This is a genomic window from Pseudorhodobacter sp. E13, assembly GCF_003991405.1.
Taxonomy (GTDB): domain Bacteria; phylum Pseudomonadota; class Alphaproteobacteria; order Rhodobacterales; family Rhodobacteraceae; genus Pseudorhodobacter.
In genome coordinates this window covers 57,672-111,648 of the sequence record NZ_RPEN01000152.1, presented here as the reverse complement: position 1 = coordinate 111,648, position 53,977 = coordinate 57,672, and the positions used below count along the sequence as shown (strand labels likewise).

The following is a 53,977-nucleotide window of genomic DNA, read 5'->3' as shown; positions in this document are numbered from 1 at the left end:
GGCGGTCGATATGCAGGCGTTGCGGCACATAGCCGATGCGCAGGCCCGCCTGCCGCGTCACCTGCCCTGCCGCCAGCGCCTGAAGCCCCAGCAGCGCCCGCAGCAAGGTGGATTTGCCCGACCCGTTGGGGCCGACGATGGTGACAATTTCGGCCCGTTCAATTGCCAGAGACACCGCCGACAGAATATCGGCACCGCCCAGACGCACGGTCAGGCCAGAGGCTGCAAGCAAGCTCATGCCGCGGCCTCGCAGGCGGGGCACAGGCCAAGGGCCTCGATACTGGTGCGTTCCACGGTGAAGCCTGCGGCATGGGCGGCGGCATTCAGCGCCGCGCGCACCTGTTCGGCCGGGGTTTCGGCCAACGCGTTGCAGCCCCGGCAAATCAGGAACACCGGGGCGTGGTCGGTTTCGGGATGCATGCAGGCGGCAAAGGCGTTCAGGCGCCGCACCTTATGGGCAAGCCCTTGTTCAACAAGAAATTCCAGCGCGCGATACGCCACAGGTGGTTGGTTGCCGAACCCCGCTGCTGCCAGCCGTTCCAGCACCTCATAGGCCCCCAACGCGCGATGTTCGGCCAACAGGATTTGCAGCGCTTGCCTGCGCACCGGGGTCAGCCGCAGTTTGCGGCTTTGCAAAATCTCCTCGGCCCGTTGCAGGCCCTGATCGCTGCAATGGCGGTGGTCGTGGCTGTGGAAGGCATCTGGTTTCGGGGTCATTTTCCGCCTTGACATGTTATATCGTAACATATTTATCGTTATATCATAACATAACCCAGCCACGACCCCACGACAAGACAGGAGTTTCCCTTATGCGTGCCCTTTCCCTGCCACTGTTTCTGGCCTTCAGCCAACCCGTCTGGGCCGAGGTGCCGAAGGTTGTCACCGATATCGCGCCGGTGCATGCGCTGGTGGCCATGGTGATGGGCGATCTGGCGGCACCAGAGGTGTTGCTGCCGCGCGGGGCGGACCCGCATGATTTCCAACTGCGCCCCAGTCAGGCGCAAAGCCTGTCCGAGGCGGCTTTGGTGATTTGGGTCGGCCCGGAGCTGAGCCCTTGGTTGACGCGCGGGCTGGACGGGCTTGGCGCTCAGGCCCGCTCGGTCCCGCTGTTGGCGGCGGCGGGAACCGAAACGCGCAAATGGGGCGACGCGACCGAGGCGCATGACCACAGCGCGCATGGGCATGACGACCATAAAGAGGAAGCGGCCCAAGACGACCATGGCCATGATGACCACGCGCATGACGACCATGGGCATGACGACCATGGGCATGACGACCACGCGCATGACAAGGACGGCATCGACCCCCATGCCTGGCTGGACCCGGTCAATGCGCGCACCTGGCTGGAGGTGATCGCGGCAGAGCTTTCGGCGCTGGACCCAGAGAACGCGCCGGTTTACGCCGCCAATGCCGCCGCAGGCCGGGCCGAGATTGACCTGATTGAAGCGCAGGTCGCCACCACCCTCGCCCCGGTCAAGGACACGCCTTTTGCGGTGTTCCATGATGCTTATGGCTATTTCGTCGGGCATTTCGGCTTGCAGGTTCTGGGCAGTCTGCGCGAAGGCGATGCCGCCGCACCGGGGGCGGCGCATATCAAGGAACTGGAGGCGCGGTTGAAAGCGGAAGGCGCGGTTTGCCTGTTCCCCGAGGCCAATCACGGCAGCGCCTCGGCGGCGCAACTGGCCGAGGCCACCGGGCTGCGGCTGGGCGGGATGCTGGACCCGGAAGGCACCACGCTGGAGCCGGGGCCAGAGCTTTACGGCGCGCTGATCCAGGGGCTTGCCACCACGCTGGCCGCTTGCCTCGCGCAGGGTTAAACCACGGTCAGCATCACCGGGCCATCCCCGACAGACCCGATCACAGCGGCGCTTTCCCCGGCGTGGGACAGCGCCGCAATCAATTGCGGGGCCAAATCGGCGGGCACCGTGGCCAACAGCCCGCCTGCGGTTTGCGGATCATAGAGCAAGGCCGCCTTGGTGCTGTTGGGGGCCTTGATCCGGCCCAGACACAAGGCGCGGTTGGCGGGCGCGATGGTCGAGGCGATACCTGCCGCAGCCAAAGCCTCGGCCCCCGGCAACAGCGGGATGGCAGACAGATCCAGCCGCGCCGACAGCCCCGCCCCTTCCAGCATTTCCAGCAGATGCCCGGCAAGACCAAAGCCGGTGACATCGGTCATCGCGCTGGCATGGAGCGACAGGATGGCCGAGGCCGGACCCAAAGGCCGCAGCATCGAGGCGTAGCAAGCGGCGACCGCCTCGCCCAACAACTGATCGGGCAAGCGGGCCATGGCCATTTCGGCGGCCAAAACGGTGCCGGTGCCCAAAGGCTTGGTCAGGAGGATCGCATCGCCGCGTTGCGCCCCGGTCTTGGTGATCGCCTTATCCGCCAGCCCCGTCAGGCTGAAACCGATGGTCAGCTCTGCCCCCACCGATGTATGGCCGCCCAAGATATCGGCCCCCGCCTCAGTGAACACCTCTGCCGCTGCGGCAAGAATTTCGGCCATCATTTCGGCATGCAGCGCAGGCGCGGCCTTGGGCAAGGTGATCTGCGACAGCGCCGATTGCGGCTTGGCCCCCATGGCCCAGATATCGCCCAGCGCGTGAATGGCGGTGATCCGCGCCATCAGCGCCGCATCGGGGGTAAAGGCGCGCAGATGGTCGGTGGTCAGCACTTGCTGCACGCCGCCAAAGCCCAGCACCCCGGCATCATCGCCGGGACCAGAAAACACATCGGCGCGGGCGGGCGCGGGCAGGGTTTGCAGCGCCGCCCCCAAGGCCCCTGCCCCCAGCTTGGCCCCGCAGCCCCCGCACAAAGGCTTGTCGCCCAGCGCCTCGGCCAGACCTTGCGCTGCATCAGGCGGCAGGCCACGCCCGCGCATCGCAGGGTAATCGGCAAATTTCGCCATGAACTTACGGTCAATCCGGTCTTTCCACTGCCAGAGCCACGCGCCTTCCAGCCGCAGGCCCAGCTTGTCGGCCACAGCGCTTTTGCGCCCGGTCGAGATCAGCTTGAGGTAATCGCGCTGCGGGGCATAGCGGCGCAGGGGCGCGCCTGACAGGGCCGCGCGCAGGTTATGAAACAGGATCGGGGCTTGGCGCACGGCAAAAACCCCGGCCTTGGGGCGCGGGGCAAAACCCATATGCGCGCAATCGCCTACAGCAAAGATCAACGGGTCAGAGCTTTGCAGGCTTGGCCCTACCTGCACGAAACCATCCTGCAAAGCCAGACCGGTTTCGGCCAACCAGCCCTGCGGCTGCGCCCCGGCCACCGACAGCGTGAAATCGGACGGCAGCACCCGCCCATCCGCCAGCGTGACCGCGCCTGCCGCGACCGCAGCCGGGGTGGCATTGGTCAGCACCGTGACGCCATGGGCCTGAAGCTGCGCCAAAAGGGCCGCGCGCGCACCGGCCCCGATATGCGGCAAGGCCGATGGCGCGCGTTCCAGCAAGGTGATCTGCGCCTGCCGCCCCAACCCTGCCAAGCGGTGAGCAGAGGCCATCGCAAGCTCGGCCCCGCCCACGCCTGCGCCGATGATGACCAGACGCGGGGCGGCGGGCGCGGTTTCCAGAAACGCGGCCCAGCGTTCGGCGTAGCCGCCCAAGGGTTTGGCCGCGACCGCGTGCTGGTCAAACCCCGGCAGCCCCGGCAAGTTAGAGGCGATGCCGATATCGACCGAGGCCACATCATAGCGCAACCTGCGCCCCGAGTGCAGCACCACCTGCTGTGCGGCGCGGTCAATCCCGACAGCCCGGTCCAGAATGGCGCGCGCACCGGCAAAACGGGCCAGACGGATCAGGTCGATCATCATCTCGGGCCGTGTGTAATGGCCTGCGATATGGCCGGGCAACATGCCGGTATAAGGGGCGACCGGGCCGGGGTTGATGACGGTGACGCGGGTGCCTGCCTGCGGGGCCATGCCCCATTTGCGCAGCACAAGCGCATGGGCATGCCCTCCGCCGATCAAGACCAGATCGCGCACCTGCGGCCAGCTTTCCCCTTGCATCTGTGGCGCGTCCTTTCTTGCCCTTATCTTGTGGCAAAACCCTATCGCGGGGCGCGCGCAATGACGAGAGGCCCGATCGCCACAGTTGCGTGAACCGGGCGCAGACCCTAGTCTGCGGGCCAGCCTCACCCCCTGCCCCCCATTCCCTTGCATAGGCCCCGCATGTCCCGACCCGCACAGCGCCTGACCCAAAGCCAGAAGCTGCGGCTGAATGTCGGGCTTGCCACCTCGATCCGGGTGCTGCGTTTTGATGCCTCGGGCCTGACCCGCTATCTGGAGGAACAGGCAGCCGAAAACCCGCATCTGTCGCTGGCCCCTGCGCCGGTGGCACCGGACGAATGGTTGCCGCGTTGGCAGACGGCTTTTGCCGTTCATGGCATGGGCCGCGCCGAACAGCCCGATTTCGCCGCGATGTTGCAGGCCCCCTCGCTGGGCTTGATCGAGCATGTGACGCGGCAGATCGAGCGGCTGTTTCCCACCGGCAGACCGCGCGAGATTGCCTATGGGTTGATGAACGCGCTGGAACCTTCGGGCTGGTTGGGCCAACCGTTGCCGATGCTGGCCGCGCAGATCGGCTGTTCGGTGCCTGAGGCGGGCGCGGTGCTGGCGCGGTTGCAGCAAATGGAACCGACGGGGATGTTTGCCCGGTCGCTTGCCGAATGTTTGCATCTGCAAGCGGCCGAGGCGGGCCATCTGGACCCGACGATGGGCTGCGTGCTGGAGCATCTGGACATGATCGCCGCAGGGCAGATTGCAGAACTGGCCCGGATGTGCCGGGTCGAGGACGCCGAGATCACCCGGCGCATCCGCATCATCCGCAGCTTTGACCCGAAACCCGGCGCGCAATTCACCCAGAACGCCGCCCCGGTGCGCGAACCCGATCTGACGGTAACGCGCGGGCCGCAAGGCTGGCGCGTGGCGCTGAACCGCTCTGCCCTGCCCGATGTGCAATTGCACGAAAAGCCGCTGGCCGGGCGTGCCCCCCTGCCCCCCGCCCGCGCGGCAGAGGCACTGACCGAGGCGCGCAACCTTGTGCGCATGGTGGCCAGCCGCAACCAGACCTTGCTGCGGATTGCGCAGGAAATTCTGCTGCGGCAAGAGGCGACAATTTCGCGCGGGCTGGAGGCGTTGGAGCCGATGAGCATGCAAGATGTGGGGGCGGCGCTGGGGCTGCACAAAAGCACGATCAGCCGGGCGATTGCAGGGGTCAGCGCCGATACGCCGCGCGGCACGATCTGGTTGCGCCGCCTGTTCACCGCCCCGGTGGGCGAAGGCGGTGCGGCGGGCGGGGCCTTGCGCGCAAAGCTGGGCCGTTTGCTGCAACAGGAGGATGCCGCAGCCCCCCTGTCCGATCAGGCGCTGGCCGAAGCGCTGTCTGCCCCCGGCGCCCCGATTGCGCGCCGCACGGTGGCCAAATACCGCGCAGCTTTGGGCATCGGCCCGGCGCATCGGCGCAAGCGGCGGCCCTGACCCCAGCGCCGGGTGGCCCTGTGCTGCTGCGCCAAATCTGCCGCAGGCGGGAAAATTGGGTCGTTCCCGGCTGTGCGCGGCGCGCAATTTAGCCCTAGATCATCGCCAACCCGCGCAGCCGCGCGGCTAAACATCACAAGCTGGATATATCGGGCATGAGCATTTTTCTGGGCGTGGATACGGGCGGCACCTATACGGATGCGGTGGTTTTGGACAGCGCCCGCGATATCGTGCTGGGCAAGGCCAAATCCCTGACAACGCGCAAGGATCTGGCCTTGGGCATTGGCCGCGCCGTCGATGCCGCGATGGAGGCCGCCCAGATATCTGCCGCCGAGATTGCGATGGTGTCACTGTCCACCACCTTGGCCACCAATGCGCTGGTCGAAGGCCAAGGCGGGCGCGTGGCGCTGGTGTTCATCGGTTTTGATGAGGCCGATCTGGACCGGGGCGGATTGGCCGAGGCGTTGGGCGGCGATCCGGTGATCCGGCTGGCGGGCGGGCATGGCCATGCAGGGCAGGAAAGCGCGCCCTTGGACCTTGCCGCGCTGGACGCGGCGGTGCGGACACATTCGGTTGTGGGCTTTGCCGTGGCCGCGCGTTTTGCCACCCGCAACCCGGCCCATGAAATTGCCGCGCGCGATCTGATCCGGCAGGTTACGGGCCGCCCCGTCACCTGCTCGCACGAGCTTTCGGCCAATCTGAACGGGCCGAAACGCGCGCTGACGGCTGTGCTGAACGCGCGCCTGATCGGAATGATCGACCGGCTGGTCACAGCCTGCGAGGCGCATATCAAGACCCGCGGCATCGACGCGCCCTTGATGGTGGTGCGCGGCGATGGGGCGCTCATTTCCGCCGCCATGGTGCGCGAACGCCCGATTGAAACGATCCTCTCTGGCCCTGCCGCCTCGATCGTGGGGGCGCGCTGGTTGACGGGGGCCAGTGACGCGCTTGTCTCTGATATTGGCGGCACCACAACCGATGTCGCCTTGCTGAAAGACGGCCTGCCTGAAATTGACCCGCTGGGCGCGCGGGTCGGCGGCTTTCGCACCATGGTAGAGGCGGTGGCCATGCGCACCACGGGCCTTGGCGGCGACAGCGAGGCACATCTGCTGACCGAAGGGCTGGAGGGCGGCTTTTTCCTTGGGCCGCGCCGCTTGATCCCGGTGTCGCTGCTGGCGGTGGACCATGGCCCGATGGTGCATGCCGCGCTGGACCGCGCCTTGTCGATGGAAGCGGTGGGCGAATTCGACGGCCGTTTCGTGATACCGATGGGGTTTGAACCGGCGGGCCTGACCGCGCGCGAGGCGGGGCTTTTGGCGCGGATCACCGCCCCGATGCCGCTTGCGCTTGCACTAACCTCGCGCCTTGAAGCCGCCGCGATGGATCGATTGGTGGCGCGCGGGCTGGTGATGCTGTCGGGCGTCACCCCTTCGGATGCCAGCCATGTGCTGGGCGGGCTGGCGGATTGGGACGCATCGGCGGCGGAAAAGGCGCTGCGCCTTCTGGGGCGCCGCCGCAATGGCCGGGGCGAACGCGTAGGCACCGACCCTGCCCTGCTCGCGCAGGCGCTGATCGACCAATTGACCGAACAAACCGCAACCTGCCTGCTGGAGGCCGCCTTTGGCGAGGATGCCCGCTTTGCCGAAGAAGATGGTGCAGTGCTGGCCCGCCACCCTTTGCTGCGTGCCGGGTTGAACCAGCATCGCGGCGTGGTAGAGCTTTCGGCGCGGCTGGGGGTGCCGGTGATCGGGCTGGGGGCCTCGGCCCCCTATTACTACGGCGCGGTTGGCGTGCGGCTGGGGGCAAAGATGATCCTGCCCGAACATGCCGGTGTCGCCAATGCCATCGGGGCGGTGGTGGGCCAAGTCAGCCAACGCGCGACCGGGCTGGTGTCTTCGGCGGGCGAAGGGCAGTTCACCGCGCATCTGGCTTACGGTCTGGAACGGTTTACCAGCCGCGATGCTGCCCTTGCCGCGATGGAAGCGGCCTTGATCGCCGAAGCCTCGGCCCGCGCCAAGCTGGCCGGGGCGGATGATCTGCTAATCACCACCACCCGCGATATCCGCGAGGCAGAAGTGGAGGGCCAGCCGATGTTCATCGAGGCTGTGCTGACGGCCACCGCCTCGGGCCGGCCGCGCGTGGCGCATCCTGTTGCAAAAGAGGTTGATGGCGAATTGGCCATTACCGGAACGGTTTACGGCAGCACCCTGTAGCGCGGGGCCTTGGCAGAATTTCCGGACGCGGCAGATTTCGCGCCGATTCCCTCTTGACGCCCCGCGCCTGCACCCTTAACCACCCGCTTCAAGTGGCGAGGTAGCTCAGCTGGTTAGAGCACACGACTCATAATCGTGGGGTCGGGGGTTCGAGTCCCCCCCTCGCCACCACTTCCCCCATCCGTTTGTAGAGTTGAGCGTTAAGCCGCGCGCTGTGGCGCAGCCTTTGGCGGTAAAATGCTGTCTGGCAGGGCGGTTTTGGGCGAGCGATATGGTGTAAAGCGCCCGGCAGCGGGTGCAGGGCGAACGATGGTGCGGCGCGCACAGCAAAAACGGGGCCGGTTGCCCGACCCCGTTTCAAATTTGATACAGCTTTGTCGGCTGTTCCGGGCTTAATGCGTCCAGACGCCGCGGCGGTTGGTGGCGAAATTGTCGCCATAGCCACCGGGGCGGATATTGGCCTTGCGCGGCTTGGGTTCAGAGACGGCATAGTCGATGCCATGGGCCTTGGCATAGGCCTCTGCCGCCTCGCGGCTGTCAAAGCGCAGGCGCACTTGCGAATTCATGTCATCGCTGGAGGTCCAGCCCATCAGCGGGTCCACCGACCGGGCCGAGGCGGGCACAAAATCCAACACCCAGCTTTTCGTCTTGGCCGTCCCCGATTGCATGGCATTGCGGGCAGGCTGATAAATACGGGCGCGCATCGGCAGGCTCCTTGGAATGAACGTGGCGCTATATGGCGGAAAAGACCGGGGTTTTGCAAGGGCCTTGCCACAGGAACCGACGCTGCTGAGGGGATGTGCTGCCGACCGATCGCGGGAGTGTGGGTGGGGTGTGTGGTGCGATCGGCCGGCAGACTTTGCTGCTTGCCCCTTCACTCTGCAACATGGTTTCGGATAACTCAACCAAAAGATGCAATCTTATTTCAGATATTCCATAAAATTGAACCACTTTTGCTAATTTTCGAGAAACCTTCGTTAACAAGGGGTTAACAACCCCCTTGAACAAGAACAAAAACAGACCAACTCTAGGGGGTCCGAAGGAATCAGCATGCCCCATAACAACACCAACGCCCCCGCCACCCGCCCAGACGTGCTGACGCGCCCCAAGCTTGAAGGCGGGCGGCGGTTCAAACTGTCCACGCCGTTTGAACCTGCGGGCGACCAGCCCACGGCGATTGCCGAACTGGCAGGCGGGATCACGGCGGGGGAACGGGATCAGGTGCTGCTGGGGGCCACGGGCACCGGCAAGACCTTTACGATGGCCAAGATCATCGAGGAAACCCAGCGCCCGGCCATCATTCTGGCGCCGAACAAAACGCTGGCGGCGCAGCTTTACGGCGAATTCAAAGGGTTTTTCCCCGATAACGCGGTGGAATATTTCGTCTCTTACTACGATTACTACCAGCCGGAAGCCTATGTCGCGCGGTCCGATACCTATATCGAGAAGGAATCCCAGATCAACGAACAGATCGACCGGATGCGCCACTCTGCCACCCGGGCGCTGTTGGAACGCGATGACGTGATTATCGTGGCCTCAGTTTCCTGCATCTATGGTATCGGGTCGGTTGAAACCTATTCGGCGATGACGCAAGACCTGAAAACTGGGGAAAGCTATGACCAGCGGCAGGTGATCTCGGAACTGGTGGCGCAGCAATACCGGCGCAACGATCAGGCGTTTCAGCGCGGCTCTTTCCGGGTGCGCGGCGACAGCCTAGAGGTTTGGCCTGCCCACCTTGAAGACCGCGCCTGGCGGTTTTCGTTTTTCGGCGAGGAGTTGGAGGCGATCATCGAATTTGATCCGCTGACCGGGGCGAAAACCGACAGCTTCGACCAGATCCGCATCTATGCCAACAGCCACTATGTGACCCCGCGCCCGACGATGAACCAAGCCGTCATCGGCATCAAGAAAGAGCTGCGGATGCGGTTGGACCAATTGACCGCCGAGGGCAAGCTGCTGGAAGCGCAGCGGCTGGAACAGCGCACCAGTTTCGATTTGGAAATGCTGGAGGCCACCGGCGTTTGCAACGGGATCGAGAATTACTCGCGCTATCTGACAGGCCGCGCACCGGGGGAGCCGCCCCCAACCCTGTTCGAATTCATCCCCGACAATGCGATTGTTTTTGCCGATGAATCCCACGTCTCGGTGCCGCAGATCGGGGGCATGTATAAGGGCGACTATCGGCGCAAGTTCACGCTGGCGGAACACGGGTTCCGGCTGCCCTCTTGCATGGATAACCGCCCGCTGAAGTTTGAAGAATGGGACGCGATGCGCCCGCAAAGCATCTTTGTTTCGGCCACGCCCGCGGCTTGGGAATTGGAGCAGGCGGGGGGTGTGTTCACCGAACAGGTCATCCGCCCCACCGGGCTGATTGACCCGCTGGTCGAGATTCGCCCTGTTGATATGCAGGTCGACGACTTGCTGGATGAAATCCGCCGGGTGGCGCAGGCCGGGTTGCGCGTGCTTGCCACCGTGCTGACCAAACGCATGGCCGAGGATCTGACCGAGTATTTCCACGAACAGGGCATCCGCATCCGCTATATGCACTCGGACATCGACACCATCGAACGCATTGAAATCCTGCGGGATTTGCGGCTGGGGGCGTTTGATGTGCTGGTCGGCATCAACCTGCTGCGCGAAGGGTTAGACATTCCCGAATGTGGGCTGGTGGCCATTCTGGACGCGGATAAAGAGGGGTTCCTGCGTTCGGAAACCTCGCTGATCCAGACCATCGGGCGGGCAGCGCGCAATGCCGAAGGGCGGGTGATCATGTATGCTGACCGGGTGACGGGCAGCATGGAGCGCGCGATTGGCGAAACCAACCGCCGCCGGGAAAAACAGATCGCCTATAACACGCTGCACGGCATCACGCCGACCACGGTGAAAAAGAACGTGGAAGATGTGCTGGCGGGCCTGTGGCAAGGCGATACCGATATGGCGCGGGTCACGGCCAAGGTGGACAAGCCGATGGTCGGGGCCAATCTGGCGGCCCATCTGGACGGATTGCGGGTGCAGATGCGCAAAGCGGCCGAAAATCTGGAGTTTGAAGAAGCCGCCCGCCTGCGCGATGAGGTGAAGCGACTGGAGGCGGTGGAACTGGCGATTGCCGATGATCCGCTGGCGCGGCAATCAGTGATCGAGGACGCGGTAGAGGATGCGCAGAAAATGGCGGGTCGTTCGACCGCTGGCCGCGCTGGCACGCGTGGAGGCAAGGCGCGGCGGCGGCGGTAGGGTGGGCAATCTGCCCACCGCTGCGCGCGACTGGTTGGCCAAAGGTGGGCAGATTGCCCACCCTACTCGCCGAACCGCCCCTGCATAGGTGTCGGGCGCCATGCGGCATCCACACGCCCTGCGCGCAAATCCCGGTGAAAGGTAGAGAACGGCCAATCCTGCGCCTGTGATACCAACCCATGATGGACCGGATCGCCCCAGCAATAGGTGACATGCCGCGCGTAATCCGCATCATCCCGGATCACATGTTCCCAAAATCTGCGCTGCCAGATCCCGCGTTCGCGCTTGGCCGCTTTGCTGGCAGAGCGCCCCTGTTCTTGCCCCAAGGCATGGCTGAACCGCGCCTTGATCCTGCGCCAACGCTCCGAATAGCCTGCATCGCCGGGCGGCAAGGTCCACACCGCGTGCAGATGATCGGGCAGCACCACCATCGCATCGCAAAACACCCGGTTTTCGGCGATGGTATCGCGATAGGCCTGCCGCAACAGATCAATCTGGTCAGTCAGCAGGCTTTGCCCCCGCACCGCCAGATTGACGGTGAAGAAATAGGTGGCTCCGGGCAGGATACGGCGGCGATAACAAGACATTCCCAACAATTAAACACAAATTGCTAAGAAAGCGTTGCCACGCGTAGGGTGGGCAATCTGCCCACCGCGCCTAGAATGCCTCGACCACCTCATACATCACCGGCTCAAACCGGCTGCACAGGCCGGAAATCACGCGGTTGCGTTCACGCATTTCGGGGGTGCGCAGCATGGCCTGAAAATCCTCGCGCCGCTTCCATTTGGAATAATTGGCGATCCGGGTTTGGGCGTCGTTCATATGCAGACCCGCGCCCAGAAACCCGGGCTGGTGGCGGATGAACTCGGCATAGGCGGCTTGCAGTGCCTCCATCAAATCCGCCGCAGTGCCCGGCGTCATCTCGAATGTGGTGATCACTGTCTGGCCGGTGAAGTCCTTGCTGATCTGTGGCATCGGGGCGTCCTCCTTTGCACCCATCATGGCACGAAACGGCAGGGCGAAGGCCAGCATTTTCTGCGTCAAAACCGGCCATGGCCCCGAATCCCTTGCCTTTTGAGGCAATCGCCCCTAGGTTTTCCCTGCGACGTTATCTCTATCGACCACTGTCTACCGCCATTCGGCCACAGCAACTCGATTCTCAGCTGACGTGCCGGGCCGCCACATGGTGTGGGCGGAACTAAGACAGGAGATCTCACGATGGCCAAAGGCACCGTGAAATGGTTCAACGAAACTAAAGGCTATGGCTTTATTGCGCCCGAAGGCAGCAGCAAAGACGTGTTCGTGCACATCACCGCGCTGGAGCGCGCTGGCCTGCGCACCCTCGCCGATGGCGCTGCGGTGACCTTCGATATCGAAGCGGGCCGTGATGGCCGCGAATCCGCGACCAACCTTTCATTGGCATAAGGGTTCGGCCTGATCCGTCAGGCAGAAAACGCAAAAGGGCGGGCCATTGCGGCCCGCCCTTTTTGCATTCTATTGCGGCGCTTAGGCGGCTTGAAACACCAGCCGGTCGCGCATCGCATGTTCAAAACCAACCCGCAGCGAGACCGCCGACACGGGCGCGCGCAACACGACGGGGGCTGCATTTTCTGTGGGAAAAATCTGTTCGCCACAATCGCTGGCCGCCAGAATGACCGGGATCGACACCCCGCCTTTGTGCAACATCGACACCAGATTGCGCCCGGCCTCCAGCCCGCCAAAGCCATCACATTCGATCACAAACAGGCCAAAGCCCGTGCTATCGGCGATCAACGTGTCCAGCGCGGTGAACGCGTCATTTTCCAATTCCACAATTCCGCCGAGCCCTGCGATCCGCGCTGCAATCTTGCTGTATCGCGCCTCTTCAACCGGGGTGAGCACCATGACCCGGACCCCCCAGCCCACGATGGCTGAGACTTCGGCATCTTCCTGACGAAAAAACTGCATCTTCGATCTCCTGCCTCATCGTTTCTTTCATCTATTTAGCCACTGGAATCGATCAACATTATGGTAAAATCTCGTTAGTTTTCCCCGCGGACCGCCGGATTGTGTCCAGACCGGGGCACAATCCGACGATCGGATTGGCCTCTGTTGTCAGGGTAGCGGGAAAGAATTGGCAAAGCCTTAGCGCCAGAGCTCAAAAGGGCGAAACAGGGGCCGTTGGCTAAAATTCTAAGGGGATTTATCGGGGCGGAGCACTTTGGCCCCTCGGCAGGCCTGGTCTGGCTTTGGTCGACCAAAGCGGTGGGGGGCGGAACGCAATTCGCGGCTTAACGGGCCTTTTCCGTATCCATGCCTTTGAACAGCTTGGCCTGCCCGCGCCCGGCGTTCTTGGAGGCATAAAGCGCCTCATCCGCATCGCTGAGCATCTGCTCGGCCTGCGGAGGGTTGTAATCGGTTGAGACGGTGATGCCGATGCTGGCCGAAATCTGGCAGGTTTCACCTTGAAACATGCTCGGCTCGCTGAGCCGTGCGACGACACGTTTTGCGATATTGGAAAGCTGCGCTGCGTCCGTCAGACCGTGAAACACGATCACAAATTCATCCCCGCCCACACGGGCCACGGTATCGCCTTTGCGGGTTTCGGCCAAAAGCGTGACAGCAACCTCGCGCAGCACATGGTCGCCAGCCGCATGGCCCAAGCTATCATTCACCGCTTTGAAATAATCCAGATCAATATGCATCAGGCCGAAGGCCTCATTCTCGGCGATCAGCATCGCAAGAGTCATATCCAGCGCGCGGCGATTGCGCAGCCCTGTCAGCGTATCGGTCAGCGCCTGTTGCTCGGCGATTTCGCGCGCGCCTTGCAGACGCAGGTTCAACTGGCGCAATTCCTCGGTCACGGCGGTTTTGGTTTCAACCAGATACAAAAGTTCCATCGCAAGATCGGTTGCCGCGAAATCCGAATCCGTCAGTTGATGCGTTGAAACAGCCTTGATCACCCCGATCCCGAAAGACAGGTTCAGCAGCACACCGCCTGCGGGCAAGGCCACGGCGATGCCGCGCAGGGCCTGCATGTCGGCGGCATGTTTCGGGCTGATCTGCAACCGCTCGCCCTCACGGCGGCGCAAATCATCCACGGTAAAGATGCCACCGGGGCGAAACACTTCGAACAGGTCGAAAAAACCCTGCCCCTCAACTGCGGTTGCACCGAAAATCTTGGCCAGCGTTGCCCCAAAGGACAGCACGGCCCCGGTTTCGGAAATCCAGATATGCATCGGCATCAGCCGGTTCAGCGCCGCCTGCCCGATCACGAGTCCTTTGGATATCACGCTTGCTTCGTTCACCGGTTCCACCAATCTTTACTCAATCCACGTTGTCAATTCAAAGCGCCGCCCCTCTGCATAGGCCGTTTCGAGCAGTTGTATCAGGATCATTTCCCCATCAAGGCTTTGTCCGTCATGGTCCAACAGAACCAAGGCGCCATAGTCATCTGCCATTGCCCGCAACAACCCGACCATAGCATGGCCGCATCCTTCGATGGGATAACAACATTGCAAGGTGAAAAGTGTAGGGGAAATTTCGAACAAATCCAGCACCGGAATATCCAGATCAGGCAGGGCCAGATGGCCGCGCCCGCGTGTATCTTCAAGGCTTTGCAGAAAATCGGTAAAGCTGAGCCCGCCAAAGCGCAGCAATCGGCGCAGCGCATCCGAATGGGGGTTGGACACCAGGAACGTGCCCAGATCTTCCAATATGCTTTCGCGGGGGCGGACAAGCACGGTTGAGGCCGCCGTAATGACGGATTCCGTCACCGCCTTGTCATAGGTCAGCATCGGCTCAAAGCTTTCAAAGCCCAGCCGTGCCGCGCGCTTGATCTGTGACCATTTCACAGGGCCATGCGTTTCCAGCAAAAAGCTTTGAAGTGCCCGATTGATCAGCCCATGCATCTTTTGTTTCCCCAAAGACATGGGCAAGACGCTACGTCACAGTCTTTAACATTCCCCGAAGCATTGCTGCGCGGTTTTGCCAAAGGGCCAGATGCCCTGACCGGGGTTGTGGCGGGCTTTGGTGAACAAGATGTTGAAATCTTGGGAAAACCTTTGCGGGGGCGCTGCGGATCAAGCCAAAACGCGTTAAATTCTCAGTATTCTCTTGGCCCGGGGTCGCTTTTTGCAGCCCAAGCCGCGCTGCGATGCAATCGTGATCGCTGCCCCGGCACAACGGGCGGTGATAGCGCAAACCCCTTTCCAAATCGTTGTTCTTTCAGCCGGTTGGCGTGAAATCGTGGTGCAGAAGGCACCTCTTCCCCCCTTTGTGATTCCCGGATATACCCCGCGCATGACCCAGAACCCGCCAAACCTCCGCCCCGACCTCGCCCCCAAGGCGCGCATTTCCGAGCCCCGCCGCGAGGGCCAGCCGATGATCGGCATGGTCAGCCTTGGTTGCCCCAAGGCGCTGGTGGATAGCGAACGCATCCTGACCCGGCTGCGCGCCGAAGGCTATGCGATCAGCCCCGATTATGCGGGGGCGGATGCCGTGATCGTCAACACCTGCGGCTTTCTGGACAGTGCCAAGGCCGAAAGCCTTGATGCGATTGGCGAGGCGTTGAAGGAAAACGGCAAGGTCATTGTGACAGGCTGCTTGGGAGCAGAGCCGGATTACATCCGCGAACACCACCCCAATATCCTTGCCGTCACGGGGCCGCATCAATACGAACAGGTGCTGGATGCTGTGCATGTCGCCGTGCCGCCCGCACCCGATCCGTTCATAGATCTGCTGCCTGCCTCTGGCGTGTCGCTGACGCCGCGCCATTACAGCTATCTGAAAATATCCGAGGGCTGTAACCACAAGTGCAAGTTCTGCATCATCCCCGATATGCGGGGCCGTTTGCAAAGCCGCCCGGCCCATGCCGTGTTGCGTGAGGCGGAAAAACTGGTGCAAGCGGGTGTGCGCGAACTGCTGGTCATCTCGCAGGATACATCGGCTTATGGCGTCGATATCAAACACGCCGTTGAAAAAGACCACCGCGCCCATATCACCGATCTGGCGCGTGATCTGGGGTCGCTTGGTGCCCAAAACGATCTGTGGGTGCGGCTGCATTATGTCTATCCCTACCCGCATGTGCGCGACCTGATCCCGCTGATGGCGGAAGGGCTGATCCTGCCGTATCTCGATATTCCGTTCCAGCACGCCCACCCCGATGTGCTGCGCCGCATGGCCCGCCCTGCCGCCGCCGCCAAGACGCTGGACGAAATCGCCGCGTGGCGTGCCATTTGCCCCGATATCACGCTGCGCTCCACCTTCATCGTCGGTTATCCCGGTGAGACAGAGGCCGAGTTTCAGACCCTGCTGGATTGGATGGACGAGGCGCAACTGGACCGTGTCGGCTGCTTCCAATACGAAAACGTGGCAGGGGCGCGCAGCAACGCCCTGCCCGACCATGTGCCCGATGAGGTAAAGCAAGACCGCTGGAACCGCTTCATGGAAAAGGCGCAAGCGATTTCCGAGGCGAAACTGGCCGCCAAGGTCGGCACCACGTTGCAAGTGATCGTGGATGAGGTCGACACCGAAGGCGCCACCTGCCGCACCAAGGCCGACGCGCCCGAGATTGATGGGAATTTGTTTATTGACGAAGGGTTTGAAGGGCTTAACCCCGGCGATATCGTGACGGTAGAGGTGGAGGAAGCGGGGGAGTATGATTTGTGGGGGCGGTTGGTTTAATGGCTGAGCGCTTACATTCAGATTTTCCCATATTGTTTTCATTTCAAGATCAGTCTGTTTTAGCGCGTGAAGCCCTGCCCGATATTTATCGAAAGTGGTGTGAAATTGATCTTATTTTAGCTAATTTACGAAATGATCCAAAACAACACTCAAATTTTCACTTAGATGCAAATGTTGACCTCGTCCTGCGGCTAGCCGAGCAGGAGCAATTTCAAATATTTGAAAAACACGACGAGTTTTTGATGGGTGGTGCAGGCTTCATGCAAATCGCAATGTCAAAGTTCTGGCTTTTTTCCGCATATGAATTATTGCGAGCCACATGTGACCACTCTCGATGCCGCAGCCCGAAAGATGGATATTGCCACGAGCAAGATTGCCTACGTTGTTCGATCTTGAGACTGAAACAAGAATTAAACGGTTATCGTGTCCATCTTGGAAAACTGGAAACGGAATCTAGGCCCCATACGGGAGTCATGGCTGAAAAAAGTCATGCCTCGCTGGTATTTGGCATCAAAAATGGCTCGGTAGGATGGACAACCAGAGATCTAAAATCGGGCTCAATAAAAACTACCACTCGCTTAGATCTATCAAATCTCATTATTGACAGTTTAGCATCCACTTTTGGCAACACTCCGACTTGACCCGTGCACCAATGGGAATGCAGGCTGGTTACAAATAACATAAGGACCACCTTACATGCCCTGGATCGAAACCACCCCCTACGACCAATCCACCGGCAAGCTGCGTCAGCTTTATGATCGGGTCAAAGGGCCCGGCGATAATGTCGACAATATCATGCAGATGCACTCTCTCCGCCCCCATACGATGGAGGCGCATATGGCGATGTATAAGGGCACGATCCATCACAGTGCCAACACGGTGCCAAAGTGGTTTCTGGAAACGCTGGGGGTCTGGGTGTCGATCCTGAACCAATGCAGCTATTGCGTGGAGCATCATTTTGCGGGCCTGCAACGCCTGCTGCAAGAGGATGAAAAGGCGGCCCAAATCCGCGCGGGGATGGAGGCGCAGCAGGTTTCGGCCTGTGGTCTGGCCCCCAAGGAACAGGTCGCGCTCGCCTATGCCCGCAAGCTGACCGAAGCCCCCGCCAGCCTGACAGAAGCCGATATCGCCGCCTTGCGCGGCACCGGTTGGGCGGATGGCGATATTCTGGAAATCAATCAGGTCTGCGCCTATTTCAGCTATGCAAACCGCACGGTTCTGGGCCTTGGTGTCACCACCGAAGGGGATATCCTTGGCCTGTCGCCTAACAATTCCGATAACCCCGACGATTGGACCCATTCATGACCGACACCCCGAAAATCGCGCAAACGGCCCCCTATCCGCTAGAGGTAGAGGCGGGCAAATCCTATTTCTGGTGCTCTTGCGGGCAATCCGCCAAGCAACCCTTTTGCGATGGGTCGCACAAAGGGTCAGCGTTCGCGCCAGTGAAATACACCGCCGAGGCCAGCAAGAAGGTGTTTTTCTGCGGCTGCAAGCACAGCGCCAAGGCGCCTTTGTGCGATGGGGCGCATAAGGTGCTGTAAATCCACGCGACCGCCATAGTTTAGCCACGACGCAGCAGTCTGACTTGGGCAGATGTTTCAAGGTGTGTCGATGAAAGACCTGTTCCCTTTTCTGGCCCTTTCCTCCCTTTTGTCGGCAGGGGCAGCGCTTGCCGCACCCTTGACGCCAGAGGCGTTTCGCGATGCCGCCTATGCCGGGGATCGCGCTACGGTTGATGCGGCCCTGCGTGAACAACACCAGATCGACGTGGCAGCACATAGCGCCGAGTGGCGGCAGCGGATACTCTTTACCACCTTCACCAATCTGCACCCGGTCATAGACAGTTTCACCACCGATTGGCTGGCCGATGATCCGGCCTCGGCCTATGCGTTGACGGCGCGGGGGTGGTATCTTTTCACCCGGGGCAATGCGGTGCGGGGCGAACGTATGCCGCATGATATTTACCCCGCGGCGATGGATCAGTTCCGGCAGGATCACCAAACCGCAATGGCGCTGTTTCGCAAAGCGGCCGTGTTGCAACCCGACCTGATCGCCGCCTCCGACGGGATTTTGAAAACCGGTCGCACCACCGGCAGCAAAGCGGATGTGAAGGCAGAGCTGGCCCGCATCATGCAAATCGCACCCTTTCCCGGCAGCATCCGCCGCGCAGCCGAGGCTTTGGTGCCGCATTGGGGTGGATCAATTCCCGAAATGCTGGAAACCTGCGAAACCTATGCCCCGCTTGTGACCGACCCACCGGGGTTTGACACAGAGATTTGTGCCATCTACATCATCTATGAATCGGACCTGTGGGACAGGCGGATCAAACAAGCCGCCGCCTTGGTCCTTGCCGAAAATCACCACCCTTGGCTGGACAGCTATCATCTGCGCGACGTGCTGCAAAACGGCAGCCCGGCAGAGGTGATCGCGGCGCTGCGCCCTGCCGAAGAAAGCCCCGGTTGGGCACTTTCCACCTATGAGGCAAAGCTGCTGGACGAAGCTGAATTTGCCCTGTCCGGCGCGGCGGGCTTTCCAACCTATCCACGGCTGAAGGCGGCACAGGCCCGCGAAAGGGTCGCGTTGCGGGCGCAGGCCGATCTGGCCCCGCTGAATGGGGCGGTGCTGCGGGCCTATATCAACGCGCTTGCCCAAAGTGCCGAAACCCCGGCAGAGCGTGCCTTGATCGACCAAGGTGACCTGCATCGCCGGTTGAAACAACAGCTTACCGCCATGCCCTATGATGCCGATAGCTGGGGCTTCATGGCCGCGCAGTGGTTGGATAACACCCTGACCGGATTGGAAAACGCAGCCGCATTTCAACAGAACGCGCTGGCCTATTCCAACCACAGCCTGCAATTTTTATCCGATGTGCTGAACGCGCAGTTTCGCAGCCTCCAGTTCCCAGAGGAGGCGGTGCTGCTTGGTTTTACCGTCGAATCCCTGACCGATGACCCTGCGCGCACCGACCGCGTGCTGTATTGCCCTTTCATCCGCAACATCCGTCTGATGGAGGCCCAATGCAGCGCCGCGGGCAAAGGCTGGAACGACTGTGTGCAGGGTCAATTTTCCCCGGCGGATATTCCGCAATTGATGGCCAAGGCCGCAAACCCGCAGGCCTGCGAACACGAACGCAACGCGCCGATCCAGTCTCTGTATTACAAGCCGCTTTCAGTGGATGAAGCGTTCGGCAGGCTTTGACCGCTGTGGCCCTTGCAGGCTGGGTTACAGCTTGGCCGCCGCATAAATCCGGTCCAGATCGCCGCCCCAGTCGCCGTGATACAGCGACAGGTAACGGTCGGCCTGCGTGGTGCCGGATTTCAGGCTGTCGACCAGCGGGGCAAGAAAGGCTTCCTCCCCCCTGCCCCGCGCGGCCAGACCGGCGTGGGACAGGCCCACAGCGGCGCGGGCCAGATCGGCCAGTTTCACATCCCCCGCTTCGGCCTGCAAACCCGCGACAGAGGCCCCGACGCGCAGCGCCTCGCGGGTATCAACGTCAAAACCTTTGACCAGATCCCAAGCGGCATCCAGCGCGGTGCTGTCATACATCAGCCCGACCCAGAAGGCAGGCAGCGCCAGCGTGTAATCACGGCTGCCCATATCGGCCCCGCGCATCTCGATATATTTCTTCACCCGCGCTTCGGGGAACACCGTGGTCATATGGTCGGCCCAATCCGAAAGCGTCGGCTTTTTACCGGGCAATGCGGGCAGTTCACCCTTCAGGAAAGCGCGGAAGGATTGCCCCAAGGCATTGATATATTTGCCATCGCGATAGACAAAATACATCGGCACATCCAGCACCCAATCGACATAGGCTTGAAACCCTGCGCCATCCTCAAACATGAAGGGCAGCATCCCGGTGCGGCTGCCGTCGAGGCCGCGCCAGATACGGCTGCGCCAGCTTTTATGCCCGTTCGGCTTGCCTTCAAAGAAGGGGGAGGAAGCGAAAAGCGCAGTTGCCACCGGCTGCATCGCCAAGGCCACCCGCATCTTTTTGACCATATCCGCCTCGGAGGCGAAATCGAGGTTCACCTGCACGGTGCAGGTCCGATACATCATCTGGGTGCCATGGGTGCCAACATGGCCCATATAATCGGTCATCAGCCGATAGCGACCCTTCGGCATCCGGTCCATCTGCTCATGCGTCCAGATGGGGGCGGCGCCGACACCCAGAAACCCCACGCCCATCGGGTCAGCGACTTGGGCCACCTCGGCCAGATGGTTATCCAGCTCTGCCGCTACGTCACCAATGGCCGCCAAAGGCGCGCCCGAAAGTTCAAACTGCCCGCCGGGTTCAAGGCTGATATTCGCGCCATTGCGCTGCAAGCCGATCAGATGGCCCTGTTCTTCCACCGGTTCCCAGCCAAACCCATCGCGCAGCCCTTCCAGCATCGCCCGAACCGAGCGCGGCCCGTCATAGGGCAAAGCCGCGTGGCTATCAGTCAGAAAGCCGAATTTTTCATGCTCGGTGCCAATGCGCCATTGCGCGGCGGGTTTGCAGCCGCTTTCCATATAGGCTGCAAGCTGGTCAAAGCTTTCAATCGGACCGCCGCCGGATTGGGGAATAGACATGGGCGCGCTCCGCTCTTGATTCAAAAAGTCCGGCGTCAGACCTGTCGCCTCTGGGCGATCAAGTCAAGACCGCGCGCGCAGGATGACGCCAAATCACGCGACTGTCAGAGATTGAAACCAGTGCCCTGCCCTGCGCCGCGTCAGCCGTCGGCGGCGAGACGGCATCCACCAGATCGCGGCTGTCCATGCCCGGCAGGCTGGCGAAGGCATCGAACAGGCGGTCTGCCCCCGCAGCCTCGACCGGGATCAGCAGCACCTGGCCATCTTGCTGGCGCAACCGCCAGACACGGCGGGCCTGCACCGTCAGCAGGCGCAACTCCACCAATTCGCGCAAGGCCACGGCACCGCCGAAGCTGGGCCCGAAATAGCTGATCTGGCCTTCGTCCAGTTCCACAACACCCGGCGCGTCACCCGTTTGGGCAAAGCGCAAGCGCCGCCAAGCGAGCAGGCCAAAGCCAGCCGCCAAGGCTGCGATGGCGGCCCCCACAGGGGCCAGCACCAAGCCGCCCAAAGCGATGCACCACAACCCGATGGCCCCAAGGCCCAAGGCGGCAAACACCTCGCGCCCGCGCCACAAGGCGGCGCGTGCCTCGGGGCGGATAAAGCTCATGCGGTATCCTTTGCGATACTTTGCAAGAACCGCGCATAAAGGCGGACGGTCTTTTTATATGTCGCAAGATTGGTGCGCAGATTGCCCATGATCGGCAGCGGCGTCGGGTTGGAGCGGCCCCGCCGTTCATCCTCGACAGAATAGGTCAGTTGTGCGATCAGCGCCTCCCGACCGTGCTGCCCAAGCGGCGCAATCGGGCCAAAATACCTCTCCAGCCTGCGCAACTGACTTATCTCATCCCGGATTGTGCTTGCAGCATAGCTCTGCTCTGCAAGCCAGTTGCGATAGCCGTCTTCAAGCGTCATCCCCAATCCCCCAGATGGGCTTGCCACAGGGTCAGGGCAGCAACAGCGGCGGTATCGGCGCGCAGGATGCGGGGGCCAAGGCTGGCCTGCACCACTTGCGGCATGGCGGCCAGAAGGTCCTGTTCCTCTTGCGCGAACCCGCCCTCAGGGCCGATCAGCACTGCCCAGGAGCCGGGGTCGCCGCCCGCGATGACGCCTGAAAGGGCGGAAGAGCATCCGGCCAGATGTTCGTTGCACCACAAGATCCGCCGCTCTGCCGGCCAATCGGCCAGCACCCGCGCCAAGGGTTGCACATCATCGACCTGCGGCACGAAGGTGCCGCCGCATTGCTCGGCCGCCTCGATCGCATGGGCGCGCAGCTTGTCGACGCGGATACGGTCGGCATTGGTAAAGCGGGTTTGAACCGGCATCACCCGCGCCGCGCCCAGTTCGGTGGCCTTTTCCACGATGAAATCCGTGCGCGCCTTCTTGATCGGCGCGAACAGCAGCCACAGGTCGGGCGGCATCCGCAGCGGCGCGGTTTGCGCGGCGCAAACCAGCAGCCCCTTGCGCTTGCCCGCCTCTGCCACCTCGGCCCGCCATTCGCCGTTTTGCCCATCAAACAGCAGCACCGAGGCCCCCACGCCCAGCCGCATGACGTTGAACAAATAATTGGCCTGCGCCTCGTTCAGCGCAATGACTTGCCCCGCCCCAAGCGGCTGATCTACAAAGAGTCTGATTTTCGCATTTCCCATGAGGGCAACTTATGACCGCATCCGGCCAAATGCCAGAGCCAACGCGCGTGGCCGACGCGCCTGCGGGCAATTGGGTTGACCGGTTTGCCCCTGCCCCCGCACGGCCCTTTCTGCGGCTAAGCAGGGCCGACAGGCCGATTGGCACTTGGTTGCTGCTGATCCCCTGTTTCTGGGGGCTGGCGCTGGCTGTGGCGGCGGATCCGTTGGGCTATAAGGCTTGGGATGCGTGGATCGCCGGGGGCTGCGCCATTGGGGCCTTCCTGATGCGCGGTGCGGGCTGCACCTGGAATGACATCACCGACCGCGAGTTTGATGCCGCTGTCGCCCGCACCAAAAGCCGCCCGATTCCCTCGGGTCAGGTGACGGTCAGGCAGGCGGTGCTGTGGATGGGCGTGCAAGCCGCGCTGGCTGCGGTGATTCTGTTCAGCTATAACCCGGCGACCATCGGTCTGGGGATAGCGTCACTGGTGCTGGTGGTCGTTTACCCCTTTGCCAAACGCTTTACATGGTGGCCGCAGGTGTTTCTGGGCCTTGCTTTCAACTGGGGCGCGTTGGTGGCATGGACGGCGCATTCCGGCAGTCTGGCTGCGGCTGCGGTGGTGCTATGGCTGTCGGGCATCGCCTGGACGCTGTTTTACGACACGATCTATGCACATCAGGACAAGGAAGATGACGCGCTGATCGGGGTAAAATCCACCGCGCGGCTGTTTGGCGATGAACATTCGCTGTTCTGGTTGCGCGGGTTCATGGTGGCCACCGTCTTGCTGATGACAGCGGCAACGCTGCTGGCCTTGCTGCCGATGGGGCCAAGCCTGCCGAAACTGTTGCTGGCGCTGGTCGGCATCTGGGGCTTTGGCTGGCATATGGCATGGCAATTGACCCAGCTTGATACCACCGACCCGGAAAAATGCCTGACCTTGTTCCGGTCCAACCGCAATGCGGGGCTGATTCCTGCGCTGTTTCTTGCCGGTTCGGCATTGCTCTGATTGATCCTTTGCGCCCAAGGGCATAAGGAACAGGAAGTCGTTGCGAAAAGTGGTCGAATGCACCTTCGAAAAACAGTCCTTACCGCCGCTGCCGTGCTTGTCGCGGCCTTTCTGGCTTCGCTTGGCGCGTGGTGGTCTGCCGTCGCGATTGAAAAGCGCTCGGCTGCGGCCGTCACCTCGCAATTGCTCAGTGCAGGGATCACTTGGGCCACGGTCGAGGCGAATGGCCTGCAAGTGCGGCTGATCGGCACCGCCCCGAATGAGGCGGCGCGGTTTCGCGTGGTGAATATGGCGGGCACGGTGGTGCAATCCAGCCGCGTGCGCGACCAGTTGGAAGTGACCGCGATGCGCGCGATCGAGGCGCCGCGCTTTTCGGTTGAGGTGCTGCGCAATGATGATGGCATTTCATTGATCGGCCTTGTGCCGGGCAAAGAGGTGGACTCCACGCTGACCGAAAGCGTGGCCAGCCTGACAACCGGCGCAGTCTCGGACATGCTGGAAAGCGCCGATTACGCTGCCCCCGAAGGTTGGGACGCAGCACTGGAATTCGGGCTTGCGGCGCTGCGCCTGCTGCCCCGGTCCAAAATCTCTATCGCGGCGGATCTGGTGGAGATTACTGCGATTTCCTCCAGCACGGATGAAAAGCGCAAGCTGGAAAGCGAATTGGCGCGGCTTGCCCCTGAAAGCTTGAATGTGCGGATGAATATCTCGGCCCCGCGCCCGGTGCTGACGCCCTTTACCCTGCGCTTTGTTAAGGATGAAAACGGCGCGCGGTTTGATGCCTGCTCTGCCGATACCGAACGGGCGCGCAACCGTATCCTTTCCGCCGGGGTTGCGGCAGGGGTTGCCAACAAAACGGTGTGTGAAATCGGCCTTGGTGTGCCGACCCCGCGTTGGGCCGAAGCCGCCGAAGCCGGGATCAAGGCGATTGAAACCCTTGGCGGCGGCACCATCACCTTTTCGGATGCCGATGTGACCTTGCTCGGCTCCATGGAAACCTCGCAATCCGATTTTGACCGGGTGGTGGGCGAATTGCAGTCGCAGTTGCCGCCCGTCTTTTCGCTGAAAGCCACCTTGCCGCCGAAACCCACGGCCAGCCAGTCCGGCCCGTCGGAATTCACCGCCAGCCTCAGCGAGGATGGCAAGGTGCAGATGCGCGGGCGTTTGTCGGATGAGGTGCTGCGCGCGGCGGCGGACAGCTTTGCCAAATCGCAATTCGGCGCGGACCGGGTTTATATCGCGACCCGTCTGGACGAAGACCTGCCTGATGGCTGGCCCGTGCGGGTTCTGGCCGGGCTTGAATCCTTGGCGCTTTTGCATCACGGCACGCTTTTGGTGCGTGCGGATACGGTAGAGGTGGCCGGGGTGACGGGCAAACCCGATGGCCGCGCCCGCATTTCGCAGATTTTGTCGGACAAGCTGGGCCAGGGCAAAACCTTCCGCATCAATGTCACCTATGATGAAAAGTTTGACCCGCTGGCCGCCCTGCCCACGCCGCAGGAATGTGCCGCCGATCTGAACGCGGTGATGAAGCGCAGCAAGATCACCTTCGCGCCCGGCTCTGCCGAGATTGACGCCACCGCCGCCAAGATCATCGACTCGCTGGCCGAAGTTCTGGCCAATTGCCCGCCGCTGGAAATGGAAATCGCGGGGTTCACCGATAGCCAAGGCTCTGAAGGGGGCAACCGCGCGCTGAGCCAGGCCCGTGCCGAAGCGGTGCTGACCGCCTTGCAAGGCCGTCAGGCACCCGTCACCAATTTCACCGCCAAAGGCTATGGCGAGGACAACCCGATTGCCGATAACGGCACCGAAGAAGGCCGCGAAGCCAATCGCCGGATTGAATTTGAACTGCTGAGCGAGCCTGAACCCGTGGCCCCCCCGTCCCCGGTTGATCTGGCAGAGGCGGCTTTGGCCGAACAGCAGGCGGGCAGCGAAGCGCCCGCAAATGCCGCAGCCACCGAAGCCCCGGCAGCAGGTGGCGGCGATGACGAAACCTTTGTGTTCGAACCCACCGACGAAAAATGGCGCCGCCCAAGGGCAAAGCCCTAAGCCCGTAATGTTTGCTTGTTCCCGCCCGTTTCAAAAGATAAAAGCCCGAATATGAACCGCACAGAATTCATCATCGCCACCACCATCATCCTGTTCGTGGCTTTCATGCTGGGGTGGTTCACCCATTGGCTGCTGCATCGCTTTACCCGCGTAGCGGGGGGCGATGTGAATGAGGTGGATAACCTTGCCCGGTCGCTGCACGAGGCCGAGGAGATGCGCGATCAGGCGATCCTTTATCTGGAACAGCGCGAGGCAGAGCTGACCAACCAGATCAGCCAGACCGAAGCGGAATTGCGCGCGGCAATGGAAGGGCTGCGCGATGCCCGCCATGAAGCCGAAGAAATGCGCGCCTATATCGAGCGGATGCACAACACCAACGGCTAAGCGCTGCTAGTCGTTGCCAAACGCCCTTAGGGCGATGCACAGCCCTGAATTTCCACCGCGCGGTGTTTGCCCAGAACCGTCAGCGTGATCGCATCGCGTTGCAGCGCGAACACCCCGCCGCCCGGTGCCACCAGATCCACCTCGGCCAGCAAATCCTTGCCATTGCGCGACACATCCGCCTCAGACACCCAGACGCCATTGATGCCGGGTTCCACCACCACCACCTCTGCCCCACCGGTGGAAGGCAGGCGCAACACGGCTTTCAGCCGCAGGCCATCCTTTTGCGGGGTGATTTCGCAGGTCGCCTTCGTCACGCCAGCCTCTTTCCCCGTTGAGGGGCGCTGCCGCAATGCGCGCTGGATGGTTTCATCCGAGGCACCGGGGCGCGGCAGATCAGCCGTGACCTGAAAGCTGGCGGGCACGCAAATATCGGAACACACGCCAAGATCAACCGCCGCTTTCAGGGCAACGGGCTGGCTGCGGTCTTTTGGAATAATCTCAACGGGCAGCACCAGTTCGTGGCTGTAGCCGATGGTTTGCAGGCCGCCCACGGTCATCACCTTGGGGCGCGGCCAGTGGAAGCGCACGGCGGCGACATTGGTGGACCCGGCCCAATCAAAACTGGGCGGGATGCCGCTGTCACCCGGCGCGCGCCAATAGGTTTTCCAGCCATCCACCAGCGTCAGGTGAAAGGCGACCATCTGGTTGCCGTTCTGCATCTGCCAACCATCGCGCAGGGTGGCGCGAAACACATCAGGCTGGGCCGTGGCGGGGGCGCCTGCGGCAAGGCTGCTGGTCAGGGCAAGGGCGGCAAGGATCGGTTTCATCTGTTTCATGCCCCTCAGATAAGCGTTCTGGCGGCCTCTGCACAATCACATTGCGGCGAGAGTGTTGTTACACAGCGTTTCCGTCCGGTCAGGTGCCTAAGCCAGCTTTGGCGCATCGCCCCCGTAAATCGCAGATCAGGGCTTGAGCAAACCCCAAACCCGCCCCATGTTATAGCTATGGAACAGCCAACCGAGATGAACCTTACCGGAAAACTGCTGATCGCCATGCCCGGCATGGCCGATCCGCGTTTTGAATCCTCTGTCATCCTGATCTGCGCCCATTCCGAGGATGGCGCGATGGGCTTGATCATCAACAAACCCGTGGCCGACCTGACCTTTGCGCATCTGCTGGAACAGCTTGGCATTCCCCATACGCCCGAAGGGCGCGGAATTTCGGTGCATTTCGGCGGGCCGGTGGAACGCGGGCGCGGCTTTGTGCTGCATTCGCCCGATTACAGCATCACCGGCGGCACGATGGAAATCGGCGGGCTGTTTGGCATGACCGCAACGCAGGATGTGCTGCGCGCCTTGGGCCGGGGCGAAGGGCCAAAGGCCGCACTGCTGGCGCTGGGTTATGCGGGCTGGGGGCCGGGGCAGCTTGAATCCGAGATTCTGCGCAATGACTGGCTGACCACCGATGCGCCCAATGATCTGGTCTTTTCCACCGAGGACAGCACGAAATGGGCATCGGCCCTGCGGCATCTGGGCGTAGAGCCGATGGCGCTTTCCTCTGCGGCGGGGCGGGCTTAGGGATTAGGCGGGCGGGTCCGCGCTCACGGCCCGATGGTAAAGCATTGCACCGCGCGGGCTTGCAGGCGGCGGCAGGCCAGATCAGCCTGATCGCGGCTTAACCCCATGAAATTGGCGTCATATCCGCCTTTCCGCTCTACCACTTTGCGCAAACCGTCCCGCAGCGTGGTGCTTTCGGCAAGCGCGGTTTTCATCAACACCCGCTCTGCCGTGGACCGAGAGGAGAAGCGGCCAAGGTTCACACCCCAATGCCGCCCACCAGAGGTGGCAACCCGCGTCACCACCACTTGCGGCTCTGCCGGGGCGGACAGCGCGACCGGGTCAGACGTATTGGTCAGCAGCTTGGCCGGGCGCTTGCGCGGTGCCACGCTGGCCACTTCCAGCGTTTCCGGCGCAGGGGCTGGGGCCGCAACGGGGGCGGCAACGGGCTGCACTGCGGCGGCAATTTCCACCGGTTCGGGTGCGGCAGGCTTGGGCGCGGGCCGTGCGGCTTGCACGGCGGCGGCAATCTCTTCTTTCGGCACGGCGGCGTCAACCGCGCCGGTTGCCACGGCCAAGGCGCCTGCAATGTCATCCTGCATCGCCAGCACCGCCACGGCCGTCGCCTCTACCTTTTCCGCGCTGACAGGGCGCGACTTTGGCCGGGGCGAGGTTTTCAGCGAGGTCACCAAGCGGATGGTCTTGCCCGCGCTGCGGCCATCACCATTGCCTTGGGTGCCATCGGTCCCGGCATCCGACACTTCCAGATCGGCCCCCGGCAAATCGGCGGGCGAAGGTTTGCGCACGGCGACGTTGTTCTTGGCACTGCCAAAGCCCAGATCCATCAGCTCGGCCATTTTGGCGTTGCGATGCGCGGTCGATTTGCCCCCGAACACGGTGGCAATAATGCGCTTGTTGCCCCGTTCCGCCGAAGCCGTCAGGTTGAAGCCCGCCGCCGAGGTATAGCCGGTCTTGATGCCATCCGCGCCTTTATAGGCGTCCAGAAAGCGGGAATTGGTGTTGCGCACCTTGCTCATCCCGGCATCGGTTTCGCGCCGCGAGAAGATATTGTAATATTCCGGGAAATCATAAAACAGCCGCCGCCCCAGCGTGTTCATATCGCGGGCAGTGGACAGATGGCCCGGCGCTGTCAGGCCATTGGCGTTCTTGAAGGTCGAATTGCGCATGCCAATCGCCTTGGCCGTCTGGTTCATCCGCGCCGCCCAGCGGGCCTCGTTACCGCCCAGATGGTCGCCGATGGCCGAAGCCGCATCATTGGCCGATTTCACCGCTGCCGCGCGGATCAGATAGCGCAGGGCAATCCGCTGCCCGGCCTTCAGCCCCAGACGCGACGGCGGCTTAGAGGCAGCGTTCTTGGAAACGGTGACCATGGTATCCAGCGACACCTCTCCGCGCCGGATGGCGTCGAAGGCGATGTAAAGCGTCAACATTTTGGTCAGCGAGGCCGGATGCAAGCGCGCATCGGCGTTGGATTCATACAGGGTTTCGCCACTGCGCGCATCCATCACGATGGCCGCATAAGGTGCAGCAAAACCGCCCCGGACCGAAGCGGTTGCAATCAATGTCGCGAATGCGAGCAATAGAAAGATGCGGGCGAAAAGCCCTTGAAGCGATGCCACGTCGCTGGTCCCTTGTTCCTGCCTCATTACGCCCCTGATTTTTTTTGTGGGGCTTCGTCTGCTTACCAAAAAACGTAGCACGGCATTCCAAACCAGAAAACCCCAAATTTTCAAAGGCTTTCGGCTTGTTCTTCACATATGGCAGGAACCCGCCATATCTGGGGGGCAAATCCCCCCTACCCCCTAGCTATGGGGTCTGTGGGGTAGTGCCGTTTTGCAACGCCTCCAACAAAGCTTGCAAAGCGCCCAGATCGGGCAAGGCATGAAAACGCGGATGCGCGCTTGGCGGTTCGGCATGTTCCAGCGCCCAGGTCAGGCCATGTGGCACATGCACCCCATGCCCCCCCGCCGCAATCACGGGTAAAACATCGGATTTCAACGAGTTGCCAACCATCAACGCGGCCTCTGCGCGGCTGCCATGGCGTGCGAAAATCCGCAGATAGGCCTCTGGCGTCTTGTCCGACACGATTTCAACGCCGTGAAACAGATCACCCAAACCCGATTGCGCCAGTTTGCGTTCCTGATCCAGCAGATCGCCTTTGGTGATCAGCAAGACCTGATGATCCTGCGCGGCGGCCTCCACCGCCTCTTGGGCATGGGGCAGCAATTCAATCGGATGGGCCAGCATATCGCGGCCTGCGGCCATGATCTCGGCAATCACGCTGGCGGGCACCTTGCCTGTCGTCACCTCGATCGCGGTTTCGATCATCGACAGCACAAAACCTTTGACGCCAAAGCCGTAATGCCCAAGGTTGCGCCGCTCGGCGGCCAGCAGGCGTTCGGCCAGATGGTCAGCCTCGGCATAATCGGCCAGAAGGGCGGTGAAATGATCCTGCGTCAGCCGAAAGAAGGATTCATTTTGCCACAGCGTATCATCGGCATCAAAACCAACCGTTGAAACCGCGCGTTTGCCCATACCCATTCCCCTTGCCTGATGCCGGCAGAATTGCCCAAGGCCGCGCCAAGTTCAAGCAATCCCCCCGCCCCCTTTGCCTGCGCGCAAAAAACGCTATATTACGCATAAAGCATGCAAAACCCGAATCCCTTTGTCAGACGGAGCCTTCCCTTGTCCCATACCCCTTTCCAGATGTCGGAAAAGCCGGATGGAACCGACGGCGATGCCTCGCTGCTGACAAAAACCAAAACCCGCACGCAACGGCCACCGATGTATAAGGTGATGCTGTTGAACGATGATTACACGCCGATGGAATTCGTCGTACATATACTGGAGCGGTTTTTCGGCCTGAACCACGCGCAAGCCTTTGAAATCATGCTGACGGTGCATAAAAAAGGGCTGGCGGTTGTGGGTGTGTTTTCCTTTGAAGTGGCGGAAACCAAAGTCACGCAGGTGATGGATTTTTCGCGCCGCCATCAGCATCCGTTGCAATGCACCATGGAAAAAGAGTAGGGCTTCATGCCCGAAGGCCCCTGACAGGGCATGCCTCCAACAAAAGGACCTTGGCCGCACGTTCGGCTGCCCATGCGCTCAGATCGACTTTCCTTTGCCCTGCGGGATGGGGCGCTGACCCTGCCCGAAAACGGCGATATTCTGGTGATGCGTCCGCGCGGCGATGACAGCCTTGCCATGCTGCCCAAGGCGCGGCTGACCATCGTGCAGGGGTTCCGCCCCGATTACGATGCCATCGTTGCGCGCGGCTATGCGGTGTTTGCCCAAAGGCCCAAGGACCAGCGCTTTGCCGCCGTGCTGGTCTGCGTGCCCCGCGCCAAGGCCGAGGCGCAAGCCCTGATCGCCGAAGCGGTGGCCGCCGCCCCGCAAGGCCTGATCATCATCGACGGACAAAAGACCGATGGCATCGACAGCATGCTGCGCGATTTGCGCAAGCGGGTCCCGGTGTCAGAGCCAGTGTCCAAGGCGCATGGCAAGCTGTTCAGTTTTCGCGCGGATGCGGCATCCTTTGCCGATTGGGCCGCGGCCCCGCAACAGGTTGAGGGCGGATTTCAAACCCGGCCCGGCGTGTTTTCTGCCGATGGGCCGGATGCGGGCTCTGCCCTTCTGGCGGCGGCCTTGCCGCAGAAATTGCCTGCGCGGATCGTCGATCTGGGGGCGGGCTGGGGCTATCTGGCGCAAGCCATTCTTGCGCGCCCCGGCGTGAAAGAGCTGCATCTGGTCGAGGCCGAGGCCACGGCGCTGGACTGTGCGCGCCAGAATATCACCGACCCGCGCGCCCAGTTCCATTGGGCCGATGCCACCAGCTTCAAGCTGGATCGTGGGGCGGATGCCATTGTCTGCAACCCGCCGTTTCACACCAGCCGCACGCCGGACCCGGCGTTGGGCGTGGCCTTTTTGCACGCGGCGGCGCGGCTTTTGGCACCGCATGGCACGCTTTGGCTGGTCGCCAACCGGCACCTGCCTTATGATCGCACGCTGGCCAGCCTGTTCCGCGAGGTGGAGGAGATTGGCGCCGACGCCCGTTTCCGCCTGACCCGCGCCGCAAAACCCATCCGCCAGCCGCATTAACCCCCGACCCCTTGACCCGAAGACCACGCAGGAGAGTTCCCCATGTCGTTTTCCCTTACCGGCAAGACCGCCATCGTCACCGGCTCAGCTGCGGGCATTGGCCTTGCCATTGCGCGGCATTTTCTGGCCAAGGGCGCGAATGTGATGTTTGCCGATATGGATGAAACCCGGCTGGGGGCCGAATGTGCCGAAGAGGCGAAGGCCGAAGGCGCGCTGCGCTTTTTCGGCGGTGATCTGCGTGAAAAGCTGACCATCGCCAATCTGCTTTCGGCCACGATTGATGCCTTTGACCGGGTGGATATTCTGGTCAATGCCAGCCGCAAGATGCAACCTTCGGACCCGCTGAACCCCGATGAGGACGCGGTAGAGTTGATGTGGCAGCAAAACCTGATGACCAGCCTGCGCCTGTCGCAGATGACGGCCAAACGGATGATCCTTCAGGCCGAAAAAGCAGGCAGCAGCGATGGGGTGATCGGGTCGATCATCAACATGTCCTCGATCGCGGCGCGGCGCACGCAGCCGCAATTGCTGGGCTATTCGATTTCCTGCGCAGCGGTGGAACAGATGACCCGCTCGCTGGCTGTGGCGCTGGCGCCGCAGCGTATCCGCGTCAATGCGGTGTCTTTCGGTTCCGTCATGAGCGATAGTCTGCATGGCGCGATCAAGGAAAATCCCGATTATCGCGAGGCGATTGCATCCGCGACACCGCTTGGCCGCATTGCCGCTGCGGATGAACTGGCCGAAACCGTGCAATATCTGGCCTCGGACGCGTCATCCTTTATGACAGGGCAGATTGTGACACTGGATGGTGGCCGCGCGCTGATTGATGCAGCGAACGCGCCCGCGCATTAACCCCCGCTATTTCGCATGCACCGCTACTCGGGATGGGTCGCCTTGCAGCTTGCCACGGCTTTTTCCGTGCTGCGGGCCACCGATGTGCGTTTGGCCTTCATCTCGGCCAGCTTTTCGCGTTCATCGGCAAGGTTGATCGCCTTGGGCCGGGTTTCGGTGTAATCATATTCGCGCAGGCACATTTCCGGGGCAATCGCGGGTTCTGTCGCGGTCGCGGGGCGGCCCGGCGCACAGATAACCCAGCGGGTCCGGGACAAAACCACCTCTTCCAGCGCATAGCCACGGTCCAGATTGCCCTGCACCTCACCGATCAGGCGGTCAAGGATGCGCAGATCGCGGGTGGCGCTTGCGATGCAGCGTTCCTGCGGCGTGCCACAAGCGGCAAGCACCAAGAAAAGCCCAAAAATCCACCCTGCTCGCATCATCCCCTCCGTCTTTGCGTCGCGCCAGTTTAGAAAGATTGCGCAGCCGCGTCCAATCACGTTAGACCACGGGCAGCAAATACACCGCTTCGCCCAAAGGCCCGCTATGGCAGCCCCAATCCCTTTGCTTGATATCCCACCGGGGCAGGAATTCGCCGTGCGCGTCACACCAAAAGCCGCGCGCAATCAGGTCAGCGTGGTGGACGGGATGATCCGTGTTTCAGTGACAACAGTGCCCGAAGACGGCAAGGCCACGCAGGCGGTGATCAAGCTTCTGGCGAAATCGCTGGGGGTCGCCAAATCGCGCCTGACGCTGATCCGGGGGGCCACAAGCCGCGACAAGACCTTCCGGCTGGACTAAGCCTCTTCGCCGCCAGACCGCATCAGCCGGTAGCTGCCCTCGGGCAAATCCAGCGCCGCCATCAGGTCATTCAACTGCACCATCGACAAGGTTATCCGAACCGGTTCCTGACTGCGCGGATCAAGCTGTTCCAGCGTCACGCAATCCTCAAAGGCAGAAATGGTGACATCGTCAGAAAGCTCCGCCCGCCCCTCGTCGATCAGGGTGATGATGGTGGCGTCAAATTCATGCTCAATTGTAAACATGGTCACAGCCTAAGCGCTGGCGGTGAAAGGAACAAGCCTTTGTGAAAGGGGGTTTTCGGGGCGCATAACTCTGCTACATCGGAAGGCAGCGTTTTGGAAAGCAAGGGGCGAAGAATGCAGATGCGGTGGATCGGTGCGGCGGTGATGCTTGTGTTTCTGGCAGGCTGCGTGGTGCCGACAGAACAACCCACAGGGGAAACCCGCCCTGCCTTGCAGCCCGCCCAGACTGCCGATGCCCTGCCCCCGACCCAAGCCGCGCGCAATTTCGTCGGCGCTGTCCAAGCGGTGGAACCTGTGGCCGAGCAATATTGCCGCCAGTTGACGCGCGGCCAATCCTGCGATTTCCGCATCGTGATTGATGATCGCCCCGATCAGCCCCCGAACGCCTTTCAAACCGTTGATGGCGCTGGCCGCCCGATCCTTGGCTTCACGCTGGCGCTGATTGCCAATGCCCGTAATATCGACGAAATCGCCTTTGTCATGGGCCATGAAGCAGCCCATCACATTCGCGGCCATATCCCCCAACAGCAGCAAAGCGCCACCGAAGGCGCCCTGCTCGCCGGTATTCTGGTTGCGGTGGGGGGCGGCGGCGAAGAGGCGATCGAACAGGCGCAGCAAATCGGCGCAACCGTCGGCGCGCGACGTTTTTCCAAGGATTTTGAGCTGGAGGCCGACGCGCTGGGGGCAGAAATCACCGAACGCGCGGGCTTTGATGCCTTGCGCGGGGCCGCCTTCTTTGACCGTCTGCCCGACCCCGGCAACCAGTTCCTTGGCACCCATCCGCCAAACGCCGCTCGCCGCCAGACGGTGGCCGATGCCGTGGCCCGGTTACGCTAAGCCCTGTCACAACACTGGTTTTTTGATTGAGGTGCCGCAGATTATGCGCCACCCTGCCCCAAGCGGCACGGATGGGGCCAAGGAACCAAAACAGACGGGGTGAACCATGCTTCCCAAATGGCGGCTGTTTCTGAAGGACACGTTCGAAAAGCTGTGGGTCGTCGCAGTGCTCTATGCGGCGCTGGCCTTTCTGACTAACCTTGCCGCGATTGTCATTGGCCCGCTGCTGCCCGATGGATTGGGCGAAAAGCTGGGCGCGGGGGCAGTGGAAACGGTGCTGACCATTCTGGCCAGTTCAATGCTGTCGGTCGTCACCTTCTCGCTGGGGATCATGGTGTCGGCGCTGGCCGGGGCCGCCGGAAACGTGACGCCCCGCGCCACCGCCTTGCTGAAAACCGACCGCACCACCCAGCGCGTGCTGGCCACTTTTCTCGGGTCTTTCATCTACAGCCTGATCGGGATCATCGCGTTGAAAGCCGGGGTTCTGACGCAGAATGACCGGCTCGTCTATTTCATCGTGACGATTGTGGTGGTGGCCATCGTCGTCATCGCCATCCTGCGCTGGATCGCCCATCTGACCGTGTTCGGATTGATGAGCGATTCCATCACCAAGGTGGAAAAGGCCGCCGCCCGCGCCTTGTCCGAACGGATCAAAGCGCCCTATCTGGGCGGTCATGGCCTGTCGGGCACAGCCCCCGCCGAGGCGCATCCGATCACGCAATCCGAAATCGGCTATGTCCGGCATATTGATATGGGCTGGTTGCAAGACCACGCCAAAGAGATGGGCTGCCATGTCTATGTCGCGGCCCTGCCCGGTTCTTTCGTCTATCCCGGCGCAGTGATCGCCTATGCGCTTGGCCCCCGGCCCGAGGAGGAAAGCAAACTCGCCTCGGCCTTCACCATCGGGGCCAACCGCAGCTTCGATCAAGACCCGCGCTTCGGCCTTGCCGTGCTGACCGAGATTGCCGAACGCGCGCTGTCGCCTGCGGTCAATGATCCCGGCACCGCGATTGATATCCTTGGCCGCGCCGTGCGCCTGCTGGCCACCCTGACCGAAGTTCACGAACCGGAACTGACCTATCCCAATGTCTGGGTCCCCGCGATCACTGTCGCCGATATGATGGAAGATGTGTTCCCCGCCATTGCGCGCGACGCTGCATCGGTGTTTTCCGTGCAAATCCGGCTGCAAAAAGCGCTGCTCGCATTGGTCAGGATCGCCCCGCATCAGTTCGGCAAGGCCGCAACGCATCAATCGGAACAGGCGCTCGCGCGGTGTGAGGCCAATATGCTGCCCCATGAACGCACAGCGCTGGAAGCCGTGGCCACCGAAATCGCCGAAACCGCCGCCGCGCCGCGCCCGCGCCCGATCTGAACGCCCCCCGCGCCGATTGATCTGCGTCAAGGCGCGCGCCGGGGCAAAGGGTCACAGTTGGATGACAAGTCCAGACACGGCGGAGGAAAGCAATGATCGGATATGTCGAAGCCCCTATCACATGGGCCCTTGTGCGCGGCATGGCGCGGCGCGCAGGTGTGGATGTTCCCGCAGCGGTGTTTGAAGGCTGGCTCAGCCGGGCGGAACTGGCCCGCATGGTCACGCGCTGCCAAAGCGCAGGCTGCGCCAAAGGCTGCATGGATGTTCTGGCAAAGCCCGAATGTGCCAAAACCGCCCCACCTCCCTTCTGCGCCATCAAATCAGACCTGGAGGCATTGGCCCCCGATCCAGACGAAAGCGTTTCGCGTTAACTCTGGATCACCAAGCGCTGCCTGACATCAAAGATTTCAACGCGTTTGATGATACGCGATACATCAGGGTGAACGCGAAACGCTCTGATCCCACCTGTCGCCCCGCGCCGAAACCGCTATACTCCGCCCATCAACGGCGGCCGGGGGCAGATGCGACAGATATTGAACGTGGTCAGCGACCGGGGCTCGCGCTACGCCGTCTCGGGCGGCGCGGTGCAGGGGCGTGCGGGCGTCGATGACTTCCTCAAAACCCTGAAAACCAACAAGAAATTTGCCAAGGCCACACATAACTCCTGGGCGGTCGTGCTCTCGGATGATGGGCCCTTGAAAAACGACGATGGTGAGGCAGGCGCCGGGGCCGCGATCCTGCGCATGCTGGAACGCGAAGGGCTGACCGACCACCTGATCGTCGTCACCCGCTGGTATGGCGGCACCCACTTGGGCGGCGACCGCTTTCGCCATGTCACCACCTGCACCCGCGCCTATCTCGACGCGCTGCCCGACAAGGCTCCTTGACCCCGCCGCGTTTTCATCTATTCGAAAATATCCCCGCCGGAGGCTCCGCCGCCCAGCCACAGGCGCAGCCCGCCGCTCTGGGCCTCAGCCCTTCTTGCCGATCTTGGGTTCGGTCCCGGCCTTCAGCCGCTTGATATTCTCGGCATGCCGCCAATAGACCAGCAAGGTCAGAACGATGCCAAGGATCATCATCTGCCCCTGCCCGAACACCAGCATCCACAACGTGGAGGACGCCGCAGCGACCAAAGCCGCCAGCGACGATATCCGCCCCAGCACAGCGGCGACCAGCCAACTGGCGCAGGCGGCCAGACCGACGGGCCAGGCCAGCGCCAGAAGCGTGCCCAGAAAGGTCGCAACACCTTTGCCGCCCTTGAACCCCAGCCAGACCGGAAACAGATGCCCCAGAAAGGCCGCAAGCCCTGCAAGCTGGGCCGCATCATTGCCCAGCATGGCCCGCGCGATCAGCACCGCAATTCCGCCTTTGCCCGCATCCAGCAGCAAAGTCGCCAGCGCGGCGGGCTTGTTGCCTGTCCGCAGCACATTGGTCGCGCCGATATTGCCCGACCCGATCTTGCGCAAATCGCCCAAGCCCAGCGCGCGGGTAATCACCAGACCAAAGGGCACCGAGCCAAGCAGATAGGCCAGCACCGCAACCGCCATCAGGGCCAAGGGGCCAGAGGTAAGATCAGGCATTCTGTGTCTCTCCCATTGCAAAGACTTGTTTTCCAGCAACGAAGGTGGCGATCACCCGCCCTTCCATGCGCTGCCCGTCAAAGGGCGTGTTCTTTGATTTCGACTGCAATTTGCTGCGGTCCAGCATGAACGGCGCGTCCGGGTCAAACAGCACCAGATCAGCAGGCGCGCCTTCCGCCATCCGACCTTGTGGCAGGCCAAGCCGTTTCGCCGGGTTCAGCGCCATGGCGCGGAACAGGCCGGGCAGGTCCATCGCCCCGGCATGGTAAAGCCGCATCGCCGCGGGCAAAAAGGTTTCCAGCGCCACCGCGCCCGAGGCGGCCTCTTCAAACGGCAGGCGCTTGCTTTCTTCATCCTGCGGCGTGTGCATCGAACAGATGATGTCGATCAACCCACTGGCCACCGCCTCTACCACGGCCAGACGGTCCTCTTCCGGACGCAGCGGGGGCGTGAGTTTGAAAAAGCTGCGGTAATCGCCGACATCCAGATCATTCAGCGTCAGATGGTGGATGGACACGCCTGCCGTCACGTCCAGCCCGTTGCGCTTGGCGCGTTCCAAGGGTGGCAGCGCGCGGGCGCAGGTGATCTGATCGGCGTGATAGCGCACGCCCGTCATTTCCACCATGCCCAGATCGCGGTCCAGCCCGATCCGCTCGGCCATCGGATGCACGCCGGGCAGGCCCAGAAGCGAGGCGAATTTGCCGCTGGTCACGGCCGCCCCTTTGGACAGGCCCGGATCTTGCGGATGGCCGATCACCAGCGCGCCAAGGCTGCGCGCATAGGTCAGCGCCCGGCCCAACACTTTGGTATCGGTCACCACATGATCGACATCCGAAAAGGCCACGGCGCCGGCATCCAGCATGAAGCCGATCTCGACCATCTCGCGCCCTTCGCGGCCTTTGGTCAGCGCAGAAATGTGATGGATGCGCACCGGGGCTTCGGCGGCGCGGCGGGTCACGAATTCCAGCACTTCGGGCGTATCAATCGCAGGGTTGGTATCGGGCCGCGCGATGATCGTGGTCACGCCCCCGGCCGCTGCCGCCAGCCCTGCCGAGCGGAAGCTTTCGCGGTGCCGCTCTCCCGGCTCGCCGATTTTGACGCCGATATCCACGATCCCCGGCGCAAGGCATTTGCCGCCGCAGTCGATCACCCGCGCGCCTTTCGGTGCCGTCGCCGCCCCGATTGCGGCGATCAGGCCGCCGTCAAGGATCACATTGCCGATTGTCTCGGTCCCGGCTTCGGGGTCGATGATGCGGGCGTTTTCAAGAAAAAGCGTCATAGGGGCCTACCAGTGCGGAAAAGTCAGCGCGGCGTCTGACCGAAGGAAAGAGGTATTTTTGCCAAGATGAAATGGGCAAACGGGCGCGAAGGGGCGGCGAAGGGCGAACGCGCGCCGGGTCATGTGGCGCGGCCTTGTTTCGCGGCCATGATCGCGGCGACGACAGCGCTTTGATCGGCCATGTATTTCATCAGGTGTTTGTCACCGGACAGGGTGACGATTTGCACATCGCCCAGAAAGGCGCGGGCCAGTTTGATCTGCGCCAGCGGCACCTCGCGCCCGCCCGGCCCTTGCAGGCGCTGGTCGGTCAGGCGCCATTGCGCGGTCAGCGCCTCGGAGGCCAGATACCAGCCGCGCGCGCCCATCGCCGCAACCGCCGCCACCGGCCCCACCCAAGGCGAGGAGTTGCCGATGGCCAGCAACACCACCCCGGCCACAAAGCCCCCCAGCACCGCCATGATTCCGTGGCTGCGCCAATAGGCGGCTTTGTCGGCATCCCATTCGACCAGCATCACCTCATCCGGGCGCAGCGGGGATTTCACCTCGGCCCCCATCACGGTATCGCGCGGCAGTTCAGACATCATCGTCTCCTTCGGCATTGGCACGGTCTATTTGAACCTTGCGCATCATGCCATAGATTTGGCGCGCATTGGACAGGCGTTCAAAGCCGACAGGGTCCACCGTCTGGGTGGCCCCGCCGATCCGGCTGCGGCTACGGTGCATGCTTGGGGCGTGTAGCGGCATTGTGCTGACCCGGGTTGCAAACCAGATATTGCCCAGATCGCCATCTTCCAGCGTCAGCCTTGTGTCGGGGCCGATGGCATAGCGATCAAGGCTGCGCTTGGCCCCGGATTGCACCCCGATATAGGCCGCGCGATTGGTCAGCGTGTAATAGCTGTTGCGCCGCCGACGTGCATCGCTCCAGAACCGACCCAAGAGCATATGCAACCCGACCAGCAGAAAGGGCAGCCCGAACAGCGGGAAAACCAGATTGACCATGCGGCCCACCGTATCGGTCATCTGGCCAGTCATCATATAGGCCATAGTGATCCAGAACAGCGAAAAGCCGGTGAAAAACAGCGCGAACAGAGTTTGCACCGACCAGAACCCGCTGAAATCCACCCCGCCATCCGGCGCGCCTTGCCACAGGATTTCCTCATCCGCGTCGAGAATACCTTCCCATCCGTCGGGCGGTGCCTTAGCCATGGGCCGCCCCCGATCTGGACCTTAGCAGCGTGACCGCCGCGTCAAAATCGCTCAGGCGCGGGGTTTCCGGCGCGCCCAACCCAACGACAAGTTGAACAACGCCCCCCGGCGTCAACCCCGCCCAAGGCACAGGCCGCGCGGTCCAGAGAAGCCGCTCCCCCGGCAGCAGCAGATCGCGGAAGGCGTCGGTCACACCATCACTCCGGCGGCCTTTGCCCCGCGTTCGGCCCGCAGGTTGCGCGCCAGCAGGTCCATGCAGGCCATGCGCACCGCCACGCCCATTTCCACCTGCTCCTGAATGACTGAGCGGTTGATGTCATCGGCAATCTCGCCGTCAATCTCGACCCCGCGGTTCATCGGGCCGGGATGCATGACGATGGCATCGGGCTTGGCATGGCTCAGCTTTTCGGCGTCCAGCCCGTAGCGGTGGTAATATTCCCGCTCTGACGGGATGAAGCCGCCATCCATCCGCTCTTTTTGCAGGCGCAGCATCATCACCACATCGGCACCTTCCAGCCCTTTGCGCATGTCGTCAAAGAGTTCGCAGCCAAATTCGGCCACGCCTGCGGGCATCAGGGTGGGCGGGGCCACCAGCCGCACGCGGTTTTCCATTTTGCCCAGCAAGATCAGGTTGGACCGCGCCACGCGGCTATGCGCCACATCGCCGCAAATCGCCACCGTCAGGCGTTGAATGCGGCCCTTGGCGCGGCGTATTGTCAGCGCATCCAGCAGCGCCTGCGTGGGGTGTTCGTGCCGCCCGTCGCCCGCGTTCAGCACCGCGCAATTCACCTTTTCGGCCAGCAGGTTCACCGCACCCGATGCCCCATGCCGCACCACCAGCAAATCCGGGTGCATCGCGTTCAGCGTCAGCGCCGTGTCGATCAGCGTCTCGCCCTTTTTGACCGAGGATTGCGCCACCGACATATTCATCACATCCGCGCCAAGCCGCTTGCCCGCCAGTTCAAAACTGGCCTGTGTCCGGGTGGAGTTTTCAAAGAACATGTTGATCTGCGTCATCCCCGCCAGCGCGTCGGATTTCTTGATCGAACGGCGGTTCAGGTCGACATATTTATCGGCCAGATCCAGCACGGCCTTGATCTCATCGGGGGCAAGATGCTGTATCCCCAGCAAATGACGCGCGCGAAAACTCATCTTTGGCCCCCCGGTCTGGTCTCTCCCCCGCTTATGGCAAAGAGGCGCGCAGGGGGCAACGCTTAGTTCACCCATGGGCCTTGCCCGCAGCGCCCAAACGCCGCCTTGCCCCGCCCCATGCCGCGCCCTACTCTGCCCGCTATGGGAATCGACACGCATATCGCAGATTATGACTGGAACGCCGCGCTGGCCGCGCTGGCGTGGCAGGTTGAAATGGGCGTGACCGAGGTGATGGTCGAAGCGGCGGTGGACCGTTACGCCTTGCCCGAAAAGCAGGAACCGGTGGTCCCCAAGCCGGGGGCCAAGCCAAAGCCCGAAGCCGTGCAAGACCTGCCCAAAGCCGACCCGGTGCAAGTGGCCAAGGCCGCCGCTGCCCCCTGCTCCGATCTGGCCAGCCTGCGCGCGGCCTTGGAGGCGTTTGACCATTGCGAGTTGAAAAAAGGCGCGCGCAATCTGGTCTTTGCCGATGGCAACCCCGCTGCCCCCCTGATGATCATCGGTGAGGCGCCGGGCCGCGACGAGGACCTTGAGGGCCGCCCCTTCGTTGGCACGTCCGGGCAATTGCTGGACAAGATGCTGGCCGCGATCGGCCATGGCCGCCGCGCCGAGGACGCCCGGAAAGCCGCCTATATCACCAATGTGATGCCATGGCGCCCCCCCGGCAACCGCGACCCGTCCGAGGATGAAATCGCCATGATGCGCCCGTTTCTGGAGCGTCACATCGCCTTGGTCAAACCGCGGGTGATTATCGCGATGGGCAACACCTCTTGCATGGCGCTGTTTGGCAAAAGCAGCGTGCTGCGGCTGCGCGGCACATGGGAAACGGCGCAAGGCATCCCCGTGATGCCGATGGCGCACCCCGGCCATTTGCTGCGCAACCCCGCCGCCAAGCGCGAGGCTTGGGCAGATTTGCTGGATGTGCAGGCGAGGATGCGGCAATCGTGATGTTTCCCGTCGATCCGCTGATCTTGCTGACGTTTGCGCCTGCGGCCTTGGCGCTGAACCTGACGCCCGGCGCGGATATGATGTTTTCGCTGGGGCAAGGCTTGCGCTCGGGGCCTCAGGCGGCTGTGGCGGCAGCGGCGGGGATCACGGCGGGCGGCATGGTGCATGTGACGCTGGCGGGTTTGGGGCTTGGCGCGGTGGTGGCGGCCCATCCCGGCGTTTTTGATGCGATCCGCTGGCTGGGGGTTGGCTATCTGTTGTGGCTGGCGCTGCAATCCTTGCGGCAAACCACGCTTGCGCGGTCCAAGGCACCGGGGCTGACGCCGTGGCGGGCCTTTCGCGATGGGGCGTTGGTCAATCTGAGCAACCCCAAGATCATCCTGTTCACCCTTGCCTTCATCCCGCAATTCGTGGACCCGGCGCGCGGCGCGGTGTTGGCGCAATTTCTGATCTTTGGCGCGGTGTTGGGTTTGGGCGGCATGATCGTCAATTCCGCTGTCGGCCTGTCTGCCTCGGGGCTTGGCCGCCATCTGGCCACCTCGGCACGTTTCGCGCGCGGGCTTGGCCTTGTCAGCGCGGGCGTCTTTGCCGCGCTCGCCCTTCGTCTTGCCCTCTTGCAAAAGGCCTGAAGCCCATGTCCCGCATTGATGAAACCAAAGCTTTCATTCCGGTCCGCATCGCGGTGCTGACCGTTTCCGATACTCGCCAAAGCACGGATGACAAATCCGGCGACACGCTGGTCGCGCGGCTGACAGAGGCGGGCCATATCCTTGCCGCGCGCAGCATCATCCGCGATGAGCGGGCCGAGATTGCCAGCCAGTTGCGCGATTGGTGTGCCGACCCGGATATTGATGTGATCTTGTCGACGGGCGGCACCGGGCTGACGGGCCGCGATGTCACGGTCGAGGCGCATCGCGATGTGTATGAAAAGGAAATTGAGGCGTTTGGCACCGTGTTCACCATGATCTCGATGCAAAAGATCGGCACCTCGGCGGTGCAAAGCCGGGCCACGGGGGGCGTGGCGCAAGGCACCTATCTGTTCGCGCTGCCCGGCAGCCCCGGTGCCTGCCGCGATGCCTGGGACGAGATTCTGCGCTGGCAGTTGGATTACCGTCACCGCCCCTGCAATTTCGTGGAAATCATGCCCCGGCTGGATGAACATCAGCGGCGCAAATAGCCAATTCGCGAAAAACTGCAAATAATCGCGACGGAACGCCGCGCGCTGTGCGTATCATATGTTGGAATATGTTTTGTCATCCGTCCGGCGGTTGTATGCGTATCATAAGCAGTCACTTATCAAGGGTCATTGAATGCGGTTTTTCAGACGGTCACTGATCGGCTTGCTTCTTGTCGCGGTCACGCTGGGGCTTTTGGCCATGGCGGGGCAAACCCTGCGTGCCGCCTTTGAGGCGAAGTTGGCGGGCGGGCGCCCCGGCCAGCCTGCGCGCGAACGGGTGTTTTCGGTCAATCTCGTGACCGCCGAGGCTGTCAGCATGGCCCCCACCTTGACCGCCTTTGGCGAAATCCGGTCGCGTCGGACGTTGGAATTGCGCAGCCCGCGCGCCGGCACGGTGATTGCCTTGGGCGAAGGGGTGGAAGATGGGGCCACGGTGACGGCGGGGCAATTGCTGCTGCGGCTGGACCCGGCCGATGCCACCACCGCCCGCGATCTGGCGCAATCCGATCTGGCCCGCGCGCAAGGCGAGGCCCGCGATGCAGACCGCGCGCTGGCCCTATCGCGCGATGATGTCGCCGCCGCCGAAATGCAGGCCGAGTTGCGCCAGCAAGCGCTTGATCGGCAAAGGGATTTGGAAGCCCGCGGTGTCGGCTCTACCTCTGCGGTGGAAACGGCGGCCCTTGCGGCATCAAGTGCGGCGCAGGCTTTGGTTGGCCGCCGCACCGCTTTGGCCCAAGCCGAAGCGCGGGTGGACCAAGCCGCAACCGCCCTGTCACGCCAAGCCATCACCTTGGCCGAGGCAGAGCGCGCGCTGGCCGAGACCGAGCTGTTTGCCGAATTTGACGGGGTGTTGAGCGGGATATCCACCGTGCCGGGCCGTATCCTGGGCGCGAATGAACGCATCGGCGATCTGATCGACCCGAATGCGCTGGAAGTGGCCTTTCGCATTTCCACCGCGCAATTCCTGCGGCTGATTGATCAGAATGGCCGCCTGCTGCCCGCAGAATTGACTGCCGCCCTAGAGGTTTCGGGGGCCGAAATCATTGCCCAAGGTGCCTTGACCCGCGTGGGCGCCGCCGTGGGCGAAGGCCAGACCGGGCGGCTGATCTATGCCACGCTCCGCTCTGCCCCCGGTTTCCGGCCCGGTGATTTTGTCACCGTGCGGATTTCCGAACCTGTGATGGATAATGTGGTCGCGCTGCCCGCCACCGCGCTGGGGGCCGATGGCACGGTTCTGGCGCTGACGGCGGATGACCGGCTGGAGGCGATCCCCGTCACGCTGCTGCGGCGGCAAGGCGATGCGGTCATCCTGTCTGCCGATGCCATTGCCGGGCGGGAACTGGTGCAGGAACTCTCGCCGCTTCTGGGGGCGGGGATCAAGGTCAAGCCCGTGCGCGCCGCCGATGCGGCCACCACCGACACGGCATCCGCCGCCCCGGTTGCATCCCCGGTTGCCGCCAGCACCGGCCAGCCGGACATGGTCAGCCTGACGCCGGAACGCCGCGCGGCCCTTGTGGCCTTTGTCGAAGGCAATGACCGGATGCCCGCCGAAGCCAAGAGCCGCCTTTTGGCCCAGCTTGCCAAAGATCAGGTGCCCGCCGGGGTGATCGAGCGGCTGGAAAGCCGGATGGGGGGCTGATCCATGGCAAAGGGGCGCGATATCGGCACGGGGACGAAGGGGCTTTTGTCTTACTTCACCCGGCATAACACGCTGGCCAATCTGTTGTTGGCGGTGATGATCGTGGCGGGTTTGGCCGCCGCCACCCGTATTCGCGCGCAATTCTTTCCCGATGTCATCATTTCGGAAGTCACGGTCAGCGTGCAATGGTCCGGAGCCGGGGCCGAGGATGTAGACCGCGCCATCGTGCAAGTGCTGGAACCTGCGCTGCTGACGGTGGATGGCGTCACCGATGCCACCTCGCGCGCGTCAGAGGGCAGCGCGCGTATCACGTTGGAATTTGAACCCGGCACCGATCTGACGCAAGCCGCCGAAGATGTGCAATCGGCGGTCGACAGTATCAACACCCTGCCCGAAGATGCCGAAGAACCCGCCGTGCGGCGCGGCGCGTGGCGCGACAGGGTGACGGATGTGGTGATCACCGGGCCTGTCTCGGTCGATCAATTGGGGCGGTTCGCGGATGAGTTTACCGCGCGTCTGTTCGATCAGGGCATCACGCGCACCACGATCAGCGGCCTTGCCGATCCGCAGATCTTGGTCGAGGTGCCCTCGATCAACCTGATCCGCCATGATGTGACCATGTCCGAAATCGCCGCCGCCATTTCCGCCGAGGTGGACAGCGCGCCCGCCGGTGATGTGGGCGGTGGGGCCGCGCGGGTGCGCACCGGGCAAGAGGCCCGCAGCGCCACCCAGATTGCCGCGATCGTGCTGCGCCAAGCCGCCGATGGCACCACGCTGACCGTGGGCGATCTGGCCACCGTCACGCGGCAGGCCGCCGACCGGGGGCGGGCCACCTTTGTCGGGCCGAACCCGGCGATCACGGTGCGGGTGGACCGGTCCGACACTGGTGATGCAATCCGCATGCAGGCCGATGTGCAAGCGGTGGCGGACCGGATGCTGCCCTTGCTGCCGCCGGATGTGCAGATCGAACTGGTGCGCGCGCGGGCCGAACAGATCACCGGGCGTCTGAACCTGCTGCTGGACAATGCGCTGATGGGGCTTGGCCTTGTGGTGGCGCTGCTGTTCTTGTTCCTGAACGCGCGCACCGCGCTTTGGGTGGCGGCGGGGATTCCGGTATCGCTGCTGGCGGCGGTGGGCATCATGTATGGCGCGGGGCTGACGATCAACATGATCTCGCTGTTTGCGCTGATCATCACGCTGGGCATCGTGGTGGATGATGCCATCGTGGTGGGCGAACATGCCGATTTCCGTGCCCGCCATATGGGCGAAGGCGCGATTGAGGCGTCCGAGAATGCGGCACAACGCATGGCGATGCCTGTCGTCGCCTCAACCCTGACGACCATCATCGCCTTTGCGGGCTTGGTCACCATCGGCGGGCGCTTTGGCACCTTGATTGCCGATATTCCCTTCACCGTGATCGCCGTGCTGCTGGCCAGCCTTGTTGAGTGTTTTCTGATCCTGCCCAATCACATGGCCCATGCCTTGCGCGCCGCGCGGGCCGAGGCGTGGTATGACTGGCCTTCGCGCCAGGTCAACAAGGGCTTGCAATGGCTGATCCGGGTGGCGGTGCGCCCGTTCACCGCTTTTGTCATTCGCGCCCGCTTTGCCACCATGGCGCTGGCGGTGTTGCTGCTGGCCAGTCAGGCCGCGCTGTTCATCAGCGGTGATCTGAAATTCCGCTTTTTCAACGCGCCGGAGCAATCCTCCATCTCTGGCAATTTTGCCATGCTGCCGGGGGCCACGCGGGATGATACGCTGGCGATGATGCGCGAAATGCAGCGCGCGACCGACGCGGTCAGCGCCCGCTATGCCGCCGAACACGGCACAAACCCGGCACTGTTCGTGATGACCGAAATCGGCGGCGGCACCGGGCGCGGCCTGTCCTCGGCGGAAACCAAGGATGCCGATTTGCTGGGTGGCATTTCGATTGAACTGATCGAACCTGATGATCGGCCCTATTCGTCATTCACCTATATCGCTGACCTTGAAGAAGAAGTGCGCCGCCATCCGCTGCTGGAGGAGTTGAGCTTTCGCGGCGGGCGGTTCGGGCCGGGGGGCGACGCGCTGTCCGTCGATCTGACCGGGGCAGATGCGACCACATTGAAAGCGGCGGCAGAGGCGTTGAAAACCGCGCTTGCCCCCTACCCCGAAGTGTCGGCGCTGGAAGATAGTCTTGCCTATGACAAGGATGAGTTGATCTTGTCGCTGACCCCGCAGGGTCAGGCGCTTGGCTTTGCGATTGACACGCTGGGCCGCAGCCTGCGCGACCGTTTGAACGGGATTGAAGCGGCGAGCTTCCCCGATGGCCCGCGTTCGGCCACGGTGCAGGTGGAACTGCCCGACAGTGAACTGACCGCCGATTTCCTTGACAGCATGTTGTTGCGTGCGGCCCCCGGCGTTTATGTGCCGCTGGCCGATATCGTCACGGTGGAGCGGCGCTCTGGCTTTTCCACCATCCGGCGCGAAAATGGCCTGCGCATCGTCACGGTTTCGGGCGATATCGCCGAGGATGACCCGGCCCGCGCCGCCGAAGTGCAGCGCGCGCTGACCGAGGATATTCTGCCCAAACTGCAAGAGGATTTCGGCGTCACCACCCGCCAGTCCGGTCTGGCCGAACAGCAGCGCGAATTTCTGGGCGATGCGACGCTGGGGCTGATTTTCTGCCTGTTGGGCATTTACATGGTGCTGGCATGGGTTTTTGCCAGTTGGACGCGCCCGGTGGTGGTGATGGCCGTGATCCCCTTTGGTCTGATCGGGGCGATTTACGGGCATGATGCCTGGGGCGTGCCGCTGTCGATGTTTTCCATCGTGGGCATGATCGGGATGACCGGGATCATCATCAATGATTCCATCGTGCTGATTTCCACCATCGACCAATATGGCGAAAAGCGCGGGCTGTATCCGGCGATCATTGATGCGGTGGCAGACCGTCTGCGCCCGGTCTTGCTGACCACGGCGACCACCGTGCTGGGGCTGGCGCCACTGCTGTATGAACGCTCCTCTCAGGCGGAGTTTTTGCGGCCGACGGTGATCACGCTGGTCTATGGTTTGGGCTTTGGCATGTTGCTGGTGTTGGTGCTGGTGCCGGCGGTGCTGGCCGTGCAGGGCGATCTGGCGCGCCAGATCAACGCGTTCAAACGCGGGTTGCGCGCGCAAGCGGCGCCGCGCGCGCGAGCGCTGCTGTGGGGCGGGATGCTGGCGATTCTGGCATGGTTCGCGCTGACGCTGGGTTGGGCCATTCCCACCGGGGCGCTGTTTGGCCCCTTGGTCGGCCTTGTTCCGGCCTTGGCCGCAGCCCCTGCGATGGCGGCGGCGTTTGGCTTGTTTATCGCGGGGGCGGTGCTGGTGGTTGCCGCTTGCCTTGGGTTGGGCGCGCTGCTGTTGCGGCCCTTGCCCCAGCCGGGGGAATAGTGGCTGGGGCCGGATGCCTCCGGCGGGGATATTTTTGCCGAAAAGAAAGCCGGGGGATCAGAGGCCCCCGACTAAAATGTCGACCAAGGGGCTGTTGGCATCTTGCAAGGCGTCGATCACGTCGAAATGGTGTTTGCCGGGGCTGACCGTCCAGTCGCAGGACCAGGCCTCGGATAACAGCCGTGCTTGCCACAGAAAGCTGGGGCGTTCCTGCCCGCCGACCCAGACATGGGCCTGCACGCCTGCGCGCAGAGCAAGGCGGGCCGGGCTTTCGGCTGCGATTTCCGCCGCGTCGAGGTGGAGTTTTTCCTGCATCTTGGTTTGTGCGATCTGGTCCAGATCCGACAGCGGTGAGATGGGCACCACCCGCACCAACCCCGGCACCGCCAGATCGGCGCAGCCCATACGCGCGCTGAGGTGGCCGCCAGCGGAATGGCCCGTCACCACCTGCGGCCCCGGCACCTGCGCGCCAATCGCAGCCAATGCCGCCCCCATTTCTGCCGTCATCGCGGCGATCCGGGCCTCTGGTGCCAAGGTGTAGGACGGCATCGCGCAGGCCCAGCCCCGCGCCAGCACCCCTGCCGCGAAATGCGACCAGAGGCTGCGATCAAAGGCCATCCAGTAGCCGCCATGAATGAAGGTGACGCAGCCGCGCGGCGGGGTTTCGGGCAAAAAGAGATCAAAGGCCTGCCGCGCGCCGGGGCCGTAAGCCAGCCCCAGTTGCGCCCTTGGCCCAAGCTGTGCGCGAAAGGCGGCGGCCTCGGCCTGCCATTTCGGCGGGTAGTCTGCCGCACCCGCAATAAAGGCCCCATTGGCATAGGCCAAATCCATATCCATGATAGCTCCAACCTTGTCAGAGAACTGGACATCCCTGCCCGCCCATGATTTGCATATTCCAAACCTGAATGGGAGGCTTTGATGCTTGATACCGTAACCGATCTGCGCGCGATGCTGAAAGACCAGTCTTTGCTGGCCACGAAAGCCTATGTGGCCGGGGAATGGATTGATGCCGATGATGGCGCGACCTTTGACGTGATAAACCCGGCGCGCAATGATGTGATTTGTTCGGTGCCCAACCTTGGCCGTGCGGAAACCGCCCGCGCCATTGCCGCCGCCGAAGCCGCGATGAAAGATTGGGCCAGCCGCACCGCAAAAGAGCGCGCCAATATCCTGCGGGCCTGGTTCAACCTGATGATGGCCAATCAGGACGATCTGGGCGCGATTCTGACTGCCGAAATGGGCAAGCCTTTGGCCGAAGCCAAAGGCGAGGTGGCCTATGGTGCCAGTTTCATCGAATGGTTTGCCGAAGAGGCCAAGCGCGTTTACGGCGAAACCGTGCCGGGCCATATGAAGGACAAGCGGATTACCGTGCTCAAGCAACCTATCGGGGTTGTGGGGTCGATCACGCCATGGAATTTCCCCAATGCAATGATCACCCGCAAATGCGGCCCGGCGCTTGCGGCTGGCTGTGGTTTTGTGGCGCGGCCCGCGGCGGAAACCCCGCTTTCGGCGCTGGCGCTGGCGGTCTTGGCCGAACGCGCGGGCCTGCCGAAGGGTATCTTTTCGGTCATCACCTCCAAGAAATCCTCGGATATCGGCAAGGAGTTCTGCGAGAACCCGACCGTCCGCAAGCTGACCTTTACCGGATCAACCGAAGTGGGGCGCATTTTGCTGCGTCAGGCGGCGGATCAGGTGATGAAATGCTCGATGGAATTGGGCGGCAATGCGCCGTTCATCGTGTTTGATGATGCCGATCTGGATGCGGCGGTGGCCGGGGCGATGGCCTCCAAGTTCCGCAACAACGGCCAGACCTGCGTTTGCGCCAACCGCATTTATGTGCAGGCGGGGGTTTATGATGCCTTTGCCAAGAAGCTGGGCGAGGCGCTGGCCAAGACCCGTGTCGGCGATGGTTTGACCGAAGCGGTGGAATTTGGCCCGCTGGTCAATGTGGCCGCCGTGGAAAAGGTGGAAGAACATATCGCCGATGCCATTGCCAAAGGCGGCAAGGTGATCGCAGGTGGCAAACGCCACGCGCTTGGCGGGTCGTATTTTGAGCCGACCATCGTTACCGGCGTGACGCAAGACATGGTGGTCGCCAAGGAAGAAACCTTTGGCCCGATGGCGCCCTTGTTCAAATTCGACACCGAAGACGAGGTCATCGCCATGGCCAATGACACCATCTTTGGTCTGGCGGCCTATTTCTATGCCCAGAACATCGGTCGTGTGACCCGTGTGCAGGAAGGGCTGGAATATGGCATCGTTGGTGTGAATACGGGCATCATCTCTACCGAAGTGGCGCCGTTTGGCGGGGTCAAACAATCCGGGCTGGGCCGCGAAGGCAGCCGCCACGGGATGGAAGACTATCTGGAGATGAAATACATCTGCCTTTCCGTCTGATCGCCGTCACATCCGGTTTAACGCATGATAAAGGGGCAGGAGAGGTGCAATCTCCTGCCCTATTGCTTTGACCAGATCGCCGCGCCAGCCGGGGGCAAGATCGCGCGTCACGATCAGGTTCTTGCGGCGCAGCAGAGCGGCGTGGCGGTGGTCGGCGTCATAGGGGGCGGGCACGCGTTTCAACGGGGGCGGCCCGAAATCCGCCAGCCTGCCGCGCGCAACCAGCGCGGCAAAATCATCCCCCGCCGCATCCACCATCGCCCGGAACCGCACCAACTGCGCCGCATCAAATGCCGTGATGCCACAGCCCACCAGCAGTTGCCCCGGCTCCAGCCCAAAGAACAGGGCGGCGGGTGTATTGGGGCTGTTCCAGATCATATGCAGATGGGTGTTATAGGGTGTCTTGTCCTTGGAGAATCGCACATCGCGGTGCAGCCGGAACACCTTGGCCTGCAAGCCCTGCCCCACCGCGCGGCCCAGATCATCGGCAAGCAGGCGGGCCATCAGCTCTGCCGGTTTGCGGATCATATCGGTGTAATGGTCTTTGCGCGGTTCAAACCAGTCTTTGCGGTTGTTCTGCGCCAGCTCTGCAAAGAAGCGCTGTGCGGTATCAACCATTTCCGTAAAACCATCTGACATCCTATTCCCTTTGCACATCAACCGCTTACCGGCTTGTTATCCGATAACAGGCCCACGTTTTTGCCTAACATTGCCACAAAGCGCATGGTTTTCCCATCGCCCCGCTGCTCCGGGCCGCCATATGCTGAAAAGGAAAACACCATGCTGCTCAAGACCAAAGCCATCGCCGCCGTAACTGCCCTGTCGCTGTCCTTGACCGCTGCTGCCCCGGCGCACGCCCTTGGAAAGAACGAACGCAATTTTCTGAAAGGGATCGCTGCCGCGCTGATCGTCGGTGCCATCGTGAATGAAGGGCGCAAGGCCCACCCTGCCCCTGCCCCCGCGCCGCAACCCGTCTATCGCCAGCCGGCCTATGAAGCGCCGCGCCATCGCCAGACCGAGCCAGTCTATCAGGAACCCCGCCGTCAGGCCCCCAAGGCAACCCAGCCCACAGGGCGCATTATCGGCAAAAGCACCACTTACGGGTCAGGCGTGCAGGATACGACGGCGGCGCAGGTGTTCAACAGCTATAGCCGGGCCGAACGTTTGCGGATTCAGGCGCAACTGGCGCGCTTTGGCTATTACACCGGTGCGATCGACGGTGCCTTTGGCCCGCGCACCCATCAGGCCGTGTATGAATTTGCCCGCAGTGCAGGCAAGCCCGAGGCGCTGAACAGCACTGCCGGAACCTACCGCGTCTATAACGCGCTGCTGGGCTAGGCCCGAATGAAAATGGGGGCGGCCATTGCTGGCCACCCCCATCCGAATTCTTGCGAAAGGCAGATTATGCCAGCGCGAGGTTCGTTGCCGATTCACGACCGTCACGGCCGGTTTCGATGTCAAAGGTTACGGCTTGGCCGTCGTCCAACTGACGAATGCCTGCGCGTTCCAGTGCCGAGATGTGAACGAACACATCGCGGTTGCCACCAGCCGGTGCGATAAACCCAAAACCTTTGGTTGCGTTGAACCATTTCACGGTGCCATTGGCCATCGTGTATACTCCTAATGTTTCGCCACCCACGTTATGCGGCAGCCCGGCTCTGTCAGATCAAGATCGAAAAAACTGAAGCCGTAAGGGAAACAGAAGGTCGAAAAAGAAAGCGTCGCAGGGGTTATTTAGGCGCATTGGGACCAAATAGCAAGGGCCATGCGGGGTGTGGCCCAAAAGCCTTGCGATGCGGGGCGGGCTATCCTAGCCTTGGGTTAACCCATATTCGCAGCAACAGGCGGCCCGATGTTTGAACGAATCCTAAGTTTGTTTTCCGCCACGGCCGGCTATCGCACGCCTTTGCCCGAAGCGGATGCAAAACATGCTTTGGGCGCGATTTTGGTGCGCGCGGCACAAGCGGACAAGGCCTATCTGTTCCAGGAGGTAGAGCGGATTGACCGGATTTTGGCCAAGCGTTTCAACCTCAACCCGCTGGAGGCGGCAAAGATGCGGGCGCAATGCGAACGCCTGTCGGATGAAATGCCCGACAATACGGCGCTGATCACCGTTTTGCATGATGCGGTTGACCTGCCAGAGCGCGAGGCAACCTTGCGCGCCCTTTGGCAAGTGGTGTTTGCCGATGGCTATGCCCATGAAACCGAAGATGAATTTGTGACGCAAGTGCAGCAGATGTTCGGCGTCTCGCCGGAGGTCTGCGCACGTCTGCGGGCCGAGGTTCTGGCAGACCTGCAAAAGCGCTAAGGCGGCTTTGCCCCCATTGCGCGGGGTTTCGCCGAGCCGCCGGCATCGGCCTTTCCCCGCCGAGGTTTTGCCCCGCGATTGGCGGGAAACACCCATGCCCGCGCAGGTTGCGAAAACCCGCTTGCATCCCATGCGGCGCTCCGGTCCTAGATGGTCAAAAGACCACAAAACAAATCCGAGGGCAGCCGCATGCAAGATATTATCGAGCCGATCATCCACAAAGCCGCCGTGACCTCGCTTGAAATCAAGCTCAGGGATACGGGCCTGTCGATTGGCGACACGGCAGAGCTGCATCTGAATGATGATGGCCGTATCGCGGTCTATGCGATTGTGGCGCGGCGCGGGTTTCTGATCCGGCGGCGGCGGCTGACCCGTTTGGGGTTTCTGGGCCCGCAGGCCGCCCCCTTGCTGCTGCCTGCCCTGCGCAAGGGCGATTATCTGCGGGTGCGTGTGGTGGGGCTGACGCCGGAACATCTGGCCGCGGACGGGCGGGCAGAAATGTCGATCTCGGTCTGGGGCAATATCAGTCATTTGCTGCACAAAACCCGCCAAGCCTCGCCGGAAAAGGGCATGGCAAAGCCCGCCTGAGCCCCGCCCCGAATTTTCTGCGCGCCGCCGCCAAGGATTGGCCTTTGGCCTGCGTCTGATCTATCGTGATGCTGATGGAAACGCCTGATGAAACCCTTGCCCTTGCCGCCGCTTCCGGCGATCGGTCTGCCTTTGCCCAGCTTTTGGCCCGGCATTATGACCGGGTGTTCGGGCTGTGCTGGCGGCTGACCGGGTCGCGCGCCGATGCCGAGGATCTGACGCAGGATATCTGCGCCGCCCTGCCCGGCAAGCTGCACAGCTTTCGCGCCGAGGCCCGGTTTTCGACCTGGCTTTACCGGGTCGCCGTGAA

At 62.4% G+C, this 53,977-nt stretch carries 59 protein-coding genes and 1 tRNA gene (2 of these 60 only partly in view); 33 read left to right on the top strand and 27 right to left on the bottom strand.

What is annotated here, in order from left to right; translation table 11 throughout:
* Positions 1–238, bottom strand: the start of a protein-coding gene (locus tag EGN72_RS07645; protein ID WP_127046191.1) for a metal ABC transporter ATP-binding protein. The gene continues 569 nt to the left of window position 1, outside the view; 238 of the gene's 807 nt are visible here — the first part of the coding sequence; its start codon is at positions 236–238; its stop codon lies off the left edge, out of view.
* Entirely contained in the window at positions 235–717 is a 483-nt protein-coding gene (locus EGN72_RS07640; protein WP_127046189.1) for a Fur family transcriptional regulator, read from the bottom strand. The genes EGN72_RS07645 and EGN72_RS07640 overlap by 4 nt, the downstream gene beginning before the upstream one ends.
* A 92-nt stretch (positions 718–809) precedes the next feature.
* Between EGN72_RS07640 and EGN72_RS07635 the strand changes: the two genes are divergently transcribed.
* Positions 810–1,817, top strand: a complete 1,008-nt coding sequence (locus EGN72_RS07635) for a zinc ABC transporter substrate-binding protein (RefSeq protein WP_127046187.1) — start codon at positions 810–812, stop codon at positions 1,815–1,817.
* Here the strand turns inward: EGN72_RS07635 and selD are convergent.
* Positions 1,814–4,003, bottom strand: a complete 2,190-nt coding sequence (selD, locus tag EGN72_RS07630) for a selenide, water dikinase SelD (RefSeq protein ID WP_127046185.1) — start codon at positions 4,001–4,003, stop codon at positions 1,814–1,816. The two genes, EGN72_RS07635 and selD, sit on opposite strands and share 4 nt — an antisense overlap.
* 162 nt (positions 4,004–4,165) lie before the next feature.
* On the opposite strand from selD, the gene rpoN reads away from it, so the two are divergent.
* From rpoN to EGN72_RS07615, 3 genes are all read left to right on the top strand, one after another.
* Positions 4,166–5,473 carry an RNA polymerase factor sigma-54 gene (rpoN, locus tag EGN72_RS07625; RefSeq protein WP_127046183.1) on the top strand — a complete coding sequence of 436 codons (1,308 nt, stop codon included), beginning with the start codon at positions 4,166–4,168 and terminating at the stop codon, positions 5,471–5,473.
* Between the two features lie 155 nt (positions 5,474–5,628).
* Positions 5,629–7,686: a hydantoinase/oxoprolinase N-terminal domain-containing protein gene (locus EGN72_RS07620; protein WP_127046181.1), complete on the top strand. Its 2,058-nt coding sequence runs from the start codon at positions 5,629–5,631 to the stop codon at positions 7,684–7,686.
* 94 nt (positions 7,687–7,780) lie between these two features.
* Positions 7,781–7,857: transfer RNA gene (locus EGN72_RS07615), tRNA-Met, on the top strand.
* Between the two features lie 221 nt (positions 7,858–8,078).
* Here EGN72_RS07615 and EGN72_RS07610 read toward each other — a convergent pair.
* Positions 8,079–8,390, bottom strand: coding sequence for an ETC complex I subunit (locus tag EGN72_RS07610; RefSeq protein WP_127046179.1), 312 nt, complete (start codon positions 8,388–8,390; stop codon positions 8,079–8,081).
* Between the two features lie 346 nt (positions 8,391–8,736).
* Between EGN72_RS07610 and uvrB the strand changes: the two genes are divergently transcribed.
* Positions 8,737–10,917 carry an excinuclease ABC subunit UvrB gene (gene uvrB, locus EGN72_RS07605; RefSeq protein WP_127046177.1) on the top strand — a complete coding sequence of 727 codons (2,181 nt, stop codon included), beginning with the start codon at positions 8,737–8,739 and terminating at the stop codon, positions 10,915–10,917.
* 62 nt (positions 10,918–10,979) lie between these two features.
* On the opposite strand, the gene EGN72_RS07600 is transcribed toward uvrB, so the two are convergent.
* Together EGN72_RS07600 and EGN72_RS07595 are read right to left on the bottom strand one after the other, a co-directional pair.
* A complete protein-coding gene (locus tag EGN72_RS07600) occupies positions 10,980–11,504 on the bottom strand; it encodes a transposase (protein WP_127046175.1) in 525 nt (174 codons plus the stop codon).
* A 70-nt stretch (positions 11,505–11,574) separates the two neighbouring features.
* Entirely contained in the window at positions 11,575–11,892 is a 318-nt protein-coding gene (locus EGN72_RS07595; RefSeq protein ID WP_127046173.1) for an antibiotic biosynthesis monooxygenase, read from the bottom strand.
* Positions 11,893–12,135: 243 nt separating this feature from the next.
* On the opposite strand from EGN72_RS07595, the gene EGN72_RS07590 reads away from it, so the two are divergent.
* Positions 12,136–12,342 carry a cold-shock protein gene (locus tag EGN72_RS07590; protein WP_127046171.1) on the top strand — a complete coding sequence of 69 codons (207 nt, stop codon included), beginning with the start codon at positions 12,136–12,138 and terminating at the stop codon, positions 12,340–12,342.
* Between the two features lie 81 nt (positions 12,343–12,423).
* Here EGN72_RS07590 and EGN72_RS07585 read toward each other — a convergent pair whose 3' ends face one another.
* The 3 genes from EGN72_RS07585 to EGN72_RS07575 all read right to left on the bottom strand — a co-directional run bounded on the left by EGN72_RS07585 (position 12,424) and on the right by EGN72_RS07575 (position 14,807).
* Complete coding sequence (locus tag EGN72_RS07585) at positions 12,424–12,864, bottom strand: hypothetical protein (protein ID WP_127046169.1); 441 nt, start codon at positions 12,862–12,864, stop codon at positions 12,424–12,426.
* Positions 12,865–13,187: 323 nt separating this feature from the next.
* The gene (locus EGN72_RS19625) at positions 13,188–14,141 is read right to left on the bottom strand and encodes a GGDEF domain-containing protein (protein WP_127046301.1); all 954 of its coding nucleotides are present in this window, start codon (positions 14,139–14,141) and stop codon (positions 13,188–13,190) included.
* Positions 14,142–14,219: 78 nt separating this feature from the next.
* The gene (locus EGN72_RS07575) at positions 14,220–14,807 is read right to left on the bottom strand and encodes a heme NO-binding domain-containing protein (protein ID WP_127046167.1); all 588 of its coding nucleotides are present in this window, start codon (positions 14,805–14,807) and stop codon (positions 14,220–14,222) included.
* A 391-nt stretch (positions 14,808–15,198) separates the two neighbouring features.
* On the opposite strand from EGN72_RS07575, the gene rimO reads away from it, so the two are divergent.
* The 5 genes from rimO to EGN72_RS07550 all read left to right on the top strand — a co-directional run bounded on the left by rimO (position 15,199) and on the right by EGN72_RS07550 (position 19,782).
* Positions 15,199–16,581 carry a 30S ribosomal protein S12 methylthiotransferase RimO gene (rimO, locus tag EGN72_RS07570; RefSeq protein ID WP_127046165.1) on the top strand — a complete coding sequence of 461 codons (1,383 nt, stop codon included), beginning with the start codon at positions 15,199–15,201 and terminating at the stop codon, positions 16,579–16,581.
* Positions 16,581–17,222, top strand: coding sequence for a hypothetical protein (locus EGN72_RS07565; protein WP_127046163.1), 642 nt, complete (start codon positions 16,581–16,583; stop codon positions 17,220–17,222). The genes rimO and EGN72_RS07565 overlap by 1 nt, the downstream gene beginning before the upstream one ends.
* Before the next feature lie 55 nt (positions 17,223–17,277).
* Positions 17,278–17,886 carry a carboxymuconolactone decarboxylase family protein gene (locus EGN72_RS07560; protein ID WP_127046161.1) on the top strand — a complete coding sequence of 203 codons (609 nt, stop codon included), beginning with the start codon at positions 17,278–17,280 and terminating at the stop codon, positions 17,884–17,886.
* On the top strand, positions 17,883–18,125 hold the full coding sequence (locus EGN72_RS07555; RefSeq protein ID WP_127046159.1) for a CDGSH iron-sulfur domain-containing protein: 243 nt from the start codon (positions 17,883–17,885) through the stop codon (positions 18,123–18,125). The genes EGN72_RS07560 and EGN72_RS07555 overlap by 4 nt, the downstream gene beginning before the upstream one ends.
* 70 nt (positions 18,126–18,195) lie before the next feature.
* A complete protein-coding gene (locus EGN72_RS07550) occupies positions 18,196–19,782 on the top strand; it encodes a hypothetical protein (protein ID WP_127046157.1) in 1,587 nt (528 codons plus the stop codon).
* A 24-nt stretch (positions 19,783–19,806) separates the two neighbouring features.
* On the opposite strand, the gene EGN72_RS07545 is transcribed toward EGN72_RS07550, so the two are convergent.
* The 4 genes from EGN72_RS07545 to EGN72_RS07530 are packed head-to-tail and all read right to left on the bottom strand — an operon-like array spanning position 19,807 to position 22,802.
* A complete protein-coding gene (locus EGN72_RS07545; protein WP_127046155.1) occupies positions 19,807–21,153 on the bottom strand; it encodes a glutamate--cysteine ligase in 1,347 nt (448 codons plus the stop codon).
* 58 nt (positions 21,154–21,211) lie between these two features.
* Positions 21,212–21,763 (bottom strand): hypothetical protein, encoded by a 552-nt coding sequence (locus EGN72_RS07540; RefSeq protein ID WP_127046153.1) that lies wholly within the window; start codon positions 21,761–21,763, stop codon positions 21,212–21,214.
* Positions 21,760–22,068 (bottom strand): hypothetical protein, encoded by a 309-nt coding sequence (locus EGN72_RS07535; protein WP_127046151.1) that lies wholly within the window; start codon positions 22,066–22,068, stop codon positions 21,760–21,762. The genes EGN72_RS07540 and EGN72_RS07535 overlap by 4 nt, the downstream gene beginning before the upstream one ends.
* Entirely contained in the window at positions 22,065–22,802 is a 738-nt protein-coding gene (locus EGN72_RS07530) for a 16S rRNA (uracil(1498)-N(3))-methyltransferase (protein WP_127046149.1), read from the bottom strand. The genes EGN72_RS07535 and EGN72_RS07530 overlap by 4 nt, the downstream gene beginning before the upstream one ends.
* A gap of 11 nt (positions 22,803–22,813) precedes the next feature.
* On the opposite strand from EGN72_RS07530, the gene ubiA reads away from it, so the two are divergent.
* From ubiA to EGN72_RS07515, 3 genes are read left to right on the top strand one after another with little or no spacing between them, the layout of a single operon-like run.
* On the top strand, positions 22,814–23,788 hold the full coding sequence (ubiA, locus tag EGN72_RS07525; RefSeq protein ID WP_127046147.1) for a 4-hydroxybenzoate octaprenyltransferase: 975 nt from the start codon (positions 22,814–22,816) through the stop codon (positions 23,786–23,788).
* A gap of 57 nt (positions 23,789–23,845) precedes the next feature.
* The gene (locus EGN72_RS07520; protein ID WP_127046145.1) at positions 23,846–25,837 is read left to right on the top strand and encodes an OmpA family protein; all 1,992 of its coding nucleotides are present in this window, start codon (positions 23,846–23,848) and stop codon (positions 25,835–25,837) included.
* Between the two features lie 51 nt (positions 25,838–25,888).
* Positions 25,889–26,221 carry a hypothetical protein gene (locus EGN72_RS07515; RefSeq protein ID WP_127046143.1) on the top strand — a complete coding sequence of 111 codons (333 nt, stop codon included), beginning with the start codon at positions 25,889–25,891 and terminating at the stop codon, positions 26,219–26,221.
* Between the two features lie 26 nt (positions 26,222–26,247).
* Here EGN72_RS07515 and EGN72_RS07510 read toward each other — a convergent pair whose 3' ends face one another.
* On the bottom strand, positions 26,248–27,057 hold the full coding sequence (locus EGN72_RS07510; protein ID WP_233587070.1) for a protein-disulfide reductase DsbD domain-containing protein: 810 nt from the start codon (positions 27,055–27,057) through the stop codon (positions 26,248–26,250).
* A gap of 186 nt (positions 27,058–27,243) precedes the next feature.
* Between EGN72_RS07510 and EGN72_RS07505 the strand changes: the two genes are divergently transcribed.
* Positions 27,244–27,798 (top strand): YqgE/AlgH family protein, encoded by a 555-nt coding sequence (locus tag EGN72_RS07505; RefSeq protein WP_127046297.1) that lies wholly within the window; start codon positions 27,244–27,246, stop codon positions 27,796–27,798.
* A gap of 23 nt (positions 27,799–27,821) precedes the next feature.
* Here EGN72_RS07505 and EGN72_RS07500 read toward each other — a convergent pair whose 3' ends face one another.
* On the bottom strand, positions 27,822–29,417 hold the full coding sequence (locus tag EGN72_RS07500; protein ID WP_370323211.1) for a D-alanyl-D-alanine carboxypeptidase family protein: 1,596 nt from the start codon (positions 29,415–29,417) through the stop codon (positions 27,822–27,824).
* A 187-nt stretch (positions 29,418–29,604) separates the two neighbouring features.
* On the bottom strand, positions 29,605–30,333 hold the full coding sequence (locus EGN72_RS07495) for an HAD family hydrolase (protein ID WP_127046139.1): 729 nt from the start codon (positions 30,331–30,333) through the stop codon (positions 29,605–29,607).
* A 171-nt stretch (positions 30,334–30,504) separates the two neighbouring features.
* Here EGN72_RS07495 and clpS point away from each other — a divergent pair, with 171 nt between their 5' ends.
* From clpS to EGN72_RS07480, 3 genes are all read left to right on the top strand, one after another.
* Entirely contained in the window at positions 30,505–30,825 is a 321-nt protein-coding gene (gene clpS, locus EGN72_RS07490) for an ATP-dependent Clp protease adapter ClpS (protein ID WP_127046295.1), read from the top strand.
* Positions 30,826–30,897: 72 nt separating this feature from the next.
* Positions 30,898–31,896 carry a class I SAM-dependent methyltransferase gene (locus tag EGN72_RS07485; protein WP_127046137.1) on the top strand — a complete coding sequence of 333 codons (999 nt, stop codon included), beginning with the start codon at positions 30,898–30,900 and terminating at the stop codon, positions 31,894–31,896.
* 42 nt (positions 31,897–31,938) lie between these two features.
* Positions 31,939–32,748: an SDR family NAD(P)-dependent oxidoreductase gene (locus EGN72_RS07480; RefSeq protein WP_127046135.1), complete on the top strand. Its 810-nt coding sequence runs from the start codon at positions 31,939–31,941 to the stop codon at positions 32,746–32,748.
* 23 nt (positions 32,749–32,771) lie between these two features.
* Here the strand turns inward: EGN72_RS07480 and EGN72_RS07475 are convergent, their stop codons facing one another.
* Positions 32,772–33,173, bottom strand: a complete 402-nt coding sequence (locus EGN72_RS07475) for a hypothetical protein (protein WP_127046133.1) — start codon at positions 33,171–33,173, stop codon at positions 32,772–32,774.
* Positions 33,174–33,276: 103 nt separating this feature from the next.
* On the opposite strand from EGN72_RS07475, the gene EGN72_RS07470 reads away from it, so the two are divergent.
* Positions 33,277–33,531, top strand: coding sequence for a DUF167 domain-containing protein (locus EGN72_RS07470; protein WP_127046131.1), 255 nt, complete (start codon positions 33,277–33,279; stop codon positions 33,529–33,531).
* Here the strand turns inward: EGN72_RS07470 and EGN72_RS07465 are convergent.
* A complete protein-coding gene (locus EGN72_RS07465) occupies positions 33,528–33,776 on the bottom strand; it encodes a hypothetical protein (protein ID WP_127046129.1) in 249 nt (82 codons plus the stop codon). The two genes, EGN72_RS07470 and EGN72_RS07465, sit on opposite strands and share 4 nt — an antisense overlap.
* Before the next feature lie 120 nt (positions 33,777–33,896).
* On the opposite strand from EGN72_RS07465, the gene EGN72_RS07460 reads away from it, so the two are divergent.
* The 4 genes from EGN72_RS07460 (at position 33,897) to EGN72_RS07445 (ending at position 36,872) form a co-directional block, all read left to right on the top strand.
* Positions 33,897–34,613 (top strand): M48 family metallopeptidase, encoded by a 717-nt coding sequence (locus EGN72_RS07460; RefSeq protein ID WP_127046293.1) that lies wholly within the window; start codon positions 33,897–33,899, stop codon positions 34,611–34,613.
* Between the two features lie 106 nt (positions 34,614–34,719).
* Positions 34,720–35,985 (top strand): DUF2254 domain-containing protein, encoded by a 1,266-nt coding sequence (locus tag EGN72_RS07455; RefSeq protein ID WP_127046127.1) that lies wholly within the window; start codon positions 34,720–34,722, stop codon positions 35,983–35,985.
* Between the two features lie 92 nt (positions 35,986–36,077).
* Positions 36,078–36,356, top strand: coding sequence for a DUF6455 family protein (locus tag EGN72_RS07450; protein ID WP_127046125.1), 279 nt, complete (start codon positions 36,078–36,080; stop codon positions 36,354–36,356).
* Positions 36,357–36,506: 150 nt separating this feature from the next.
* The gene (locus EGN72_RS07445) at positions 36,507–36,872 is read left to right on the top strand and encodes a YigZ family protein (RefSeq protein WP_127046123.1); all 366 of its coding nucleotides are present in this window, start codon (positions 36,507–36,509) and stop codon (positions 36,870–36,872) included.
* A gap of 84 nt (positions 36,873–36,956) precedes the next feature.
* On the opposite strand, the gene plsY is transcribed toward EGN72_RS07445, so the two are convergent.
* From plsY to EGN72_RS07415, 6 genes are all read right to left on the bottom strand, one after another.
* A complete protein-coding gene (gene plsY, locus EGN72_RS07440) occupies positions 36,957–37,565 on the bottom strand; it encodes a glycerol-3-phosphate 1-O-acyltransferase PlsY (protein ID WP_127046121.1) in 609 nt (202 codons plus the stop codon).
* The gene (gene pyrC, locus EGN72_RS07435) at positions 37,558–38,844 is read right to left on the bottom strand and encodes a dihydroorotase (RefSeq protein WP_127046119.1); all 1,287 of its coding nucleotides are present in this window, start codon (positions 38,842–38,844) and stop codon (positions 37,558–37,560) included. Before pyrC ends, plsY begins: the two co-directional genes overlap by 8 nt.
* 119 nt (positions 38,845–38,963) lie before the next feature.
* Positions 38,964–39,425 carry a hypothetical protein gene (locus EGN72_RS07430; protein WP_233587069.1) on the bottom strand — a complete coding sequence of 154 codons (462 nt, stop codon included), beginning with the start codon at positions 39,423–39,425 and terminating at the stop codon, positions 38,964–38,966.
* On the bottom strand, positions 39,418–40,050 hold the full coding sequence (locus EGN72_RS07425; protein WP_127046117.1) for a hypothetical protein: 633 nt from the start codon (positions 40,048–40,050) through the stop codon (positions 39,418–39,420). The genes EGN72_RS07430 and EGN72_RS07425 overlap by 8 nt, the downstream gene beginning before the upstream one ends.
* Positions 40,043–40,243 (bottom strand): hypothetical protein, encoded by a 201-nt coding sequence (locus tag EGN72_RS07420; RefSeq protein ID WP_127046115.1) that lies wholly within the window; start codon positions 40,241–40,243, stop codon positions 40,043–40,045. The genes EGN72_RS07425 and EGN72_RS07420 overlap by 8 nt, the downstream gene beginning before the upstream one ends.
* Positions 40,240–41,202, bottom strand: coding sequence for an aspartate carbamoyltransferase catalytic subunit (locus EGN72_RS07415; RefSeq protein WP_127046113.1), 963 nt, complete (start codon positions 41,200–41,202; stop codon positions 40,240–40,242). The genes EGN72_RS07420 and EGN72_RS07415 overlap by 4 nt, the downstream gene beginning before the upstream one ends.
* Positions 41,203–41,319: 117 nt before the next feature.
* Here EGN72_RS07415 and EGN72_RS07410 point away from each other — a divergent pair, with 117 nt between their 5' ends.
* The 5 genes from EGN72_RS07410 to EGN72_RS07390 all read left to right on the top strand — a co-directional run bounded on the left by EGN72_RS07410 (position 41,320) and on the right by EGN72_RS07390 (position 48,374).
* Positions 41,320–42,147, top strand: coding sequence for a uracil-DNA glycosylase family protein (locus tag EGN72_RS07410; protein ID WP_370323210.1), 828 nt, complete (start codon positions 41,320–41,322; stop codon positions 42,145–42,147).
* Positions 42,147–42,776, top strand: coding sequence for a LysE family translocator (locus tag EGN72_RS07405; protein ID WP_127046111.1), 630 nt, complete (start codon positions 42,147–42,149; stop codon positions 42,774–42,776). The genes EGN72_RS07410 and EGN72_RS07405 overlap by 1 nt, the downstream gene beginning before the upstream one ends.
* A 5-nt stretch (positions 42,777–42,781) precedes the next feature.
* Positions 42,782–43,324, top strand: coding sequence for a molybdenum cofactor biosynthesis protein B (moaB, locus tag EGN72_RS07400; RefSeq protein WP_127046109.1), 543 nt, complete (start codon positions 42,782–42,784; stop codon positions 43,322–43,324).
* Positions 43,325–43,457: 133 nt separating this feature from the next.
* Complete coding sequence (locus EGN72_RS07395; RefSeq protein ID WP_127046107.1) at positions 43,458–44,963, top strand: efflux RND transporter periplasmic adaptor subunit; 1,506 nt, start codon at positions 43,458–43,460, stop codon at positions 44,961–44,963.
* Positions 44,964–44,966: 3 nt separating this feature from the next.
* Positions 44,967–48,374 carry an efflux RND transporter permease subunit gene (locus tag EGN72_RS07390; RefSeq protein ID WP_127046105.1) on the top strand — a complete coding sequence of 1,136 codons (3,408 nt, stop codon included), beginning with the start codon at positions 44,967–44,969 and terminating at the stop codon, positions 48,372–48,374.
* Between the two features lie 57 nt (positions 48,375–48,431).
* Here the strand turns inward: EGN72_RS07390 and EGN72_RS07385 are convergent, their stop codons facing one another.
* Positions 48,432–49,211, bottom strand: a complete 780-nt coding sequence (locus EGN72_RS07385) for an alpha/beta hydrolase (RefSeq protein WP_127046103.1) — start codon at positions 49,209–49,211, stop codon at positions 48,432–48,434.
* Positions 49,212–49,292: 81 nt separating this feature from the next.
* On the opposite strand from EGN72_RS07385, the gene EGN72_RS07380 reads away from it, so the two are divergent.
* Positions 49,293–50,771 carry an NAD-dependent succinate-semialdehyde dehydrogenase gene (locus EGN72_RS07380; RefSeq protein WP_127046101.1) on the top strand — a complete coding sequence of 493 codons (1,479 nt, stop codon included), beginning with the start codon at positions 49,293–49,295 and terminating at the stop codon, positions 50,769–50,771.
* 6 nt (positions 50,772–50,777) lie between these two features.
* On the opposite strand, the gene EGN72_RS07375 is transcribed toward EGN72_RS07380, so the two are convergent.
* On the bottom strand, positions 50,778–51,410 hold the full coding sequence (locus EGN72_RS07375) for a DUF2461 domain-containing protein (protein WP_158623159.1): 633 nt from the start codon (positions 51,408–51,410) through the stop codon (positions 50,778–50,780).
* A 141-nt stretch (positions 51,411–51,551) separates the two neighbouring features.
* Here EGN72_RS07375 and EGN72_RS07370 point away from each other — a divergent pair, with 141 nt between their 5' ends.
* Positions 51,552–52,109 carry a peptidoglycan-binding protein gene (locus EGN72_RS07370; protein ID WP_127046097.1) on the top strand — a complete coding sequence of 186 codons (558 nt, stop codon included), beginning with the start codon at positions 51,552–51,554 and terminating at the stop codon, positions 52,107–52,109.
* Between the two features lie 64 nt (positions 52,110–52,173).
* Here EGN72_RS07370 and EGN72_RS07365 read toward each other — a convergent pair whose 3' ends face one another.
* A complete protein-coding gene (locus tag EGN72_RS07365; RefSeq protein WP_127046095.1) occupies positions 52,174–52,380 on the bottom strand; it encodes a cold-shock protein in 207 nt (68 codons plus the stop codon).
* A 243-nt stretch (positions 52,381–52,623) separates the two neighbouring features.
* On the opposite strand from EGN72_RS07365, the gene EGN72_RS07360 reads away from it, so the two are divergent.
* The 3 genes from EGN72_RS07360 to EGN72_RS07350 form a co-directional block, all read left to right on the top strand.
* On the top strand, positions 52,624–53,079 hold the full coding sequence (locus EGN72_RS07360; protein ID WP_127046094.1) for a TerB family tellurite resistance protein: 456 nt from the start codon (positions 52,624–52,626) through the stop codon (positions 53,077–53,079).
* Between the two features lie 189 nt (positions 53,080–53,268).
* Positions 53,269–53,667, top strand: a complete 399-nt coding sequence (locus EGN72_RS07355; protein ID WP_127046092.1) for a hypothetical protein — start codon at positions 53,269–53,271, stop codon at positions 53,665–53,667.
* Positions 53,668–53,741: 74 nt separating this feature from the next.
* Positions 53,742–53,977 carry the start of an RNA polymerase sigma factor gene (locus tag EGN72_RS07350; protein WP_127046090.1) on the top strand. It continues 304 nt past the right edge of the window, so only the first 236 of its 540 coding nucleotides appear in the window; the start codon lies at positions 53,742–53,744; its stop codon lies beyond the right edge, outside the window.

Bases quoted from the DNA above. Each gene is read 5' to 3' on its own strand.
- EGN72_RS07545 (WP_127046155.1), bottom strand. From the start codon at position 21,153: ATGTCTATTCCCCAATCCGGCGGCGGTCCGATTGAAAGCTTTGACCAG.
- EGN72_RS07415 (WP_127046113.1), bottom strand. From the start codon at position 41,202: ATGAGTTTTCGCGCGCGTCATTTGCTGGGGATACAGCATCTTGCCCCC.
- EGN72_RS07550 (WP_127046157.1), top strand. From the start codon at position 18,196: ATGAAAGACCTGTTCCCTTTTCTGGCCCTTTCCTCCCTTTTGTCGGCA.
- EGN72_RS07390 (WP_127046105.1), top strand. From the start codon at position 44,967: ATGGCAAAGGGGCGCGATATCGGCACGGGGACGAAGGGGCTTTTGTCT.
- EGN72_RS07475 (WP_127046133.1), bottom strand. From the start codon at position 33,173: ATGATGCGAGCAGGGTGGATTTTTGGGCTTTTCTTGGTGCTTGCCGCT.
- EGN72_RS07405 (WP_127046111.1), top strand. From the start codon at position 42,147: ATGTTTCCCGTCGATCCGCTGATCTTGCTGACGTTTGCGCCTGCGGCC.
- EGN72_RS07380 (WP_127046101.1), top strand. From the start codon at position 49,293: ATGCTTGATACCGTAACCGATCTGCGCGCGATGCTGAAAGACCAGTCT.
- EGN72_RS07610 (WP_127046179.1), bottom strand. From the start codon at position 8,390: ATGCGCGCCCGTATTTATCAGCCTGCCCGCAATGCCATGCAATCGGGG.
- EGN72_RS07555 (WP_127046159.1), top strand. From the start codon at position 17,883: ATGACCGACACCCCGAAAATCGCGCAAACGGCCCCCTATCCGCTAGAG.
- EGN72_RS07510 (WP_233587070.1), bottom strand. From the start codon at position 27,057: ATGAAACAGATGAAACCGATCCTTGCCGCCCTTGCCCTGACCAGCAGC.
- EGN72_RS07535 (WP_127046151.1), bottom strand. From the start codon at position 22,068: ATGACGCTTGAAGACGGCTATCGCAACTGGCTTGCAGAGCAGAGCTAT.
- EGN72_RS07410 (WP_370323210.1), top strand. From the start codon at position 41,320: ATGCCGCGCCCTACTCTGCCCGCTATGGGAATCGACACGCATATCGCA.
- EGN72_RS07425 (WP_127046117.1), bottom strand. From the start codon at position 40,050: ATGGCTAAGGCACCGCCCGACGGATGGGAAGGTATTCTCGACGCGGAT.
- EGN72_RS07560 (WP_127046161.1), top strand. From the start codon at position 17,278: ATGCCCTGGATCGAAACCACCCCCTACGACCAATCCACCGGCAAGCTG.
- EGN72_RS07370 (WP_127046097.1), top strand. From the start codon at position 51,552: ATGCTGCTCAAGACCAAAGCCATCGCCGCCGTAACTGCCCTGTCGCTG.
- EGN72_RS07365 (WP_127046095.1), bottom strand. From the start codon at position 52,380: ATGGCCAATGGCACCGTGAAATGGTTCAACGCAACCAAAGGTTTTGGG.
- EGN72_RS07385 (WP_127046103.1), bottom strand. From the start codon at position 49,211: ATGGATATGGATTTGGCCTATGCCAATGGGGCCTTTATTGCGGGTGCG.
- EGN72_RS07460 (WP_127046293.1), top strand. From the start codon at position 33,897: ATGCGGTGGATCGGTGCGGCGGTGATGCTTGTGTTTCTGGCAGGCTGC.
- EGN72_RS07480 (WP_127046135.1), top strand. From the start codon at position 31,939: ATGTCGTTTTCCCTTACCGGCAAGACCGCCATCGTCACCGGCTCAGCT.
- EGN72_RS07395 (WP_127046107.1), top strand. From the start codon at position 43,458: ATGCGGTTTTTCAGACGGTCACTGATCGGCTTGCTTCTTGTCGCGGTC.
- plsY (WP_127046121.1), bottom strand. From the start codon at position 37,565: ATGCCTGATCTTACCTCTGGCCCCTTGGCCCTGATGGCGGTTGCGGTG.
- EGN72_RS07430 (WP_233587069.1), bottom strand. From the start codon at position 39,425: ATGTCTGAACTGCCGCGCGATACCGTGATGGGGGCCGAGGTGAAATCC.
- clpS (WP_127046295.1), top strand. From the start codon at position 30,505: ATGTCGGAAAAGCCGGATGGAACCGACGGCGATGCCTCGCTGCTGACA.
- EGN72_RS07505 (WP_127046297.1), top strand. From the start codon at position 27,244: ATGAACCTTACCGGAAAACTGCTGATCGCCATGCCCGGCATGGCCGAT.
- EGN72_RS07375 (WP_158623159.1), bottom strand. From the start codon at position 51,410: ATGTCAGATGGTTTTACGGAAATGGTTGATACCGCACAGCGCTTCTTT.
- EGN72_RS07485 (WP_127046137.1), top strand. From the start codon at position 30,898: ATGCGCTCAGATCGACTTTCCTTTGCCCTGCGGGATGGGGCGCTGACC.
- EGN72_RS07520 (WP_127046145.1), top strand. From the start codon at position 23,846: ATGCACCTTCGAAAAACAGTCCTTACCGCCGCTGCCGTGCTTGTCGCG.
- EGN72_RS07455 (WP_127046127.1), top strand. From the start codon at position 34,720: ATGCTTCCCAAATGGCGGCTGTTTCTGAAGGACACGTTCGAAAAGCTG.
- EGN72_RS07575 (WP_127046167.1), bottom strand. From the start codon at position 14,807: ATGCATGGGCTGATCAATCGGGCACTTCAAAGCTTTTTGCTGGAAACG.
- EGN72_RS07450 (WP_127046125.1), top strand. From the start codon at position 36,078: ATGATCGGATATGTCGAAGCCCCTATCACATGGGCCCTTGTGCGCGGC.
- EGN72_RS07620 (WP_127046181.1), top strand. From the start codon at position 5,629: ATGAGCATTTTTCTGGGCGTGGATACGGGCGGCACCTATACGGATGCG.
- EGN72_RS07635 (WP_127046187.1), top strand. From the start codon at position 810: ATGCGTGCCCTTTCCCTGCCACTGTTTCTGGCCTTCAGCCAACCCGTC.
- EGN72_RS07470 (WP_127046131.1), top strand. From the start codon at position 33,277: ATGGCAGCCCCAATCCCTTTGCTTGATATCCCACCGGGGCAGGAATTC.
- selD (WP_127046185.1), bottom strand. From the start codon at position 4,003: ATGCAAGGGGAAAGCTGGCCGCAGGTGCGCGATCTGGTCTTGATCGGC.
- moaB (WP_127046109.1), top strand. From the start codon at position 42,782: ATGTCCCGCATTGATGAAACCAAAGCTTTCATTCCGGTCCGCATCGCG.
- EGN72_RS07355 (WP_127046092.1), top strand. From the start codon at position 53,269: ATGCAAGATATTATCGAGCCGATCATCCACAAAGCCGCCGTGACCTCG.
- EGN72_RS07445 (WP_127046123.1), top strand. From the start codon at position 36,507: ATGCGACAGATATTGAACGTGGTCAGCGACCGGGGCTCGCGCTACGCC.
- uvrB (WP_127046177.1), top strand. From the start codon at position 8,737: ATGCCCCATAACAACACCAACGCCCCCGCCACCCGCCCAGACGTGCTG.
- EGN72_RS07565 (WP_127046163.1), top strand. From the start codon at position 16,581: ATGGCTGAGCGCTTACATTCAGATTTTCCCATATTGTTTTCATTTCAA.
- ubiA (WP_127046147.1), top strand. From the start codon at position 22,814: ATGACCGCATCCGGCCAAATGCCAGAGCCAACGCGCGTGGCCGACGCG.
- pyrC (WP_127046119.1), bottom strand. From the start codon at position 38,844: ATGACGCTTTTTCTTGAAAACGCCCGCATCATCGACCCCGAAGCCGGG.
- EGN72_RS19625 (WP_127046301.1), bottom strand. From the start codon at position 14,141: ATGCCGATGCATATCTGGATTTCCGAAACCGGGGCCGTGCTGTCCTTT.
- EGN72_RS07600 (WP_127046175.1), bottom strand. From the start codon at position 11,504: ATGTCTTGTTATCGCCGCCGTATCCTGCCCGGAGCCACCTATTTCTTC.
- EGN72_RS07585 (WP_127046169.1), bottom strand. From the start codon at position 12,864: ATGCAGTTTTTTCGTCAGGAAGATGCCGAAGTCTCAGCCATCGTGGGC.
- EGN72_RS07540 (WP_127046153.1), bottom strand. From the start codon at position 21,763: ATGAGCTTTATCCGCCCCGAGGCACGCGCCGCCTTGTGGCGCGGGCGC.
- EGN72_RS07465 (WP_127046129.1), bottom strand. From the start codon at position 33,776: ATGTTTACAATTGAGCATGAATTTGACGCCACCATCATCACCCTGATC.
- EGN72_RS07590 (WP_127046171.1), top strand. From the start codon at position 12,136: ATGGCCAAAGGCACCGTGAAATGGTTCAACGAAACTAAAGGCTATGGC.
- rimO (WP_127046165.1), top strand. From the start codon at position 15,199: ATGACCCAGAACCCGCCAAACCTCCGCCCCGACCTCGCCCCCAAGGCG.
- EGN72_RS07595 (WP_127046173.1), bottom strand. From the start codon at position 11,892: ATGCCACAGATCAGCAAGGACTTCACCGGCCAGACAGTGATCACCACA.
- EGN72_RS07495 (WP_127046139.1), bottom strand. From the start codon at position 30,333: ATGGGCAAACGCGCGGTTTCAACGGTTGGTTTTGATGCCGATGATACG.
- EGN72_RS07640 (WP_127046189.1), bottom strand. From the start codon at position 717: ATGACCCCGAAACCAGATGCCTTCCACAGCCACGACCACCGCCATTGC.
- EGN72_RS07360 (WP_127046094.1), top strand. From the start codon at position 52,624: ATGTTTGAACGAATCCTAAGTTTGTTTTCCGCCACGGCCGGCTATCGC.
- EGN72_RS07515 (WP_127046143.1), top strand. From the start codon at position 25,889: ATGAACCGCACAGAATTCATCATCGCCACCACCATCATCCTGTTCGTG.
- rpoN (WP_127046183.1), top strand. From the start codon at position 4,166: ATGTCCCGACCCGCACAGCGCCTGACCCAAAGCCAGAAGCTGCGGCTG.
- EGN72_RS07530 (WP_127046149.1), bottom strand. From the start codon at position 22,802: ATGGGAAATGCGAAAATCAGACTCTTTGTAGATCAGCCGCTTGGGGCG.